We start from the raw sequence: 57,671 nt of genomic DNA, 5'->3' as shown, positions 1-57,671 counted from the left end.
TATATTGGTGTAACTGCAAATTTGATCAAGAGGATTTGGGAACACAAAAACAAAATTGTTTCAGGTTTTACATCAAGATATAATGTAAATAAACTTGTATATTTTGAAGAGTTTGAAGATATAAGTTTAGCTATTGCAAGAGAAAGGCGCCTGAAAGAATGGCCAAGGCAGTGGAAAATTAATTTGATCAATCAAAAGAATCCTAGCTGGGTTGACTTATATTACTTAGCTTTAAGATAGCTATGCTGAGATCCCGCTAACACGTAGCGGGATGACGAGAAAGGATTAGCGGTATGACGAGAAAGGAGCAGCAGGATAACGGTTAAGTAATTCGTCATTCCGCTACTTGTTAGCGGATGAGATACCGCGAATGAATCGCGGTATGACGGTTTGCGGTGGTATGACAGTTAAGTAATTCGTCATCCCGCTACTTGTTAGCGGGATCTAGAGATACCGCGAATGAATCGCGGTATGACGGTTCGTGGTGGCATGACGAGAAAGGAGTGGCGGTATGACGGTTCGCGGCGGCATGACAGTTAAGTAATTCGTCATCCCGCTACTTGTTAGCGGGATCTAGAGATACCGCGAATGAATCGCGGTATGACGGTTAAGTAAGGGATCTATGCTAAGAGATACCGCGGGGTATGACGTAGTAGCTATTTCTTGTAATCAAGTTTCGTTAAAGGTCAGATTGAATGGTTAAATCTTCCACCCAAATAACCACACACTCTACTTGCTTGTTTGGATATATTTCTTGTACTAAGGTTTTATAGGTCAGCATTTGCTTTTTTATTTCATTTAATAAGGAAACAGAAACGTTACGGTGTGATTTGTAGTCAATTATGATCGCTTTATCTTGCGTTATGCATAGCCTATCTAGTCGTACTAATACTGGTTCGCCATCGATTATTCCACTCAGTGTAATCTCTGATTTGCCTTCTAAGTCAAACAAATAGCCATATTTTTCATTAAAGGCCAATATTTTACTGTAAATTTCATCCTTATCTTCACTGGTGTTTATATTGTCAAGATATTTTCTGACCCAGTTTTTTCTCCTTTCTTTTTCTATCTTGGGCATATATTGTAATATGCTGTGGATTATTAAGCCTCTTGTATAACCATCTGTCATCCAAGTAGCTGATGCTGATTTTCCTTCTTTTTTACTGGATCCCAGTGTCAAGCACTGGGATGACAGGGGAGGACGCTGGGATGACAAGGAAGGATGTTGGAATGACGAAAGAGGGCGCTGGAATGACATTGATAGGTTTGGCGGAAGGGAAATGACTGGAACGTCAAAATAATCACGTTTTTTATAAATGTAAGGGTAGTTTGCGTTCACACATAGCACTTCAACTTTTTCTTTAAATATTGGCTGTAAGTATGCTTGTTTCTTTTCATATGGTTCTCCATACTGAGTGATTAGATCATACCAAGAGCCCTTTTGCACTGGCTCTTTACTTAAGATGTATAACTCATCTTCAGCACGTGTGAGTGCTACGTATAATAAACGCAAATATTCGTTATAATCCTCTAGTTTTTTCTCTCTTTTTACTTGATCACAATAAGCGTTATTGTTTTTTCCACACCAAAATGGCACTTCCGTTCCATCAAAGATAATGCTTTCACTGTTTCTTGGCACTGTGTTTGTATCAACCAAAAATACTATGGGAGCTTGCAGACCTTTTGATTTGTGAATTGTCATTATTCGCACAGCATTGCGTTCTGATTGCATATCATTCTTAATCTCCGGGTTATTCTCCTTGATCCACTGAACAAACGCTTGAAGAGATGGGTTTTCAAATTGCAACACAAGGTTCATAAATTCGTCTAGAACCTCGAAGCACTCAAGACCTAGCCTTGCAGCAAATTTCTTCTTACCTGTACGCAATATATGTGTAAATAGTGCAAGAGGAGACTCTATGCGAGATAAGTTAATGAGATAGTTTAATTCACTATAGATAACCACAGAATAATCCCGAATTCTTTCCCATAGTGAATGCTCTTTACGGTCATATGCAATGTTAAATAAATCATCCTCGGTAAAATTGAATAACGGTGATTTTAAAGCATTTGCAAGAGCTAAATCATTTGCCTGGAGGAGTAAAAATTCGGCCAAAGCTATTAAGTCCTGCACGGCTATATAGTCCATAATTCTAAAATAATCTCGGCCTACAACTGGCACGTTTGCTTTTTTAAGTTCGCTTATTATGTAATCAACTAACACGTTTCGTTGCCGTACCAGAATCACAATGTCCCTTGGCTCTATATGGCGATCTTTAGCGACTAAAATCCGCCCTTCGTTTAACCAATTGTGAATTCTGTTGGCTATTGTTTGAGCAAGTAATCGATCTGTTATTATATAATTTTCCCTGCATGTCAGAGGAATTTGTAAAGCTCGCTGTTCTTTCTCTTTACACTTTGGTAACGCTGGCCAAATTTCAATATATCCTTGGTCATTCTCTCTATGTGGAACATGTTTTATTTTATTATCAACAAAAGATATTTCTGCGCGGAAGTTATTAAATATTCTATCTACAAGCATTAAAACTTCTGGAGTTGAACGAAATGACTTTTCAAGTTGGCATGATATCCAATCTCTGCCACCAGTTTTCGTATGAAAGTATTGTTGCATGTAGTTGAATAGATGGGGATTTGCTCCTTGAAATCTGTATATGGATTGTTTTACGTCACCAACTACAAATAAGGTTCGCTTTTCATCATTACCGGCAAAAAATTCATCGCAGAGATTTGTTATAATTTTCCATTGGCTGATGCTATTGTCTTGTGCCTCGTCAACAAGGATGTGATCTATTTTTTGATCCAAGTTAAACAATATCCAATCTTTGTAGTTTGGATTGCTGAGAAGATTTGTTGCTAAGCCAATTATATCATTGTAGTCAAGCAGTGCGTTTTTTGATTTTTCGCTACTGTATAGATCAACATATACTTTAAATATACCAAGTAAGCTACTGGTTCTCTTGAATATTTGATAAGAGTTCATGTCTTTTATATGAGTAAACACTACATTCTGAACGCTCTCTATTATTTGCTCTGCATCTCTAAATTTTTCCAAAGTACTTTTTGTTGCAATGGATGATATGCTCTTTTTTTCGTGCGATTCTGATTTGAGAAATACCTTGGCTAGGTTTTCTATTTTGGTGTCATTCCAGCGCGTGACGCTGGAATCTACACTTCTTTTCTTCTGGATCCCAGTGTCAAGCACTGGGATGACAGTAGAATAAAGTATTTCACTATAACTCTGATCTCTTTTACTGCCTTCACTTAATATCTCGGCTAATCTTTTTATGTGCTCAGTCGTTTCACTCTGTAAGTCATGAATTTCATCTGGAGCACTGAGTTTATCTTTGATATATTCTGAATCATTTTCTGATATCGATCTTTTTATACATAAAGTATAAAGCAAATCGCGTAGCTTATTTTCATCAAATTCAGCCGCAATAAGATTGATATCATCCTGCACAGTTTCGTTATGAAGCACTTTATTGAATATGATGGAATGTAATTCTTTACATTCACTCAGCGTACAATTTGGGGCGATGCCAGCTTCTATGGGAAAGTTGGAAATTAGTTTGTAACAGAAAGCGTGTATGGTTTGTATAGTTAGACCAAGATTTTCCAATTCAGAGAAAAGCCTTCTTGCTCTTGTTAAATAATCTTTATTTTTTCTGGATCCCAGTGTCACGCACTGGGATGACAAGTAGGGGTGCTGGGATGACAAATAGGGGTGCTGGGATGACGTCGAAGGGTGAGCTACTGGATTTTCACTTAAATCGTGATTATGTGGTGCTATCACCTCAGCATCATTCTCCGTTATTTCTGCGTCATCCCCTGTCATCCAAGTAGCTGACACTGGGATCCAGGTTTCTTTTTTTCTGATTTGCAATAGGTCTAGTTGTTCCAGATCCATTATTAATTCACTTTCTGAGCATATTGCCCACTTACTGAGTATGCTGTGAATGCGATTCTCCATCTCGTTTGCTGCAGCGTTGGTGAACGTTAAGCAGAGAATATTTCTTTTGTTTTCTAATAAAAGTCTCAATACTCTGTCTATTAAGATTTTTGTTTTGCCTGTACCAGCGGACGCATTTACCCATACAGAGAAATTGGGATTTATGGCATTTGATCTCATCAGAAGTGCGAAAACCTTATAGAAGTTGACTAAAATAGCATTATACATATAATGTAAAAATAATCTTAGTGAAGATATATAATGAAAAGTTTTTGTGTAAAGGCGCCTGCAAAAATCAATCTTTTTTTGCATGTTGTAGACAAAAAAGAAACAGGGTATCACTTGATTGAAGGTTTATTTGTCTTTGCTAATCTCTCTAATTTTTTGGAAATAAAAGTAGGTGAGAAGGATTCTAGATACGATAACTCTACAGTTGAATTTGTAAATTCCGAACTTAGAATTAATAACAGGTACAACAACGTAATGAGAGCAGTTAATCTATTGCTTAGATATGCTCCTGCGCGAACTAAAGTCATTGTAAAGGTTGTGAAAAATATACCAATTGCTGCGGGTTTGGGCAGTGGCTCCTCAGATGCTGGAGCTGTGGTACGCATACTAGGGAAGCTGTGGAAGATTGATAGGACGATTTTAAATGAAATAGCTTTAAGCGTTGGTGCTGATGTTCCTGCGAGTATAGATAGCAAGCCAGTTTTTGTTAGAGGTATTGGTGAAGAGTTGTGTCCCATAAAAAAATTCTCTCTAACCACAAATATAGTACTGGTGAAGCCGAAAAAAAAGTTTTTGAGCACACTAGAGGTATTTTCCAAACATGAAGGAGAATTTTCTGAGCCAATTAAATGGAGCGATGACGCTGAAAAGGATTTGTTGAAGTTTCTTAAAGAGACGAGAAACGATCTTCAAGAAATAGCAATAAGCCTTGTACCTGAAATTCAGGATGTGATATCAACACTTGAGTCACAAGAAGGCTCTATACTTTCTCGCATGTCAGGCAGTGGTGTATCATGCTTTGGAATATTCGATAGTGAGGAAAATGCAAAAGCTGCTGCAGTTAATATCAGAGAAAAGCAACCAGAATGGTGGGTATGTGACACTCAATTAATAGTTTGACTTTATGCCCTTAATTTCCGAGAATAAAAATCTTATAAATGGTTACAGGGAAGGAAAATTTTTGGTGAATAATAGAGAATATTGCGGCTCAATTATAGTTTTTCCTGAAAAGGTGATTAAATTGAAAGAAAGTGATATAAATAGCAAGGAACATTTTAAATCTTTTTTAACAGAGGAAATAGAAATTTTGATAATAGGTACTGGTAAAACACGCAATATACCAAGTTCTTCAGTGAAGTCCTATCTTATGGAACAAAAAGGTTTAAATTTTGAATTTATGACAACCGGTGCAGCAAGCAGAACCCATAACGTTTTAATATCCGAAGATAGATTTGTTGTCAGTTATCTAATAGCCATATAGCATGCTTGAAATGTTTACCCAGGACTTTTTCATCAATAGTCTAGTTGCAGTAGCCGTAATTAGCCTAGTAACAGGCGCTTTAGGATCGTTTATGATATGGCAAAGGTTATCTTATCTTGGTGATAGTTTGTCCCATTCTTCGTTGCTTGGTGTTGCACTTGCTTTAATCTTTAAGATTAGCCCATCGCTTAGCATAATGCTCATTGCAATTACATTTGCTATACTACTTTCTCTTAATTTTAACAGATTATATTCTGCTGATACGATATTGAACATTGTTACCAATGTAGTTTTATCATCGAGTTTAATACTTATGTCTTTTCTTCCATCGGGCAATAATAGTATTATTAGCTCACTGTTTGGTGATATATTAACGCTCGATCAAAGTGATATAATATTGATTTTTTTAATCTCTGTAATAGTTACTTTGATATTAATATTTAGATGGCGTTATTGGTTAATGATTTCAATTAATCAAGATTTAGCAGTAGTTGAGAAGATTAATGTTAATTTTGTTAGACTAGAATTTTTAATCACTCTTGCTATATTTATAGCAATTGCTGCCCAATTAATAGGAATATTACTCATTGCTGCATTTTTGCTAATACCAGCAGCATCTGCAAGGCTCATTTCGAAAACTCCAATGCAGATGATTATTGTTGCAACAGTTTTTTCTGTGATTTCTGGGATATCAGGTCTGATGTTATCTGCAAGTTTTGATTTGTTAACTGGACCTGCAATTATACTTGTTGCAGCCGTATATTTAATTATCGCTTATTTTATAAGGTTAGTATTAAGCAGGTTGGCTTGATTTTAGTCTCGAATGTTAATAATTTTGTAATATACTCATTATAAAACATCACTATCTTAGCACAAAATAGTCTTTGCTATATTATTGTTTATGTGCTAATGATAAGCTGTTAATTTTATGGAGTAAGCAATATGAGCGAAGAAGGATTTTTTTCCAAATATATATCTCAACCTGTGAAAAAATTTTATAATTATATTACAGGAAAAACAGAAGAGTCGGATAATGTGCAGAGTACGGCAGATGATGTGCACAATATTGCGCAAGAAAACTCAGAGTCTTTGGATACTCATGTACAATCAAATGAGAATGATATCATATAGATGGCATGAGGGTCATACCATCCAAAGTTAAAAAATTCCTAGAGAAACCTGATGCTTTAAGTGGTGTGTTAATTCATGGAAGTGATAACAGTAGGGTTGGTTTTTATGTACAAGAAATAATTGCCAATTTGGATGAGTATTCAGTTCAGGTGATGGATTTTGCAATAGTGAATAAGTCACCCGGTTTACTGTTTTCTGAATTGGCAAACATTTCGATGTTTACCAGCAAAAAATTAATTAAGCTGATAAATGTGAGTGGAGGTATATCCAAAGAGTTAAAAAACGTATTGGATTATAACGCAAGTGGTCACTATGTAATGATGGTAGCAAGTGATCTTCCATATAATTCTGCGACTAAAAGTTATATGGAGAGTTCAAAAATTTTTGGTGTGATTGCTTGCTATAAGGACAGCAACAGCAATCTTTATGACATTATATTAAGTTACTTAAAACAAAATGATATAAAATGCACAAATGAGATAATCTACCATTTGCAATCTTACTTTAATCATAGCAAGCTGCCTATATGTTCAGAACTTGAGAAGTTAGTTTTGTACTTAGGGGAGAGAAAAGACCTAAAACTTACTGATATAGAATTATGCTTTTCAACTTCCGGCAACGACTATGCTACACTTGATGATCTATGCTCTGCCATAGCAAGTAAAGATATGTCGCGCTTCATTAGAATTTCTGATGCATTGATATCGCAAGAAAATTTTTCACCGATAGCGCTAATTCGCATTATATCAAATTATTTCCTACGCCTTGAAAACGTTTTGCTGTCAGTGCAAGGTGGAATGAGTGAGCAGGCTGCGATTGATCAGCTAAGCCCTCCATTGTTTTTTAAACAATTGCAGAGCTTTAAATCTCATTTGAAAAGTTTGCAACTTTCAGAACTTAAAAAGATTTTGGAAGAATTGATAAGCTTAGAAGTTACCTGTAAAAAAACTGATTTAGATCATAAAATGATTTTTCAGCAGGTGATTTGTCATATTACAAATACAATTACTTGCTATAGCTAACAAAAATAAGGTGTAACCAGACTGCATTCTGTGATTTTTAGCAAAACATGATCTTTCATTTGAGCTTTCTTCAATTTAAAATAAATACAGGAAATTGCTGCCTATAGCTAAACTGACTTAGATTTACCGACAATTTGAAAAACCGTCATTCCGCTACTAGTTAGCGCCGCGGCGGCATGACGATAACCTCGTCATCCCGCTACTTGTTAGCGGGATCTATGCTAAGAGATACCGCGGCAGCATAGCTATAGCTATCTTCAAAAATATGGTTGAATAATTGTTAATAATAGTGTATAATTATTAATATTTTCAAGCATTTTTGCCATGGCTCTTTCAAAATTTCTCGATCCTCGCAATGATTTGTGTTTCAAAAAAATCTTTGGAACGGAAAAAAATAAGAATATCCTGATCCACTTTTTGAACGATATTTTAGGGTTTACTGAGATAAATGCAATACAAGAAGTTGAGTTTCTTAGCACTATTATGGATCCCGAAGTTGCCTCTGATAAACAAAGTATTGTTGATGTTCTCTGCAAGGATTCTCATGGAAATAGATATATAGCAGAAATGCAGCTCGCTAGAGACAAGGGCTTCGAAAAACGCGCTCAATTATATGCCGCTAAAGCCTACTCAAGACAATTAGATAAATCTGGCAACTACATTGATTTAAAGAAAGTCTTCTTTATTGCTATTTCCAATTGTAACTTACTTCCTGAAGAAGTTGGTTATATCTCTACTCATAATATACGTGATATAAAAACCAACGGCCATTACTTAAAAGATTTTCAATTTGTCTTTATTGAGTTACCTAAATTTACAAAAAGCAAAGTAGAACAGCTAGAAAGCATAGTAGATCGTTGGCTATTTTTCTTTAAATATGCTGAAGAAACGACAGATGAAGATCTAAAGAAAATTGCAGAAAAAGCGCCAATAATAAAGCTAGCATATGATGAATTAGACAAGTTTCGTTGGAACGAAAAAGATTTAGTAGCTTACGAAGAAAGAATAATGGATCTACGGAAAGAAGAAGCCATTCTTGAATACAGACTTGATCTTGCTGAAGAGAAAGGGTGCGCCGTGGTACGCATTAAGAAATACTTAGCAGAGCTAAGCGGGGTTCAGAATAAATGGCCTCGAGGTGAACAACTAACTTTAACCCGAAAGGGAAGGAGGACAAGAGCATGTATGTAAAGCGAGAGTTATCTGAAGATGTGTAAGATAACGGCTTGCAACACCTGATCAATATGGTTAAAGCTAAACTGCTTGAATTCTAATCTTCAGGGGTGGGACTTCACATCCATGGGTATCGCATTTAAAACCCCATGTCTACGGTAAGCACAGATTAAACTTTCGTTTGTGTGACATTCTGGCTGTAGAACGATAAGTAGTGAACTTATTTAAGAGGATGAATGGAAAACCTAAGTTGATCTAGAACAGTTCTTAGTGACGGAACATGGGATGACCTAAGGAACGCGAGTTCTATGGTTACGGAGTCATCGTAGTAGTCGTGAAAGTAACGAATCACCGGGGAGCGTGGGAAAGCCACATACAGGGCAAAGGGTGACAGATAATTGAATGTTGAAATTGGGAGGTACGCAAGATGCGGAAAGCTGAAACAATACTTAACATTATACGTGAACGTGGACAAAGAAATTTGCCGGTTAAAAACGTATATCGCCTACTTTATCAGCGTGATCTTTACCTTCGAGCGTATGGCAAACTTTGTCGTAATAAAGGTGCTATGACAGAAGGTGTGACAACTGAAACAGTTGATGGTATGTCTTTGGAGAAAATCGATAAAATCATAGAGGATTTACGCTATGAGCGATATCGGTGGACACCAGTAAAACGTATCTATATTTTAAAGAAGAGTGGTAAACGCAGGCCGTTAGGATTGCCAACATGGTCAAATAAGTTACTTCAAGAAGTAATCCGATTAATATTGGAAGCCTACTATGAGCCTAAATTTAGTGAATGTTCACATGGATTTCGACCAAAGCGTGGATGCCACACTGCATTAAGAGCAGTAATGCAAAAAGGCAGAGGTACAAAATGGTTTATAGAGGGAGATCTCAGTGCATGTTATGACTCAATTGATCATACTATGTTGTTGAAAATACTGAGTGAAAGCTTCCAAGATAACCGTTTTATTCAGCTAATCAATCGACTGCTAAAAGCAGGATATATGGAAAATTGGAAGTACAATAAGAGTCATAGTGGGGTACCACAAGGTTCTATTATTGGTCCAATTTTGAGTAACATATTACTCGATCGGTTAGATAAACATGTGGAACATATACTAATACCAGCAAATAACCGAGGTAAGCGAAGAAAGACAAATCCAAAATATTTAAGGTTAACCATGCAAGTATCGATGATGAGAAAACAAGGGAACTGGGATCAAGCAAAACAACTGCGTCAATTAGTGCAGGGTATGCCATCTAAGGATTCTTGTGATCTAAATTATCGACGTCTTTGGTATGTTAGGTATGCTGATGATATTCTGGTAGGGTTTGCAGGACCAAAAAATGAAGCTGAACAAATTAAAAATGAGATTGCTAAATTCCTCAATGAGGAGCTCAAACTTATGCTTAATGAAGATAAAACGCTTATTACACACGCGTGTGATAGCAAAGCCAATTTTTTAGGTTATAAAATACACGTCTTGCATGCAGATGATAAACATGATCATCGGACACAACGATGTATTAACGGTAGTATTGGGTTACGTGTACCACATCATATAAAGCAGAAAAAGTGTTCTGAATATATGCGTTGTGGAAAGCCTATACATTTACCTCAACGTACACTTGATACAGCTTACAGTATTGTTGCTCAGTATCAAACTGAATATCGAGGAATTGTACAATATTACAAAATGGCCTACAACCTTCACACACTAAGTTATTTGAAGTATGTGATGGAAGTATCATTAGTAAAGACTTTAGCATCTAAATACAAAACAACTTGCAGGAAAATTTATAGAAAATTTGGTGCAATGATTGAAAACGACGAAGGTGAAAAACGAAAAGTCATCCAAGTCAGAGTAGATCGTTTACCATCAAAGATACCATTAATTACACACTTTGGTGCTGTGTCACTAAAATGGAATAAATGGGTAAGTATAAGTGATAACCTTATACCAATATGGAATAAGCGTAGTGAAATAGAGCAAAGACTATTGGCACAAACTTGTGAATTATGTAAATCACAAGAGCAGATTGAAGTACATCACGTACGTAAACTTGCTGATTTGCTAGGTAAACGTAATACTGAGCTACCGAAATGGAAAAAGAGAATGATTGAACGACAGAGGAAGACTCTTGTTGTTTGTCATGAATGCCATAAGAAAATCCAATATGGAAAATATGATGGTGACTCCTTAAAACGTTAGATTATTGGAGAGCCACGTGATACGGAAACGATCATGCGTGGTTCGGAGAGGGGTTGTTGGAAAAGTACTTAACAAGTAACTCGCTGGCTGCCCACTCTACTTCATGCACAGTTCTGTGAGAGGCTGGCGGGGAAGGTCCGCTGGTCTACTCTCCCTATAGAAACTCTCATCGCTGCCTTTTTGTTAACAGTGGTATTAGACTTCAAGTTACTGCAAAAAATGTTTTAAAACATAATTGACTTTATCTAGTTAATACTCCAAATTATAAAAAACAGATAGTTCTATGATGACAAGTCTATTACAAGGCAAAAAGGGGTTAATAACTGGAATAACAAATAAGAGATCGATAGCATGCGGTATAGCAAAAGCTCTCTCAGAGCACGGGGCAGAACTTGCAATCACCTACCAGAATGAAATAATAAAAGAAAAACTATCACCAATAGCAGATGAATTAAATGTGGAGCTAATATTACACTGTGACGTTTCAAATGAAAAAATCATAGATAACGCTTTTGAAATAATAGAGAAAAAATGGGGTACTCTTGACTTTTTGGTGCATGCAATAGCATTCTCCGATAAAAATGAGTTAGATGGTAAATATGTCAATACTTCACTGAATAACTTCCTCAATGCAATGCATATATCGTGCTATTCTTTCACTGCTTTAGCGCAAAGAGCTGAAAAAATGATGTCAGGTGGTGGTAGTTTACTTACTTTATCTTATTATGGCGCTGAAAAAGTTATGCCAAATTATAACGTTATGGGTTTATGTAAAGCAGCACTTGAAGCAAGTGTAAAATATATAGCATGTGATCTCGGGCCACAAAATATCAGAGTAAATGCAATTTCCGCTGGTCCAATCAGAACTTTAGCATCTTCTGGAATAAGCGATTTTCACTTCATATCAGAATGGAATAGAAATAATTCTCCGCTTAGACGCAATGTTACAATAGAGGATGTTGGCAAGGCAGCGTTATACTTATTAAGCGACTTAAGTAGTGGCACTACTGGAGAAATTTTGCACGTCGATTCAGGATATAACGTTGTAGGAATGAAGGTGGTTGACTAACAAAGCACTAGTTCCTTCGGGTTCATACACAACTCTATCAGGAGTTTTGTGACTGTGATTGCAGAAAACATCGAACATAAAATTCCTATTGATAAAGTGACAGAAAAGCCTCTAATTGCTCCGCTGCCAATAATGAACATTATTCCTGCAGCAATGAGTGTTGTGATATTTGAATCCAGTATTGTCTTTATAGCGTTTTTAAAACCTTCTTCAATAGCACGTTCCACTCTCTTGCCAGATTTGATTTCCTCGCGAATTCGCTCAAATATTAAAACATTTGCATCCACCGCCATACCGACAGTGAGTGCAATACCTGCAATTCCAGGTAAAGTTAGAGTTGCTTCAAGCAGAGTGAGAATTGATAATATAAGAATTACATTAGAAAAAAGCGCAACAGAAGCTAATATACCTAATTTGCCGTAAGTGATAATTATAAATAAAGCCACGGCTATAATAGAGATTGTTGCTGCCATTTCCCCTGCCTTTATTGATTCTTCTCCAAGGCTTGGGCCAATGTTTTTTTCTTCAATTATTTTAAGTGGTGCTGGCAGTGCTCCAGATTTTAAAAGTATTGCAAGTTCGCTTGCTTGTTTTTCAGTGAAATTACCGCTAATTTCTCCCTCTCCATTTAAAATTGGCTCACGTATTGTAGGTACTGTTAAGACTGTGTTATCCAGAACAATTGCAAAAGGTTTTCCCACATTTTCTTTAGTGATTTTCGCGAATCTTTTACTCGCTATGCTGTCAAATTTAAAATGCACTGTTGGTTTACCTAAGTGACCAAATCTAACTGATGCGTTAACCAGCGAATCGCCACCTATTTCAGTTTTGCGGAATATTGGATAAGAATTACCTAAAGAATCCTTGAGCATGACAGTAGTTTCGTGATCTATATCCTGCACCTTGGCTATGTTAGTGTTTGCCAAATGAAAAGCTAGCTTAGCAGTTTTGCCAAGCAGAGATTTTATCTGCTCGGTGTCTTCTACTCCAGGCACCTGCACTAATATTTTATTCTGCCCTTGTTTTTGAACGCTGACTTCCTTTGTGCCAAGTTTGTCCAAACGGCGCTGGACATTGTTTATTGATTCTGCAGCTACTTCACTGATCAAAGAATTTTTATAATGGGGTTTATACGAAATGAGAATTGAAGAATCTTTTCTATTTAGCTCTAAATTTGGATTTATCGCATTAATCAACACAGATGCTTTTTTATAATCATCAATATTATTTAAAGTTACAATTACTTGTTCGCTATTTTGTACGTTAGATTCAATATTTTTTGTTAGCAATGTCTCTTTTATCTCACCTGCTAGCATGCCTAGCTTTTCCTTAAAATAGAAGTCTAAGTCTATGTTTAGAAGCAAAGATGCCCCTCCTTTCAGGTCAAGGCCTAAGTTTATTCTTTTTTTCGAAATAAAAAGCTTATTATCAAAGAAATTTTGCAGTGTTATGTATAAAGCAAATAAACAGATGCATAATACTGAAAAAGATTTGACTATAAGCCTGTTGTACATAAGTTGTAGGTTTAAAATTGCAGTGTAAGTTAAAAATAGATTTTTGTAAAATTCTCTATTACCCAAATAACCTATCCAAGTAGCTATAGAAACAAAAAAACTTCCTTGACAAACTCCGCCAGCCCCCTTATCATAGTACTGAAGGTATTCAGTTATCTTCATCTGTGCAGATTAAACAGCAAGAAAACAACGTAGTTGGCGTCTTATTTTTAATTTTTTGCACTATGTGCACCTTATGTCTTCACAACATTTCTAGGTTTTTACCCACACAAGCTGAAACGCGCTTATAAGTCGTTTAAGACAGTATAGTACGCCAATTTGCAGGATTAGAGAGTGAACACTAATTACCACGGGGTTTCTTTTGCCTTTTTTTCTGCTTAGTAAATTTCTTAAACATTTTAGTTAAGGTTAGTTGCACTTAAAAGCAGCTAAATTGCAGTGTTTAAGACTTAAAAAACGCCAATACTGAAAGTAGACAATGACTAGGGCTTCTTTTGCCTTTTTTTTTCGTTTGGTAAATTTCTTAAATATTTATGGCTAAACGACAACCGTCATCCCGCTGCTTGTTAGCGGGATCTAGAGATACCGCGAATGAATCGCGGTATGACGGTTCGCGGCGGCATGATGATAAGCTCGTCATCCCGCTACGTGTTAGCGGCTAAGAGATACCGCGGCGGTATGACGGTGTAGATAGTAATTCGTCATCCCGCTACGTGTTAGCGGGATCTCTTGTTAGCGGCTGAGATACCGCGAATGAATCGCGGTATGACGGTTAAGTAGGGTGTCATTCCAGTCTGGGATCCAGTCTTTATTATGCAGCCACTTGGTTAAAATTAAGTTTTCTGGATCCCAGTGTCTGGGCACTGGGATGACAAGAAAGAGGCTACTTGGATGACACCCTGACAATCGTCATCCCGCTGCTTGTTAGCGGGATCTATGTGAGATACCGCGGCGGTATGACGTAGGACTGCTGTCATGCAAGTACTAGAATCCAGTAAGCTTATTTATGCATATAAAAGGTTATTATTTTGTAAAGGCAAAGTTGCTTTTGGTTTTAAGTTAAAGTACAATAAATGCAAAGGCTCATATGATGAATTAAACTCGATCCAAGTAGTCAGCTACTCGGATGACATCAGAGAGATGGTAACCGAAGTTCATGCGATACACGCTACCAAAGTGTTTAAATAATTAATTAGGTTAAGGTTTGGTATTCAAACAGTCATACATATGCTAGTCAAAATAGGTACCAGAGGAAGCAAGCTTGCAGTTGCCCAGGCTTTGGAAGCAAAACAAAAGTTGCTGGACTCTTTTCCTAACTTATCTATTGAAATTGTTAAGATAAAAACTTCTGGAGATAAGTATGCAAACGCAAATCTTGCTGAAATAGGAGGTAAAGGATTATTCATTAAAGAAATTGAGGCTGAATTGCTCGAAAATAATATAGATATGGCAGTTCATTCGCTAAAGGATGTGCCTGCGTTTTTCTCAGGGGGTTTAACAATTCCTTGTGTTTTAGAAAGGCTAAGTCCATGCGATGCGTTTATTTCTCATAAACACAATAGCCTTGAGTCTTTGCCACAGCAGGCTACTATTGCCACTTCTTCAATAAGAAGAAAAGTTCAGTTGTTAAATGTTAGACCAGATCTAAATATAATACCGCTACGTGGAAATGTAACAACTAGATTGCAAAATCAAAGTTTTGATGGAATAATTCTAGCTGAAGCAGGACTCATAAGATTAGAAAAGAATCACTTAATTACAGAGGTATTGCCACCAAAAGTTATGTTAAGTGCAGTGGGACAGGGAGCGATTTGTATTCAATGTAGAAGGAATGATGTAAAAATTATCGATCTTGTAGAGAAAATTAATAATAATATGTCTTTTATAAGAGTGAAATCAGAGCGCAGTTTTATGAAGACAGTGAATGGTTCATGTTTTACACCACTTGCAGCTTTGGCTGAATATGTGAACGAAAATATGCTACACCTTTGTTGTATGTTAGCAAGTGGAAAAAATATATACTTCACTGAGCGCACTTCATTTATAGAAGATGCGGAGAAAATGGGTATGGATGCAGGACTAGAGTTGAAATCAAAATGCTTATAAGCTTACCTAAAGTACGTGGAATCTATCGTTATGACATCTTAATGTCTAAAGCGACGTGGTTAAACGTCGGTGGACGAGCTGATGTGTTATTTAAACCATGTGATATTGAAGATTTAACATACTTGATTAAAAATACTGAACTGCCAGTTAGCGTTATTGGTGCAACATCCAACATAATAGTACGAGATAGTGGCATTCGAGGAATAACAATAAAATTAGGTAAGGAGTTTGCATATATTAAAAGTAAGGGTAACAACTCCATTGTTGCAGGTGGTGCTGCGCTGCTCAGGAACCTTGCTTACTTTGCAGGAGAGCAACAAATTAGTGGACTCGAGTTTCTAGTTGGAATTCCAGGAACAGTTGGTGGCGGAATAGAAATGAATGCAGGTGCGTATGGTAGTGACATCGCAAGCGTTGTACAATCCATAAAAGCAGTGAACCTAGAGGATGGAAACCTATATGAGTTCTCCAGCAAAGAAATGGGATATTTTTATCGTGGACATAGCTTAAAAGGAAATTGGATTTTTGTTGAAGCTGAGTTTAAAGGAGTAAACTCAGAGCATGAGCTTATATTGCAAAGGTTAAAAGAAATTGTTGAGAAAAAAAATAAAAGCCAGCCAATAAGAGGAAAAACTGCTGGGTGCATATTCAAAAATCCAAAAAACTACCGAGCATGGGAGTTAATTGATAAATCTGGCTGCCTAGGGTTAAATATTGGTGGAGCTAGAATCTCTAAGAAACATTGTAACTTCTTGCTCAATTACGATAATGCAACTGCATCTGACTTGGAAAACCTTGGCAACAGAGTAAAAGATGCAGTGAAGGATAAATTTAATGTTGAACTTGAGTGGGAAATAAGGGTTTTGGGTGGCTATTAAACAGTTTTTATAGCTGCTGTATATTCTAATCTTTCCTAATGACTCAGCATGATCGTAACCTTTCACACTTAATTAAACAGACTAAATTCTGTAATTTTGGGATGTTGAAAAATTTACCTTACGTTGTTATTCCAGCGCATAACGCTGAAATCCAGATTTATAGAAACGAAAAAACTTGCTTGACAAGTTTCGCCGGCCCCCTTATTATGACAATGAAGGTATTCAGTTATCTTCATCTGTGCAGATTAAACAGCAAGAAAACAACGTAGTTGGCGTCTTATTTTTAATTTTTTGCACTATGTGCACCTTATGTCTTCACAACATTTCTAGGTTTTTACCTATATAAGCTGAAACGCGCTTATAAGTCGTTTAAGACAGTATAGTACGCCAATTTGCAGGATTAGGAAGTGAACACTAATTACCACGGGGTTTCTTTTGCCTTTTTTTCCATTTGGTAAGTTTCTTAATGTTTGTAGCTAAACGACAACCGTCATCCCGCTACGTGTTAGCGGGATCTCTTGTTAGCGGCTGAGATACCGCGAATGAATCGCGGTATGACGGTTAAGTATCCCGCTACGTGTTAGCGGCTAAGAGATACCGCGGCGGTATAGTAACTCGTCATCCCGCTACGTGTTAGCGGCTAAGAGATACCGCGGCGGTATGAAGGTTCGCGGCAGCATGACGATAAGCTCGTCATCCCGCTACTTGGATGACAGCAGATCACCTCTTCACAAAAATTTTATCAGTAATACGCATATCAATAATACTCCAATCGCTGAAAGTAAAATCAGTTGTATTGTGCAAGTGGTTTAAATAGTCCCATGCACTAGAAGGGTTATCTTCAGGCAGTTTCACTGTGGAATCGTTATCAAGTATGATATTCCATCTTCTATTCCCTATATAAGCAAAAGAAGAAATGTGGTTACTTAATTGAGTTTTACTCTCTAACGCATCTCTAACAAATTCTAGGTTTGATAACGAGTTTTGTCCTGTAATTACAACAAGATCATCTACTGGATAGTCATCTACGATCACTTTGCCTTCGAAATCAATTACCGAGGTTTTGTTATTATCTTTCCAGAGAGCAAACGGTTTATGCTCATCTATATTAATATGTAGGGTATTGGGCAAAATTCTGTGAACTCCTACGTATTTTATCCATCTGCTTACGGATTGTATGTTACCGGCAAGTTTTGAAAGTGATATATACAGGATAGGTTGCGTTCTATCTGTCAAACTTAGAATGTCCTTTTTGTTTGTAAATTTGTTGCCGCTCACGACTACTTCATCGATTGAAAATCCATTGCTGAGTAATAAACTGGATAGGCACTCATTACACCAAGTAAAGTAGTAATTAAATCGATTTATTATTTTATCAAGTGAACTATAAAGTACTAATGTAAAAAAAAGCGCAGTTATAATAACGAAAGCGCACTTGCGCAAAAAACTCCTTTGGCTTCTAGTAATACTGCTCAACATGACTTAAATCCCTAATATTTTTGTGCTGCAAACTATCTTCAATAATAATTTTAACTAATTCATTAAAATTGATTCCTTTTGCCAATTTTGCAATTTCTGGCACTAACGATAACTCAGTAAAGCCAGGATGTGTATTAATCTCAAGCATTTTTAAAGTGTTATTTTTGGGATTATAACGGAAATCAGAGCGGGAAATAGTTTTACAGCCTAAAAATTGATGAATTTTCAGTGCGTGTTCCAAGGTCATTTTATATATATTGTCAGGAATTTCAGCAGGAAATATATGTTCTGCAAATCCATCTGTATACTTTGCTTCATAATCATAGAATTTATTTTTTGGTCGTATTTCCATAGTGCCAATTGCTTCATCTAGCAATACAGCAGTATGTAACTCTATTCCTGGGACATATTCTTCTATGATCATCAAGTCTCTTGTCATAGAGGTAGCTGACACTGGTTCTTTTCTCTGGATTCCAGTGTCAGCTACTTGAATGACATCAAGTATGATAGCGTCATTTTTAAATTTTAAATGGTCTTCATATGAGGAAACAATATGCACTCCGATGCTAGAACCTTCGTTAATTGGTTTTAAGACGTACGGATAATCGATTTTAATATTATTTTTTAGTAGATCTTCTTGGCTAATTACATAACCTTTTGGAGTGTCGATACTAAGGGATCGAAATATATGCTTTGACATCACTTTATTCATAGCAACAGCAGAAGCCATAACTCCTGAGTGTGTATATTTTATACCTAAGATTTCCAATAAACCTTGAATGCAACCATCTTCACCATAAGGTCCATGCAGAGCAATAAAAGTAAGGCCCGGATTAATCTTTTTAAGCTTTTCAACAATGTTGCTGTCAACATCTATTTCTATTGCATTATATGAAAGGCTATCAAGTGCCTTCTTTACGGCTTTTCCGCTCATAAGCGACACTTCTCTCTCGCAAGAAAATCCACCACTTAAAATTGCTATAGTTGGAATCATGGGCATTCTATGTTTTGCTATATAGCATATAGAAGATACTTTTATCTTCAATAAAAACCTGCTTCTATAGCTAAAAATTTATCAATGAATTAATATTAACTTAGTATTAAATAATGTTAAAAACTTAACATTATGATTATTTTCAGCAATAAAAACTAAAGGTTGTGAGAACCGTTCATTTTGGAATCTGTATACCTATCCTCAAAAGATTATGAACAGGTTCTCACGACTATAATTCATCTGGCGAGTGATCAGATAACATCTTGCTCCCTCTAACCCTTTTTCCTGATTAATTTTTGCTAGCGCTACTTGCTAGCCTATTAAGTGATAATCATGATTATAATCATCTAGCGGGTGATCAGTAGTTGTTATAACATCTTGTTGATCAGATTCCTTTAATTCTTTTTCCTGTTTCTCCTGATTAATTGTTGTTTTAGGTCTCTCTTCTGTATTTAACTCTCCTTGATTATCGTCTAATCCAATGTTTTTTAATTCTTCTGCTACATCTCTTATAAATTCGCCTCTTGGGAAAGAAGTGCCGTAATTTTTCTCATTATACAAATTTAGAGTAACATAAATCATTGTTGTCAAATCATTAGCTATAGACTCACTGTGATAATGGTATTCGTGATAATCCGCGGTAATAGAATCATAATCATCGTCAGACAAATTTGCTAAGTTGTTATATGTAAAGCCTTTAACAGTATGATCTGTGTTCATATCTAAATCATATCTCTCTTGGTAGGCATGAAAAATATAATTAGCGTATTTTTCAATCGTAAGGAGATCTTTCTCATCTAATTGATCGTAATGTATTTCATACTTAAATTTTGTTCCTTCAATATTGATTGTTTTTGAGTTTGGTAATACTACTTTATGCTTTGTTGGGTTTATACTCTCTTTAGCGTGATTTTCCATTTTGATGCCTCTAAATTTTATAATACTGTCATCCTACTAAAAGTTATATAATAATTCGTTAATTCTATATTTAACATAATCTTTCGTTGTTTCCAAGTAGATTATTATTAATCTACTATTAAATATTACTAAAAACCTAAATAATGCGACCATTTTCAATAACCAAAGACAAACAGGATAAGATATAAAAGAAGTTTCTTCCTCTTCAGCAGTATTACTCTAAATTTTCATCAAAATAAGCTGTTTTATCCTTTTTTTCCTTATACTCTTCTGCAGTATAGAGAGGTTGCTTTTTAGCTGTAATGTTTGGCCATTTTTGTGAGTATTCTACATTTATATCGTAAAATAACTTGAAAGTTTTTTGTTCGCTGCTCAGTAATTCTTCATCTAATTCTAAAATATCTTTTATGGAATCATCAGTTACAATTGCATCTACTGGACACTCAGGTATGCACACTCCGCAATCAATACATTCATCTGGGTTAATCACGAGCATGTTTTTACCTTCATAGAAGCAGTCAACGGGACATACTTCCACACAGTCCGTATATTTACATTTTATGCATTTATCTGTAACAAAATGCGTCATAAAACACTGTATATTTGTATTATCTTGGGTACACTAAATTGATAAGAAATTCAAGCCTTTTATGAAGATAAATAAATTGAACAACAAAGAATTAGAAGTATGGTTAAGCTTGGCTAGAACTATAGGACCAATAAAGTTTTTTAGTATACTAAGAACACATGGATCGCTAGATGAGGTGCTAAAATATCTCAATAGGGTGGCTAATAATAAGGTGTATGGCATTCAAGATGCACGAGAAGAAATCAATAATGCAGAAAGAATTGGAGCTAAAATTATACCCGCATGTGACCCAGATTACCCTGATCTTTTAAGAAATATCTCTAGTTGTCCTCCTATAATAACTGCGTTTGGTAATATATCATTATTAAGCCGTGAGATAATTGCAATAATCGGTGGGCGCAACTCTTCGATGAATGGAAGAAATTTTGCCAGTAAACTAGCACTTGATTTAAGCGAAGCTGGTTTTGTTATCGTTTCTGGACTTGCAAAAGGAATCGATACCGCAGCAAACAGTGTAATATACAAAAATCATCCCACTATTGCTGTTACAGCAAGCGGAATTGATGTGGTGTATCCAAAAGAGAATTTTGATCTATACAAAAAAATCACTGGGAACGGTGGTTTAGTAATTACTGAGCTTCCATTTGCTACTAAACCAAAGCCTCAGTATTTTCCTCAAAGGAATCGAATTATATCTGGTCTATCGCTGGGTGTTGTAGTGATTGAAGCATCGAAACGTTCTGGCTCTCTAATAACAGCAGATTTTGCTTTAAATCAAGGGAGAGAGGTATTTGCAGTTTCTGGTTTCCCTTTAGATTCACGCTGTAGTGGTAGTAATTATTTAATTAAAAACGGTGCTAAGCTTATCGAGTCCGCTGATGACATAATAGAAAGTGTTAGGTTTAGTTTACCTCCGCAGCAAAAAAACCTATTTAATGTTGAGCACTATGCTGTTAACCAAAAACAAGAAAAATTACAACAGGCAAAATCTGTTATAGTTGATCATATTAACTCTGTACCTGTTGATATAGATGAACTTATATTAGCAAGCGGACTTTCTGCCAACATAGCTCTAATGGCTCTTTTAGAACTAGAGTTGGAAAACAAAATAGAGCGTTCACCGGGGAATAAAATATCGTTAATTTTCTAGATTACTTTAGCTATAGCTAACCCAAGAAAGGTTTTCCTACGTCATACCGCCGCGGTATCTTGGCATAGATTCCGCTAACAAGTAGCGGAATGACGAATTTTTGTTTTTCAAATTATCGGTAAACCTAAGTTACTTTAGCTATAGGTCAGTATGTCGTTTTACTAGATGTTCGTACAGATATATGCTTGACACTGGAATGATGCCATTTGCTATAGGATTCTTAGTTGCTGATTTTAGAATTGATAAGAGAAAACTTTTTTTCAACTTGTTGTATGATTTTATAAAAGTGATCGAAATCTAAGCTTGCACTGCCAATTAAAACTCCTGATAAATTTGAAATATTTAACAAATTTTCTATATTTTCTGAACTGACTGAACCACCATATGTAATGTGTTTTTTACCAGTACACAATTTTATTACCTCTATCACCTCAGCAATTGCATCATTATTTGGCACATGACCTGTGCCTATTGCCCATATTGGCTCATATGCTACGGTATATTCACCGTGTGTTGGCAAACGGTTTTTGCATTGATATTCTATTACTTCTTTTGTTTTTTCATTCTTATAATCTTCTGAATTTTCACCTACACAGATAATTGGGTGTAAGCCTGATTCTATTGCTATTTCCGACTTAAGTTTTATTTCACTATCTGTTTCGTTAGCCCTTTCAGAATGCCCAAGTATTACGTAAGTACACCCTAATTCCTTTAACATTTCTGCGCTAATTTCACCTGTGTAAGAACCAGATTTTTTATAATGGCAATTCTGTGCTCCTATATTAATATTATCGCTCAACTCTATACTGTCTGAAAATGCGGTAAATGGTGGACAAATCACTAGTCTAGAAGTAATCTCATTGTTCTTGTTATTAAGTTTGCCTATAAAGTCAACAAATGAAGACCGTGTTCCATTCATCTTCCAATTTGCTACTATTAAAAAGGACATCAACTTTACTTATATGGGCGAGAGTGCCGGCTGTCGGACTTGAACTGACAACCTACTGATTACAAGTCAGTTGCTCTACCAATTGAGCTAAGCCGGCGTTAAACACATTAATAATATACAATTATCAATGGATTTTAGTCAACTGATTTTTAAAATACTGTATAATGAAAATAATATGAGAAAATTTTTACTGAAGCCAAAAAAGAGTCTAGGGCAAAATTTTATTTTATCGAGTGAGATAATAAAAAGAATAGTCGTTTTAGCTGGCAATCTAGAGAATTTTAACGTCATTGAGATTGGTCCTGGATATGGTGCATTAACAAGAGAAATATTGGTGCATAATCCAAAGTCTCTACTTTCTATAGAAAAAGATAGAGATTTAGTAAAACACCATGACCAACTGCTAAATGAGCATCAAGGAAAGTATAGAATTATAGAAGCGGATGCACTGCATGTTATAGAAGAAGAGCTGATAGAGCGCCCAGTCAAAGTTATTGCTAACTTGCCTTACAATATCTCGGTAGCGTTATTTTTAAATTGGTTAAATAATATAAAATTTTTTACGAACTTGACATTAATGTTTCAAAAAGAGGTAGCAGATCGCATTACGGCAAGACCCAATTCTAAAGATTATGGTTCCTTATCAGTGCTAAGCCAGTTACTATGTGATATAAAAAAGGAATTTGATATTGAACCTAAAGAGTTTTTTCCAAGGCCAAAAGTACATTCTTCAGTAATTACAGTAAATCCTTTGCCTACCCCAAAGTTTGCAGTAAATTTGGAAACCTTAACAAGATTAACACGTGCCGTTTTTGCTCAAAGAAGAAAGATGCTGAGAAATAGCTTGCAAAATATAACGAACCACGCTGAAACTGTCCTTGAAAACGCTAAATTGAGTGGAAACGAACGTCCAGAAAACTTAACTATTGAGCAGTTTTGTTTGCTGGCAAATAATGTAGAATGCTTATTTTGCAAAAGTCCTATTGCAATTTAATTAATTGGCGTATAAGCTTTAAATAAAGCCTATGAAAAAAATGGAAGCTTGTTATTCGTTTGACGATATACTTCTTTTGCCAGCCTATTCTAATATATTGCCTTGCGATGCAGATACAAAAACTTATTTAACAAATAATATAGAACTAAATATCCCTCTCATATCCTCTGCAATGGATACTGTTACTGAATCGGGCTTTGCAATAGCTATTGCCCAACATGGAGGGATAGGTTGCATACATAAGAATTTATCAATAGATGAACAAGTTTTAGAAGTAAGAAGGGTGAAAAAATATGAAAGTTGGATCGTGTATAACCCAATTACGATTTCACCGGATAAAACAGTTGCGGAAGCAATTTCATTAATGAGAGAGCACAATTATTCTGGCATTCCTGTAGTCGATCAACTCAAGTTAGTTGGAATTTTAACTAACCGAGATGTGAGGTTTATTGAAGACCAGAACATGAATGTAAAAGTTTCCGAAGTGATGACAAAAGATAAGTTAGTGACAGTGCGGGAGCAGGGAGTGAATAGTGCCTCAGCAATGAAATTGTTGCATGAAAATAGAATAGAAAAGCTTTTGGTTGTAGATGAAAATTCTTGTTGTATAGGTTTAATTACGGTTAAAGACATTGAAAAATACAATAGATACCCAAATTCATGTAAAGACAGTAAAGGGCGGCTCAGAGTTGCCGCTGCAATTGGCACTGGTAAAAAAGATGGTATAGAAAGATGTGAAGCTTTGATCGGAGAAGAAGTTGATGTAGTTGTTGTGGATACTGCTCACGGTCATTCCGAAAACGTTATCAATACCATTAGGGAAATAAAAAAGATGTATCCTAATACGCAATTAATTGGCGGAAACATTGCAACAAAGGAGGCTGCTGAAGCGTTGATTGATGCGGGTGTTGATGCAGTGAAGGTCGGAATAGGACCAGGATCAATCTGTACAACCAGAATAGTTACAGGTGTTGGTGTGCCACAATTCTCTGCAATCAAGAATGTTGCAGAGACGTGTAGAGCAAGAAACGTCAGACTAATTGCTGATGGTGGGGTAAAATACTCAGGAGATGTTGCAAAAGCTATTGCAGCTGGTGCTGACTCTGTGATGATTGGTTCGATTTTTGCTGGCACTGACGAAAGCCCAGGTGAGATTATCATGTATAAGGGCAGAGCATATAAAGGCTATCGAGGAATGGGATCTATTAGTGCAATGAAACGAGGTTCAGCTAGCCGTTATTTTCAAGATAAAGATTCAAAACTAAAATTAGTTCCACAAGGAGTGGAAGGAAGAGTTCCATTCAAAGGTCCAGCTTCAGGAGTAATCCATCAGTTGATTGGCGGATTGCAAGCTGCAATGGGGTATACTGGTAATAGGAATATAGAAGAGATGAAAAAAAATTGTAAATTTGTTACTATTACTGCATCAGGATTAAGAGAGAGTCATGCTCATGATGTAGTCATTACACAAGAAGCTCCAAATTACGCTTATCAAGCGTCCAATTTGTCAACCGATTCAGAGTAGTGACCGTTTATTATTTTGCACCCCAGTCTTTTTCAAATATTGCTAGCCCTTGGTCAGTAAGTGGGTGATTAATTAATTGTCTAAGTACTTTTGCTGGCACAGTAATTGAATCAGCACCAAGCCTTGCAGCTTCTATTACATGTGCTGGGCTTCTCACTGATGCAACAAGAACTTTAGTATCAAAACCGTAATTAGAATATATAGTACATATATCTTCTATTAGCGATAAGCCATCATAGCTTATATCATCAAGGCGACCAACAAAGGGAGAAATAAAACAAGCACCGGCCTTAGCGGCAAGCAGTGCTTGTCCAGGAGAAAAACATAATGTGATGTTAACAGGTATTTTATGCTCTGTCCACAACTTTTTACAAGAAATTAATCCTTCATATGTAAGGGGCAATTTTACCACAACATTATCAGCGATTTTCGCTAACTTAAGGCCTTCTTTAACCATATCTGCATGGTTATTTGCAACAACTTCAACACTAACAGGCCCCTTGATAATAGAGCATATTTCACGCACTAAATCCTCGTATTTATCTTTACGCCCGGACTTTGCTATTAAAGAAGGATTAGTTGTTATGCCGTCAATGAACTCCTTTAGTTCTTTAATTTCATTTAAATCAACGCTATCAAGAAAAATTTCCATATTAATCTCCCATAAAAAAAATACCCTTGCAAAATCTTGTCATCCAAACGCCCTCCTTTGTCATCCAAGTAGCTGACACTGGGATCCATCTTTTTTTTATTATGAACATTATATGCTCCTAGAATCTATTACCCATTGCATAATTTACAAATATTTTTACACCTAGATCCCAGTGTCACGCACTGGGATGACAAAGATGAATACTGGGATGACAGGGAAGAGAATACTGAATGACAGAAAAAAAAGCACTTGGATGACAAAAGTTGGGCTACTTGGATGACAAGACCGACTTTTTGCCTAAAATAACTAAGAAAGAAATTTCTCATCAAGATAACTTAAATATATACTAATTCTCTTATTTTTAAACGATTTCTCATCATGAATTGCACGATCAAAAACCTGAATTTGACTTGTTATAATGCTACAATTATTATTTGCAACTTCTAATACGCCACTATCAATTACAACCTTCTTTTCTGTTTGGTTACTCATTTTAACAGTAATCATACCAGGCAATAAATAAATTAAGTAAGGAGCATGGTGAGCTAAAATCATAAGCTCCCCTTCGAGCCCAGTTACTGAAAGAGAAACCACTCCACTGAATGAAATTTGATCATCAGGAGAGAAAAATTGCACTTTAAAAGTATTCATAATCTTTAACTTTTATTTAGCTTCAGCTTGTATTAATTCAGCCTTTTTTATTGCTTCATCTATATTCCCCACCATATAAAAAGCAGCCTCTGGTAAGTGATCATATTTACCTTCAACAATCTCTTTAAAACTGGAAACAGTATCAGAAAGTGAAACAAATTTACCAGGCATACCAGTAAATATTTCTGCAACGTGAAAAGGTTGAGAAAGAAATTTCTGAATCTTACGAGCCCTATCAACAATAATTTTATCTTCATCAGATAGCTCATCCATACCAAGTATTGCGATAATATCCTGCAGTGATTTATAAGTTTGCAATATACGTTTCACCTCAGAAGCTACCTTATAATGTTCTTCACCAATGATTTCAGCAGATAAAGACTGAGAAGTTGAATCAAGTGGATCAACAGCAGGGTATATTCCCATTTCAGCTATTTGCCTTGACAACACTGTGGTGGCATCAAGATGAGAGAATATAGTTGCTGGGGCTGGATCAGTTAAATCGTCCGCAGGAACATATATAGCTTGCACAGAAGTAATAGAGCCAGAAGTTGTTGAAGCTATTCTTTCTTGCATTGCACCCATATCAGTTGCAAGGGTTGGCTGATAACCAACAGCTGACGGTATTCTTCCAAGTAAAGCAGAAATTTCAGAACCAGCTTGTGTAAAACGGAAGATATTATCCACAAAAAATAGAACATCTTGGTTTTCACGGTCACGAAAATACTCTGCCATAGTAAGTGCTGTTAAAGCAACTCTAGCCCTTGCTCCAGGAGGCTCATTCATCTGACCATAAACCAAAACAGCTTGAGATTTTTCATGCTCATTTATATTTATTACATTTGAAGTGATCATCTCGTGGTAAAGATCGTTACCTTCACGCGTTCTCTCCCCTACCCCGGCAAACACAGAAAATCCTTTATGAGCTTTTGCTATATTATTAATTAATTCCATTATCAGGACTGTTTTACCAACACCGGCTCCACCAAATAAGCCAATTTTTCCTCCTTTAAGATAAGGTGCAAGAAGATCTATAACTTTTATTCCCGTAACTAAAACTTCTTCCTGTATTCTCTGTTCAGTAAAACTTGGAGGTGCTCTATGTATAGGCTCTAAGTTATATTTTCCCTTCAGTGGACCACACTCATCTATAAGCTCTCCAACAACATTAAAAATCCTTCCTAAAGTTGAACGCCCAACCGGAACTGATATTGGTGCGCCTGTATCAACAAATTCATCCCCCCTTGACATGCCATCTGTGCTATCCATAGCAATACAACGAACTATATTGTCACCTATATGCTGCGAAACTTCTAAAACCAGCTCCTTATCCTTATATTTTAGTTTGCTTTTTAAAGCATTAAATATTTTAGGCAATTCACCTTCAAATTTTATATCAACAACTGCTTGAGTTACCTTAATCGCTCTACCTATATTCATCTCTTTATTTTTATCACCCAACACTATAATTCCATAAAAGAACTTCTAAAGAAAATAAATCTTATATTATTAATAGAAATTTTGCAACATTAAAACGCTTACTAGTTACGCTTCATTACAAACAATGCAAATGCATTTAATAGCCAAGTAATAATAAACAATACTAAACTAAGCGCATAAGCAGCAAGAGTTTGTACACTATTGAAATCCTGATCTCCGGTAAGTAATGTAGCGATCTGCACGGTAATGGTAGTAACTGAATTAAGAGGGTTAAAAGTCAAATTTGCGTTGATTCCCACAGCCATTAGCACAATCATTGTTTCACCTATCACTCTTGAAATTGACAATAAAATTGCACTTAAAATTGTAGGCATTGCATAAGGTATTGTTATATGCCATATAGTTTCCGCTGGAGTTGCGCCAAGTGCCATGAAGCCATAACGCAAGCTTTTTGGAACAGATCTTATGGCATCTTCGAGTAAAGAAATAATAAAAGGAAGAATCATTATCCCAATCGATAAACCGGCAACTAAGGCACTTTCTAAGTGTATACTTAAACCAAAAAAATTTGCTACCTGCTTTATAAAGAAAGACAAGAACACAACCGCAAAATATCCATATACAACCGTAGGAATAGCAGATAAAACTTGCAAAGTTGTATTAACAATATAACGCACTTTCTCACTCGCATATTCACTAATATATATTGCAGAAAATAAACCAAGCGGAACGACAACTAACATTGCTATAATAGTTATAAGTAATGTACCTACTAAAAGCGGCGCTATACCAAAATATCCTATCTTCTCTTCATTGACAGTGACTACATTGTGGCCCCATTTCAAGCAAAACAAGAATTCTGAAATAGCTACTTTATTAAAAAAATTAATGGATTGAATAAAAATAGATAGCATTATAAATAAAGTGATAAAAAATGATATGGCCAAAGCCACAAATAACGAAAGTTTTATTATCTTATTTCTTTTATTTTTAAAGATAAAAGCAAGCATGAAAAAAAGTAACGCTATAGAAATAAAAGTTACAAAACAATTATTATAGAGTACTAACAACCAAGTTAGCATCCATACACAACTAAGATATAGATAAGATTTAACCTTATTTACTTCTTGAAACCTACTAAAACAAAATAAAAGGATTAGTAGGACAGGTATGACTATCACCGAATTCATTTTCCCATGCATCAAATTTTATTCTACGAAAATGTCATACAAGTTCACCATCATTTGACAATAAAGTAAAACAATTTAAAATAAATAATTATATTAATATAAAAACAATGAAGAGAACATTTCAACCAAAAAATTTGATAAGAAAGCGCAGACATGGATTTCGTTCACGTATGGCAACAAGAGCTGGAAGAAAAATCCTTAATAGGTGCCGTTCATTAGGGTGTAACAAATTATGCGCATAGTAAGTATAAAAAAAAAGATTTTTCCTTTGCTTTCAAAAATAAGTTAGTACTCAGCAGTCTTTTTTATCGTGGGCTTTATATATCACTGTACGCCATAAAAGAAAGAGAACCTGAAAAGTACACTCATACTATTAGAGTAGGTCTGGCTATCAGTAAAAAAGCCGGAAAAGCAGCAAAAAGAAATAAAATAAAAAGGCAATTACGAATGCTTGCTAAAATTAGCATTTTAAATATAAGCAATATAGGGCACTACTACATAATACTAACTCATAGAAACATTATGCAAGCAAATTATAAAAACTTACAAAAAGATCTAACTATTTGCTTAAAAAAGATAAAATAAAAAAAAATCTCAATTAAGGTATTTACAACTATATTTTTTATGATAACATAAGTAAAATTTTTAAAATAAATTAACGGGTGTGGGTGTTTAATGGTAGAGAGTAGAAAAGAACAAGATAAAAATCTCAATATAAATACAAATAATGTTAAAGAAGATTTTTATGAATATAAAGAATCTAATTATCGTATACAATGGGAATTAGCATTTGAGCAAAGTCGATACTTAGAGCAGAATAAGAATAAGCCTAGACCACAATTATTAGATTTGAATATAGAAGCGACTTCTCGTAATAAAAGAATTATTAAAAGGCGATAAAAAGAAATTTTTATAAACTTGGCGGCGACCTACTCTCCCTTTTCAAGTACCATCAGCGCTAAAAAGTTTCACTTCCGAGTTCGAGATGAGATCGGGTGGTTCATTTTTGCTATAGCCACCAAGTCAATAAAAATTTCTAACTTAACAATTTTAACTTAATATTTAACACTGCATACACACATATAGAAAGCAAATAAATCAATCAGGCTATTAGTACTAGTTAGCTTCACATGTTACCATGCTTCCACACCTAGCCTATCAACGTGGTAGTCTTCCACGGCCTTAATTGGGAAATCTTTTTGAAGAGGGTTTCTTGCTTATATGCTTTCAGCAATTATCCCATCTATACATAGCCACCCAGCGATGCTATTGGCATAACAGCTGGTACACCAGAGGTATATCCATCTCAGTCCTCTCGTACTAGAGTCAGACCTTCTCAAATTTCCTTCACCCACGGCAGATAGAAACCGAACTGTCTCACGACGTTCTAAACCCAACTCACGTATCACTTTAATCGGCGAACAGCCGAACCCTTGGGACCTTCTTCAGCCCCAGGATGTGATGAGTCGACATCGAGGTGCCAAACGGTGTCGTCGCTATGAACGCTCGAACACCATCAGCCTGTTATCCCCGGCGTACCTTTTATCCGTTGAGCGATAACCCTTCCATACAGAATCACCGGATCACTATGACCGACTTTCGTCTCTGCTTGGCTTGTCAGCCTCGCAGTCAGGCAAGCTTATGCCATTATACTATCAAGCTGATTTCCGACCAGCTCTAGCTTACCTTCGCACGCCTCCGTTACTTTTTAGGAGGCGACCGCCCCAGTCAAACTACCCACCATACAATGTCCTAGTTCCAGATAATGAAACATAGTTAGATATCAAAAGTGTAAAGGGTGGTATCTCAAGGTTGACTCCATTATAGCTAGCGCCATAACTTCAAAGTCTCCCACCTATCCTGCACATCACACTTTTAATAGCAATGTAAAGCTATAGTAAAGGTGCACGGGGTCTCTTCGTCTAACCGCGGGTACCCCGCATCTGCACGGGGAATTCAATTTCGCTGAAGTGATGTTGGAGACAGTGGAGAAATCGTTACGCCATTCGTGCGGGTCGGAACTTACCCGACAAGGAATTTCGCTACCTTAGGACCGTCAGTGTTACGGCCGCCGTTTACTGGGGCTTCAATTTAGAGCTTGCACCCCTCCTATTAACCTTCCAGCACCGGGCAGGCGTCAGACCCTATACTTCCACTTACGTGTTTGCAGAGTCCTGTGTTTTTAGTAAACAGTCGCTACTCCCTATTTTGTGCCACCTACTCATAGTTGCCTAAAAGCAGGTTACCCTTCTTCCGAAGTTACAGGTATAATTTGCCGAGTTCCTTCAACATCATTCTTTCAACACCTTAGTATACTCTACTCATCCACCAGTGTCGGTTTGCGGTACGGCCTCATAAATATAAGTGCTATTTCCTGGAGCTTCTTTTAAGCATAGATCAATCCAATAAGATCTATACAAATACGAAACCCGTCACACTTAAGAGGTTTAGGAATATTAACCTAATTGCCATCGACTACTCCTTTACGGACTCGCCTTAGGAACCGACTAACCCTACGCAGATTAACTTAACGTAGGAACCCTTAGATTTTTGGTGAGAGTGTTTTTCACACTCTTTTACGCTACTTATGTCAGCATTCTCACTTCCGATATCTCCAGCAGTTTTCACAAACCACCTTCACAGACTTACGGAACGCTCCGCTACCGCGCCTATTGTCGAAATCAATAAGCACTCACATCTTCGGTATACAGCTTTAGCCCCGGTACATTTTCGGCGCAGAAAAACTTATTTAGACAAGTGAGCTGTTACGCTTTCTTTAAAGGATGGCTGCTTCCAAGCCAACCTCCTAGCTGTAATGGTTTTTCTACTTCCTTCCCCACTTAGCTGTAATTTTGGGACCTTAGATAGTGATCTGGGTTGTTTCCCTTTCCACCACGGACTTAGCACCCGTAGTGTGCCTGCTGTATAATTAATTGTTGGTATTCGGAGTTTAGTTAGATTTGGTAAGACGGTGAATCCCCCTAGTCTATCCAGTGCTCTACCCCCAACAACATACATACAACGCTCTACCTAAATAGATTTCGCGGAGAACCAGCTATTTCCAAGTTTGATTGGCCTTTCACCCCTAATCACAACTCATCCAATAATGTTGCAACATTAACTGGTTCGATCCTCCAGTGTGTTTTACCACACCTTCAATCTGGTCATGACTAGATCACTTGGTTTCGGGTCTAATCCATAAAACTAAAACGCCCTATTCAGACTTGCTTTCGCTACGCCTACACCTAACGGCTTAAGCTTGCTTCATAGATTAACTCGCTGACCCATTATGCAAAAGGTACGCTGTCACTCTAAATATCAATAAATTGATATAGAGCTCCAACTGTTTGTAAGCACTTGATTTCAGATTCTATTTCACTCCCCTCCCGGGGTTCTTTTCACCTTTCCCTCACGGTACTTGTTCACTATCGGTCGTTAAGGAGTATTTAGGCTTGGAGGATGGTCCCCCCATATTCAAACAGGATTTCACGTGCCCCGCTCTACTCAAGGATTTAAAAACTTTCTACTTATACAGGACTATCACCTTCTATGGTTACTATTTCCAGAGTATTCTAATTCTTATTCTTAAATCACTAGCCTTTTCCGCTTTCGCTCGTCACTACTAACAGAATCTCGGTTGATTTCTTTTCCTTTGGCTACTTAGATATTTCAGTTCACCAAGTTTGCTTTACATACTTAGTATGTAATAACTAGCCAAGCTAGTTGGGTTTCCCCATTCGGAAATCTGCGGATCAAAATTTGTTGACAATTCCCCACAGCTTATCGCAGCCTGCCACGTCCTTCATCGCCTCTTAACGCCAAGGCATCCATCAAGTGCTCTTAATAATTTATTTATCCGACTATATGCAGAATATGCAGAGTTAAATATTATTAAAATTGAATTGAGATTAAATTAATCTCTACCATAAAACTTGTCAAACATCTAAAAACTAAATTAATCTTTATATTATAACCTAATAAATAATATGTCAACGCCTTTTTGCACAAAACATTTACTTATATTATCAACAACAATATACTAGCAATCCTAAACAGTACAATCTGAGAAATATGCGGTAAACTTATATATACAGTAAAAATTAATAAAAAAGATATTTTGTAAGATAAAATGTGTTAAAATCAATTGCCTAAAAATGATAATGAACATTCGGAGTATTTCTCATGTATGAAAAGTAATCTCTCTTTTATAAAAAACGTTGCTTTAAATTGTATGTCTAAGCTCATTGGTGTATTAAATATTAAGAAAGTAAAACACTTCATTGTGAATAAATATAATACTCTTCATAAAGAAATGACAGTGCTTCTTAAAAAATCTAAGAACCTGTTAAATACCAACATTGAAATCGGTTTATATCACTTTTATAAAGGTAGCATATCAGATGCAAAGTTACGATTTTGGTTAATTAGCATATTTTACCCCCATTTACCCATAGTCTGGTATAACATCGGAAGGTGTCATTTTGCGGTAGGGAATACTAATAAAGCTTATAATTATTTAACACAGACACTAAAATTAGATAGTGATCACGAGGAGGCATCTTACTATATAAAAAAAATGACAAACTCAGCGCCTATTACAGAATTGCCAAAAAACCTCATAAGACAATATTTTGATTACACAGGTGAATATTTTGTTGAGCATTGGTTGATTGCTAAACAGTATAGAGGGCATGAACTTGTACACATGATAATTACAAAAATCTTCAACAACTCCACTTCTGAGCTCAATATACTTGACCTTGGTTGTGGGACTGGAATATGTGGTCATTTCTTGAAAATAAATAGTACTGGAAGCCACATAACAGGAATTGACATTTCAAGTAGAATGCTAAATATCGCAAGAGGATGCTTTATAAAAGGTAAGCCTGTTTACAATGAATTAATACATATGGAAATGAAAGAGTTTCTTAAACAAAAGAAAAACCAGCAGTATGATGTAATTATCTTTGCTGAAGTGCTACATTATCTACATGACTTTCAAGAAGAATTGGAATTAGCAAAAAGATCTACGAGCAAAAAAGGGGTTATTATATGTTTAATAAGAAGAAAGGAAGGTGAAGGTATTGACTTTGTAAACAAAGGAGACTATTTTCGTCACTCAGAAAGTTATGTTCAACATGTTGCAAAAAAAATAAATATGCAGATAAGTTATATGAGTTACTGTAAAATATATGGCAGTCAGGTTGACGGTATCTTGTTTGCATTACAGCATCAACAAGAAAATCCGAAAAACCTAACTTAAAAATCGCTCAAAGTGGCTTTTAAGTATCTATATATAATAAAAGAATAAAAGGAATTTTATGAATAACATTACTATTAATTACGCAAAGGATAGCAAATTAACCGATTTTGGAAAAGCAGTTCTATCAGACAGGTATTTAATAGAAAATGAAAGTTACCAAGACCTCTTTGCACGTATTGCTAATTACTATTCTGATAACAAAGAACATGCGCAGCGTCTTTATGACTACATGAGCAACTTGTGGTTCATGCCTTCAACACCAATACTCAGCAATGGTGGCACCAAGAGAGGGTTGCCTATCTCTTGCTTTCTTAATGAAACCGAAGACAGCTTGCAGGGAATAGTTGACTTATGGAATGAAAATGTTTGGCTTGCTGCACGTGGAGGAGGCATAGGTAGTTATTGGGGAAATTTACGTTCAATTGGTGAAAGTGTAAAAGGTAGTGGTAAAACATCAGGAATTGTACCATTTATTGTGGTGCAAAATGCTCTAACGCTCGCAATTAGTCAGGGATCCTTAAGGCGAGGAAGTTCAGCAGTCTATCTTCCTGTATCTCATCCGGAGATAGAAGAGTTTCTGGATTTGCGCAAGCCAACAGGCGGTGACCCAAATCGCAAAGCGTTAAATATACATCATGCTGTAATAGTAACAGATAAATTTATGCAGGCTGTTGAGAATGATCAAGAATGGAATTTAATAAGCCCTCACAACAATAAGGTTATTTCAACTGTAAAAGCGCGGGATATATGGATCAAAATATTAACAGCAAGAGTTGAAACTGGAGAACCTTACATTATTTTCCTTGATGCAACAAATAACAATAAGCCAGAATCTTACAAAAAGCTCAACTTAGACATCAAGATGTCAAATCTATGCAGTGAAATAACTTTAACTACAGGTTATGATCACCTGAATAAGTCACGCACTGCTGTGTGTTGTCTATCATCCGTAAACCTTGAGTACTACGAAGAATGGAAAGACAATAAACTCTTCATAGAAGATATAATGCGCTTTCTTGATAATGTATTGGAAGATTTCATAAATAAAGCACCGAATGAAATGCAGCGAGCAAAATATTCTGCAGCCAGAGAACGCAGTATTGGTCTTGGTGTGATGGGTTTTCATTCATTTTTACAAAGCAAAATGGTTCCTTTTGAATCAGTAATAGCACAACAATGGAATAAAAAAATATTTAAGTATTTACGTGAGCAAGCAGATATAGTTTCTAAAAAATTAGCAGAGGAAAAGGGGGCATGTCCTGATGCCAAAGAAGTTGATCTAATGGAAAGGTTTACACACAAGCTCGCTATTGCTCCAACTGCCTCAATCTCCATTATTGCAGGCAATACCTCTCCTGGAATAGAGCCATATGCAGCAAACGTATTCATACAAAAGACACTGACAGGCTCATTTGTAGTGCGAAATAAATTCTTGCAAAAACTATTAGCAGAAAAAAATCAAGACAATGATAAAATATGGTCTTCAATTTCGACAAACGAGGGTTCCGTTCAGCATTTAGATTTTCTTAGTGAGCATGAAAAATTGACATTTAAAACAGCGTACGAGCTTGATCAAAGATGGATTATAGAACATGCAAGTGATAGAACTCCGTATGTTTGTCAGTCTCAATCAGTCAATCTGTTCTTGCCTGCCAACATACACAAACGTTACTTGCATAAAATACACATGCTTGCCTGGAAAAAAGGATTGAAGAGCTTATATTACTGCAGATCACAATCAATGCAGAGAGCTGACAAGGTTTCGCATGACATATTCAAAAAAAGTGAAATATTGCAACACAAAACAGATATTAACTACGATGAATGTTTGTCATGCCAATAGTGACCTTATTCAAAAAAAGTAGAGAGAAAGTTAAGCAAATGGGTAAGGAAATATAATAGACTTCTTGCATAACCATATAACGAACTTTTCTTGGGAATAGAAACGAAAAAACTTCCTTGACAAACTCCGCCAGCCCCCTTATCATGATAGTGAAGGTATTCAGTTATCTTCATCTGTGCAGATTAAACAGCAAGAAAACAACGTAGTTGGCGTCTTATTTTTAATTTTTTGCACTATGTGCACCTTATGTCTTCACAACATTTCTGGGTTTTTACCTATATAAGCTGAAACGCGCTTATAAGTCGTTTAAGACAGTATAGTACGCCAATTTGCAGGATTAGAGAGTGACAACTAGCTAACACGGGGTTTCTTTTGCCTTTTTTTCTGCTTAGTAAATTTCTTAAACATTTGCAGCGTAGGTTAGTTGCAATTAAAAGCAGCTAAATTGCAGTGTTTAAGACTTAAAAAACGCCAAATACTGAAAATAGACAATGACTAGGGCTTCTTTTGCCTTTTTTTTCGTTTGGTAAATTTCTTAATGTTTGTAGCTAAAAGAGCCCAAGAGAGGTGTCATCCCGCTGCTTGTTAGCGGGATCTATGTTAAGAGATACCGCGAATGAATCGCGGTATGACGTAGGACTGCTGTCATCCCAGTGCTTGACACTGGGATGACAAAAAAGGGACTACTCGGATGACAAAAAAAGAGCACTGGGATGACAGGAGATACCGTCTTGTTAGTCAACAAAAAAATTATAAAAATTTCCCAAGTTGCATCATAAAATCAAAAAATACTTCCAATTGTGTAACAGTACACAGATTATAGTTAGTGGATATGTTGATAAGTAAATTAGTTTTATACGCACAAAACAGATGAAGTTTACTTATCAACATATCCACTAACCAACAACATTCAATAAATTTGTGTAAGATACCACTTTACATAAGATAGATGATAGGAAGCATTTTTGATTTTAAAGTACTAAACCTTCAGTCAACCTCCTAGCCCTGTAGTTTTTGATATGGTTAGGATCAAAAGCACTTTTGGATGTCAGAATACCGAAAATGATATGGAGTAGCTTACGCATTGCAGCACCAACGATGGCCATATTATGCTTACCCTTTTCCTTTAATCTTTGGCAAAAGCTCATAATGATAGGATTGTGATTCTTAGCTACTATGGCAGGAAAGAAAAGTGCCTTACGTAATGTTTGTGAACCGGATTTACTTAATCTGGGTTTGGCATATACAGAGGAACCTGACGTCATATTTCGTGGTATAACTCCTGTATATGCTGCCAATTGCCTGGCATCTCTAAAAACCTCTATATCAGAAACTTCAGCTAAAATAGCTATTGCTGATTCTTCTCCTATGCCTGGAATAGTCAATAGAAGTTGAAAATTTTCCAACAATTCTTTGTGTTGATTTAATAGTTCACGTACGGAGTTTTTTATTGTTTCTATTTTTTGAGCTATATTCATTGCAAGGTCTTCCCAAGCATTTGCAACTTCTTTAGGCAGTCTCTCTTTTTTTTCTAAGTGGTTATTTACTAATGTTAACTCATCTTTTAACGCAACTGAGCAACGATAAAGATGTTTTAATTTTTTCATTTCAGGAGAAGGTGGTGTCCAACTAGAAGGTTCCTGTCTTTGGCAATAATCAGCAATAACTTCTGCATCGGTCTGATCATTCTTTTGTCGTATCAGCTTACTCCTTGCATAAGATTTTATGCAATAAGGATTTACAACACTTACAAAATGTCCAGCATTGTGTAGAAATTCAGCCAGTGCTTCGCTATAACAACCAGTAGATTCCATGCAGGTTTTTACTTTTTCTACATTATGTTTGTGTAGAAAATTCAGTAGACTTTGAAACCATCGTTCTTAAAGCTTCTTTTTCTAGTTTCACGCTTTCCTTTTTTGCTTATAAATGAGAGAAAAACATCAAAGCGATCTTTTGATATATCTATGCCCAAAAAGTTGTTGATCATATATAACCCCATACGTTACCATTAAAAATGAAAAGTAAGGCTAGTCTTGTGAATACAGAATTAGAACCATTCAGGTCTTTCTACGATACCGTCCAGCCTATACTTTTGAGAAGGGAATTCTTATCTCCTCTACAGATTTTATATCTAAGAAGAAGCACAGAGTTCCTCCCTTCTCCACCTAATGCTTAAGCTTAAAACATTAGATGCTTTTGACAAGATACAAGAAGGGGCTACTCGGATAACAAGAAAGAGGCTACTCGGATGACACCCTGACAACCGTCATCCCGCTGCTTGTTAGCGGGATCTATGTTAAGAGATACCGCGAATGAATCGCGGTATGACGTAGGAATGAATCGCGGTATGACGTAGGACTGCTGTCATCCCAGTGCCCAGACACTGGGATCCAGTTTTCCATATAATCTCATCGAAAATGTTGTAACCACTTTCTATGCTAGTTTGCTTGCTTACAAGCAAACTTTTCTGGATCCCAGTGTCGGAGCACTGGGATGACATCATAGGGGCACTGGGATGACAGGAGAAGGAGGCTACTTGCATGACACCATTCTTTTTCCTGAATCCAAGTAGTCAAGCTACTCGGATGACACCATTTACAACCACTCCCCTACCCTTTCTAGCTGTTTATAGCTATTAAATCTCAGGAATTTATCAAAATATGGAGAGGCAATAAAGGGTGTGGAATTACTTAAATAATTAGATAAAAAACCAGGCAGATCATTTTTTAATTCTTGCATTTTGTATCTATAATTTTGTATAGAAATAACTTTTATTTTATCATAATCAAGTTTCCAATAAGCAAGTTCTGAAACTTCTCTTTTTGTTATATGTTCTACCGCTAAGGCTTGCAAAATTAACTGTGGAAAAAACCCCGACATCACTTCTTCGTTGGAAGGTGGTGAACCAAGTTTATAGTCTATAATTGCTACTTGCCCACTTGGTAGATACTCAACTCTATCACATCTTGCTGTCAGTAAAATTTCTTGTGGGATCAGATCTCTATTTGTCATCCAAGCAGTTTCATACTGGGATACATCATCACAAGAAATATAGATTCCAGCGTCACGCGCTGGAATATGAAATATCGGACAGGTAAAACTCTTTTCCAACTCAACATAATTGCTTCGAGTTTCATCAAATTCGACAAAAGATTGAATTATCCTTTGCAGTCTTACCCACCACATATTTGAAAAATTAAACTGACTAGTCGAGAATGCTTTTCGTGCAATGCTCATTGGCGACTTTTTGTTGCGTAAATATCTTGCAAGAATGTTGTGCACCATAGTGCCAAATTCCAATATCGATGGCTTAAAATTCAAGTCTCTTAATTGTTTAAGGCCCAGTATATATTCAACGTAAAATGAATAAGGATTACGAATTAGCTTTTCTATTGCACTGCAAGACATCACCTGCATTTTTTCTTTTCTAACTTCGGTTTGAGGTTTTGGCATAGGCTGAGTACATGGAACAGTACATTCAGGCGTATTTAATATCCTCAGCCAATCGCGATACGGCTGTTTCCCCTCCTTGAGCAGAATTTCCAAACGCTGCAATAGAATTGGTTTTCTATGGCTTAGCGATCTTGTAATATAAACCTTACTTGCACAAAACAAATTGTGTAAAGTATAAAAAAAATACCCCTGCTCTTCTTGCGCAGAAGGAAGGTTAAATTTTTCTCTCGTAAGTGCATTCAAAAGCGGACTTTGAAAGCTTGGCGCTTCATTAAATCCAGCGAGTATTACAACTTTGTTGTGATATAAGCTGAATTTATTCAAGTCATTTGCTACAGAGAAAAACTCTTTCTCTAAAAATAAGGTCAGAATTTGGCTATATAACTCTAAGGAGCACTTAATTTCTATACCCTCACATGCATTCAAGAAATTACAGGTGAAATTACCTATTTCACTATTTAGCTCTGAAAAATTTATACCAGATAGCACATTAATACACTGCAAATGAGTTGCCACCACATCAGAAATAGGGCAATTTATAGAGTTAAGTAAAAGATTAAGTATAGCCTCTAACCTATTGATAATAAGCAATATATCCTCTTTATGTTTTAGCTTTTTATAGGTATTAATAGCATCTATAATATCTTTAAGGCCATTTGTACTAAAGTTGCGTAATATCTCTATTTCAAATTCAGATAAAATCCGAGTGTACTCTTCTTGAGTGTAACCAAAAGTCACTAGCCTATGTTTAAGGAGCGAAAGTAATGACACACTGCTCCAATTTGAGGTCAAAACTTCGATACTATAAAGTAGGAGTGTTATATAAGGATAATTTTCTGGTATGGCACTGTGTTGCCTTGATAAACATGCTATACGAGCTGCAAGTAATTTATCAAAGACAACCAAAGAAACGTTTTCATAACCTTCATTCTCTATAATTAATGATGTCACTTGTGCTTCTTCCTCTCTGGAATCACAAGTGATGACTTCAATATTGCCAATATGTCCATTACTAACTTTGCTTAGATCGGCAGTTGTATCAAAAATGTAATCTAGATATTCCTCAGGACTTCCTGTTATCCCAGCCCTTTCTTCTGTCATCCCAGTGCTTGACACTGGGATCCAGTTTTCATTATACAGCCACCTGGTGCGCTCATTTAAAGTTAAGTTTTCTGGATCCCAGTGTCTGGGCACTGGAGAACACGCTTCTGGCAGAAAACTCACATCTCTTCTATCTACATTTAAATAATCGAGTAGATCTTTCAGGCAATATTGATAATGTTTTTTATCAAGTGATTGCCAATCTTTCTCTTTAATTTTCAAATTCAGATTAGGAAAAATTATTTTTCCAAACGGCAGGTCATATATAGCCTTAATTAACGACTTATCCTTTCCAATTCCAACAAAGATTATATGTTGGTCTTTTTGTAAAGAGATTATCATATTGTTTATGTAATCACTCTTATGTTCTAATATATCTACTACTCCTAAATCTTTTAAAATTTTATTCCAACTCTCAATGAGTAAGCTTATGAAATTCTCTATTTTTTTTGAATGTTCATCGAATTGATAACAATCCGTTGTTTGGGTAGATTGAATTTTATCAAGCAATGATGGCAGGCTATAAGCTAAATCAATGGGGAAATTATCATTATTTTTTCTATTCCACTCCAATATGAATTGAATGAGTAGCAGCGTCCTCTTTGTTGGATTGATAACTTTAACTCTATCAAGATTTAATATTAAATCCTCTTCATCAATGTTTTCCAGTGAAACTATCTCTGGCAAAATTATGCATTTTTTAGCGTTATAATTCTTGAACGCACTCAGCAGCGCTATTACATCCCTTTTGCAGGGAAGTATGATCTTTATCTCGGGAATTTTTTCTCTTTCATATTCAGAAAATATGTGCTGAACCAATACATTGAAAAAGGACTCATCCACATTAACGGTAAAAACTCTTCCCACTAACAGTAACAATTAATACAATATTTTATTATATAGAAATCACTCAAAATATAAATGTGCTCGCAGTTTCTTATGCTATGATATATTAAAGTCTTTCACAATATTACATGGCAAACATCAGAATAGAAGTTTTAAATAAATGTGAACAAGTTGGCCGCAGAAGGGTAGTTAATGTTTACTTGATTTACATAAGCAAAGAATTACCATCAAAATTACATGAAGAAATTTGTGGGCTATTTTATAATAAAGTCATACAAGACTGCCGTTATTATTCCTACAATGAAAACCTTCAATATGACTTCATAGAACCACAAGCAAAGTGGGGCTTGGAAATAAGCTTTTTACCTGGCATGACTGACAATGTGGGCAACACAGCGAAACAAATTGTTAGAGAGTATTTAATTAGCAAGGGCCACATTGATGAAGGCGTTCATATCAAAGCAAGAAGTTCAAAGCTGATTTTGGGTAAAGGAAGCATGCCAACCGAAGATGATATAAAGCAAGAATTCAACCCTATCACTGAATATTGCACACTTATCTGTAAGAACTATAGCTGGAAATATTATGGTAAATCGAATACAACACCTGGTGTCATCCCAGTGCCCCGACACTGGGATCCAGAAAATTTCAAGCAATTGTATAATGCAAACTGGATTCCAGTGTCAAGCACTGGAATGACAGAAGGTAGGGTTGGGATGACAGAGGATAGTACTAAGTCTGTTGACCTCAATGTGAGTGACCAAGAGCTTGAAAAAATCAGCAGAGATGGAATCGATGGTAATGGCACTTTAGGGCTCTCGCTGGCAGCAATGAAAGCTATAAAGGATTACTTTAAAAAACTCGGTAGAAATCCATATGATATTGAACTTGAGTCTCTGGCACAGACTTGGTCTGAACATTGTAAACACAATATTTTTTGCTCCCCTATTGATGAAATAAAAGACGGTCTATATGCTCATTATATTAAGCGTGCAACGCGTGAGATAAATTCTGACATATGCGTGTCAGTTTTCTCCGACAACGCAGGAGGAATAATTTTTGATGACGATTACTTGATTGTCGATAAAGTTGAAACTCACAATAGCCCTTCAGCTCTTGATCCATTTGGTGGAGCAATGACCGGAGTGCTTGGAGTTAATCGTGATATAGTGGGTTTCGGGAAAGGCGCGGAGCCTATAATGAATACCTATTACTTTTGCTTTGCCAAAGAAGCAAAAGGCAAATTTTATAGGGACAAGGAGCGCACTGATGAGATCTTACCGCCAAAATATATAATGAAAGAAGTGATTCATGGCGTTAATGTTGCTGGTAACTGTTCTGGCATTCCAACGCAACTTGGATCGGTATATTTTGACGATAGATTTTGTGGCAAGCCATTAGTCTTTGTTGGAAGTGTCGGAATTATTCCACGCAATATAAATAATGCACCTTCACACATTAAAGGACCAAAAAATGGCGATAAAATCGTAATTATTGGTGGAAGAGTTGGAAGAGATGGAATTCACGGTGCAACGTTTTCTTCAGAGGCTTTGTCGGGAAACAGCCCTTCAACGATCGTGCAAATTGGTGACCCCATAACACAAAAAAAACTATCCAATGCCGTCATAAAAGCAAGAGATCTTGGTCTTTATAATGCAATAACGGATAATGGAGCAGGCGGTCTATCATCGTCTATTGGTGAAATGGGAAAAGACGGATTTGAAGTTGATTTGAGCAAGGTTCTCCTTAAAAACGATGGTATGGCTCCGTGGGAAATATGGATATCAGAATCACAAGAGAGAATGACTTTAGCAGTGCCAGAAGAAAATTTTCCTGCGTTTAAGCAAATCATGAAAAAACATGATGTGGAGGTTTGTGTGATTGGAGAGTTTAATGAGAGTGGTAAAGCTGTTGTTAAATGTCCTGAAGGGACAGTAATAATGGATATGGAAACTGAATTTTTGCATGACGGTAATCCCAAAGTGCATTTACAAACAAAGCCATGGTCTAAGGAGCCTGCTGTCATTCCGGAACCCTCTCCTGTCATCCCAACACTCTTCCCTGTCATCCCAGTGCTTTACACTGGGATCCAGCAGGCTGAGCCTGCAAACATTTTATGCAAAAACCCATCCAACGGTGGAATTGAATGTGAAATGGATTCCAGTGTCAAGCACTGGAATGACACCTTTGCATTAAAAAAAATGCTAAGCAGACCAAACATATGCAGCAAAGAGTTCATAGTGGTGCAATATGACCATGAGGTTCAGGGGTCGTCAATACTGAAACCACTGCAAGGCAAGGGAAGAGTATGCAGTGAAGCTGTTGTCTCGAGGCCAGTCCTTTCTTCAAACAAAGGTGTTGTAAAATCGCAGGGATTTGGCTCAAGTTATGGAGAAATTGACACTTATCACATGGCAGCATGTGCGATTGACACTGCAATACGCAACTACGTAGCTGCAGGAGGAAATATAAATCATCTAGCGTTGCTCGACAATTTTTGCTGGTGCGATGCTTATAATCCAGAAAGGCTATGGCAGCTAAAGAGAGCTGCAGAGGCTTGTTACGACTTTGCAACTGCATTTAAAACGCCATTCATATCCGGAAAAGACAGTATGTTCAATGACTTCAAGGGATATGACGAAAATGGCGAGAAAGTGATGATATCTGCACCACCTTCATTACTCATTTCAGCAATTGGAGTTATAGAAAATATTGAAAATGCGGTATCGCTTGATGTGAAAATGCCAGGGGACTTGATATATGTGCTTGGTACAACCCACGATGAGCTTGGTAGATCTGAATATCAGTTATATAGTGGAATAGATAATAACAACGTGCCAAAAGTTGATGCAAAGAGCGCTAGGAAGTTGTATGAGCGTTACAACCAGGCAATAAAAGATGGCATAATTGCCTCTGCAATTGCACCAAACTTAGGCGGCTTAATTATTGCTCTGGCAAAATCGCTAATTGCAGGAGACCTTGGTGCTGAAATCGATCTTTCACTAGTACCAATAGGAAAAACACAAAATACAGACATAATAAACAAGATAATAATGTTTTCTGAATCGCAAAGTAGAATTTTGGTTACTATTGCACCACAAAATCAGCAGAGGTTTGAAGCGTTGTTTGAAGATGCGGCTTATTCATGTATTGGCAAAGTAACAGAGAAAAAGGTGCTAAACATAAAGGATGTTTTAAAAGTAAATCTGAAAGATTTGGGAAATAGTTATTATATAGCTAAAGTAACTTAGGTTTACAGACGATTTGATAAACGACAAACTCGTCATCCCGCTGCTTGTTAGCGGCCGCGGCGGTATGACGTAGGAAAACCTTTCTTGGGTAGCTATAGCATGTCAGTTTAAAATGTTTTTTTTCCATTAGGTTAAATAACTCTTTCACTATGTGCAATATTTACTTAAAATAAATGTATGTCATTAAATTTGGGTAGGTAGTTATGTCTATTTTACTGACACTCTTATTTATCAGTCTTTCTTTACTCAACGCTTCAAATAAATTGATGATATGTGCTGCTTTATTTATAGGAGCTGCTTTAGTTGTAAATTCAATGGTTGAATTTTATGGCAAAGAAAAAGCTACGTATAGCTTAATAGTGTGTACAGCGCTATGCTGTATTTTAAAATGGCAAAGTTTTAGTTTGATGATATTGACTTCATATGCTGCAATTTTAGTATCTCTTCTCTCGAGCATAATTGTTTTTGAAAAATTGAAGTCCAAGTTGAATTTTCATATGGCAAATTTCATTACTTTAATTATGGCATCAGTAATTGATAGTGCCGTTGTATGTGTTGGATTACTATACAAATTTTCTGCAGGTAAATGCTTAGCAATATATATTAGAGATTTAATTTTTAAGTTTTCTTATGCGTCAGTATTAAGCATCTGCTTGTTTGTAGGAATGTATTTATTTTGCTTGGCAAACAAGAAGTATTTTAAGATTTCCACATAACCTGTTTTCTGATATAGCTAAACTGACTTTGGGTCCTGGGGATGTATTTGGTGCATAACAACAGTTTAGAATTTATAGGTAGTAGATTTGCCCTAAGACTCTAACACAAGTTGTACAGCCCTACGTCATACCGCCCGGTATCTCAGCATAGATTCCGCTAACAAGTAGCGGAATGACGATTTACCAAACGCTGCCTAATTTTCCGTAACAGTTGAAAAAATCAATAGAAAATCAACATATCACTGTAAATTCATGTATTTTAAGGCTATAATGGTTAAAATACGTTATATAGTATAATATGGACGATTTTATAAGAGTTAAGGGTGCAAGGGAACATAATCTGCAAGGTATAGATGTCAATATACCGAAAAATAAGCTAGTTGTTATAACTGGGCTAAGTGGTTCTGGTAAATCTAGTCTCGCATTTGATACGATTTATGCAGAAGGCCAACGCCGATACGTTGAAAGCCTATCAGCTTACGCGCGTCAATTTCTCAACATTCAGGATAAACCAGATGTTGAGTCGATTACAGGTCTTTCCCCTGCAATATCTATCAACCAGAAATCGATCTCAAAAAATCCAAGGTCAACAGTTGGAACTGTTACCGAAATTTACGATTACTTGCGCTTAGTATATGCACGAATAGGGGTTCCTTATTCACCTGCAACTGGATTACCGATAACAAAGCAAACTGTATCTCAAATTGTAGATACTATAATTGCGTTACCTTTAGAAACTAAAATATATATACTTGCCCCTGTTGTGCGTGGTAGAAAGGGAGAACATCTCAAAGAGATATTGGAAATTAAAAGACAAGGTTACGTAAGGTTCAAAATAGATGGTGAAGTGTACAATGTAGATGACTTGCCTAAACTTGATAAGAACAAGAAACACGACATTTTTGTGGTTGCAGATAGAATATCAATATTGGGCGATATAGGAAATCGACTGCCAAGTAGTATAGAATCCGCACTAAAACTTGGTAATGGTCTAATGTATGTAGAAGTAGTAAACCTACCTGACAACCATAATTCCGAGTATAAAAATGGTCAAATTCTGACTTTTTCAGAGAATTTTGCATGCCCCGAGTCTGGTTTCACTCTTGAGGAAATAGAACCAAGATTATTTTCTTTTAACAGCCCTTACGGTGCATGTGGTTCGTGTAATGGGCTTGGTAAAAAGCTGGCTGTTGATGTAAAGCTGATAGTGCCAGATGAAACTCTTTCAATATCTGAGGGTGCTTTAAAGCCAGTAGGACCAATGTTCCGTCAAGTGCACACAAGTTATGGATTTCTAAAAAGTGCAATTCTATCACTGGCTGAAAATTGTAAATTTAGCCTTGATGTTCCGTGGAAGAACATAGATCAAGAAGTAAAAGATATGATACTCTTTGGCTCTAATAAATTTCAAGGTTTGATCAGTATCTTGGAGAACCAGATGGATTATGATGAAACGCTTGTTGAGCGATACTGCTCTGTTATTCATTGTAAGGAATGTACTGGCCATAGATTGAGAAAAGAAGCACTCACAGTGAAAATTGATAGCAGACATATAGGTGAAATATCAGGGCTCAGCATCGATAAATCCCTTAAGTGGTTTGAAAATTTGCCAGACAAGCTCACAGAACAACAGAAGCAAATCTCAAGTAAAATATTAAATGAAATAATCAAGAGGCTAGCATTTCTAAAGAATGTAGGGTTGAATTACCTAACGCTCGATCGAGAATCTAGCACTCTCTCTGGCGGTGAGAGTCAGAGGATCAGACTTGCTTCGCAAATTGGCTCTGGTTTAACAGGAGTGCTGTATGTGCTTGATGAACCCTCGATAGGCCTTCATCAATGCGATAATGATCGGTTAATTGCTACACTGAAAGACTTGAGAGACATGGGTAACACTGTAATCGTTGTTGAGCATGATGAAGATACAATAATGGCTGCTGATTATGCGATTGATATTGGTCCTGGAGCTGGCGTAAATGGTGGAAAAGTTATTGCAGAAGGAACACCAGACCAGGTGCAAAGAAATTCAAGGAGCATAACAGGGCAATATTTGAGTGGAGAGAAAAAAATTTTAATTCCAAGGAGAAGAAAGCAAGCAACTCAGTTCATAAAAGTAATAAATGCATGTGAAAATAACTTAAAAAATGTGAACGTTAAATTTCCTATAGGGAATCTTATTTGTGTTACTGGAATATCAGGAGGGGGAAAATCAAGTTTAGTCATAGAAACGTTATATAAATATTCAGCACATAAGATATATCATTCGTCTGCACGGTATGGTCGGTGTGATAGAATAGAAGGCCTTGAATATATAGATAAAGTTATAGAAGTTGATCAGTCGCCAATTGGTAGAACTCCTGCGTCAAATCCAGCAACATATGTCGGTATGTTTACTCATATAAGAAATTGGTTTGCAGGTCTTTCGGAGTCAAAAGCAAGGGGATATAATATAGGCCGGTTTTCATTTAATACCAGAGGGGGAAGGTGTGAGGCTTGTAAAGGTGATGGGCACTTAAAGATAGAGATGCATTTTCTACCGGACGTTTATGTGAAGTGTGAGCAGTGTAAAGGGCGAAGGTATAATCGTGAAACATTGGAAGTTACTTATAAAGGAAAATCAATCTCTGATGTGCTTGATATGACGATAGATCAGGCTTGTGATTTTTTTGAAAACCTTCCAATGGTAAAAGAAAAGTTGGTTTCTTTGCAGGAAGTGGGGCTTGGCTATATAAAACTCGGACAATCGTCAACAACGTTGTCTGGGGGTGAAGCACAACGAATAAAGCTGTCCAAAGAGCTATCAAAACGATTTACCGGAAGAACATTGTATATTCTTGATGAGCCAACAACTGGATTACACTTTGAAGATATAAATAACTTACTAAAAATACTCCATAGATTAGTCGATCTGGGAAACACTGTTATAGTTATCGAGCACAATTTGCACGTTATAAAAACTGCAGATTATATAATAGACATCGGACCAGAGGGCGGAATAAAAGGCGGAGAAGTGATTGCCACTGGAACTCCAGAAGAAGTGGTAAAAATTCCAGAAAGTGTTACAGGCAGGTATCTTAAAACGTATTTATTATAAACTATTTCTTAATTATATTAGGCTAGGTTGCATATTTATGATTTGGAGAGGGTAATGTCAATATATCAATATTTTAAAAGGTATGCTAAACATGGAATTGTACCTGCTAAGAGAGCAGAAGATTGCACACTAGTTCCAGAAAATAGTTTCTATAAGTCCGTACATTACGTTGATAATGTGCTAGGACCTGTGAAAGATGTAATTTGTGGAGTTGAGAGTAAAGACAATTATAACAAGTATTATAAAAACAATGATAAATGTGAATACGTGGGTTACAGGGCAGAGGAAGTGTTTCCACTTTGTGAACGGGGTGCTTTTCTAGTAGCTAGCATAATATTGCAACCTTTATGTTTGATACTAGCATATTTGTCATACTTCCCAATTAAGTTATTATCAAAAATAACAGGGGACTATTGTTTAAAAGCAAGTACAAAGTCATTAGTTGATCATTCAAATGCATTTTTAAGTGCTGGGCAAGATTGTGCTAGTGCAGTAGCTGAAGTATTTAACAAGATTGTAAGTTATGCTTGCGCTGCTATCATTTGGGCTGCCGCGTCAATGATAACGCCACTTGTGTGGGCTTGCAACAAAGTGCAAAGTAAGTTAAGTGAAATACAGGAGCCAGAAAAACATCAGCTTTTATCTAATAAGTTATAAGTTCTGCTTTTTCAGCAGTGGCTCAGTTTGAATTACATTGAAATGAAATAAAAAGTGAAAGAGTGTAAGCACAAGTTACTTTAGCTATACTATATAAATTTTATAATATATTTAATGAATTGTGAACCTTCTCTTACTAAAAAAAGCTACAAATCTTATATTTCCGAACGTATGCGTAAGTTGCGAATATATCATTGATGAAAATCTTAATCTATGTAGTGAATGCAACAAAAAAATCAATTTTCTAACTAAGCATTACTGCAATGTTTGTGGCGTAGTAATCTCAGACAATATTCATACGTGTGGTAAGTGCATCATCAATCCTCCACCGTTTAAAGTATTAAGATCAGTTTTTGCTTATGATCAACATAGTAAAAACATGATTATAAATTTCAAATTTTTTGATAATTTGAATTACGTAAAAATCTATGCAAAGTGGATACACCAAGCTAATCAGGATACGTTTCAGAACGCAGAGGTCATAATTCCTATACCGTTACATAAAATGCGCTTGTTTAAACATAAATATAATCAAGCAGCATTGCTTGCAAAAGAGTTGAGTAAGTTGTCCAATTTATCCTATACGCCATTTGCAATAAAACGTCTTCGCCATACTGCGCCTCAAGCTGGTCTTTCACTTAAACAGCGTGAAAAAAATTTGAAAAAGGCTTTTAGCATAACCAACAAGAAAATTATCGAAAATAAAATCGTGATATTAGTTGATGATGTGGTAACAACCGGAGCAACTGTAAGATCTTGCTCTCAAGAAATTTTAAACTCCGGTGCAAGAGAAGTGAGAGTGCTATCACTTGCAAGAACGGTGAATGATTGGACCTCTTGCATAAAAAATTAGCAGTCAGTGTCATCCAAGTAGCTTGACTACTTGGATCTATTTTTTTCTAGATTCCAGTGCCAGCGTTACGCACATAGCTGTACGAACATTGTCTACCAGGAGGATGTCATCCCAGTGTCAAGCACTGGGATGACATCACTTTTGCTTCAATATTCGCACATTAGCCACGTCCCTGAACAGATACGGAGGTAAGCCCATTGTGAAAATCAGTATGTTAAGGCATGATTTTTAATAACCTCAACATCACTGAACTCAAAAGTTTGGCTTCCTACAATTTGGAATTTCTCATGTCCTTTTCCTGCAACTAGCAGAATCATACCCTCGTTATAGGCAATATCTACTCCTTTCTCTATAGCTTCTCTTCTATCTTCTATCTCTAGCGCATTAGGGCAATGTAGTAAAATACCACGACGAATTTCTGCAGGATTCCCATCACGCGGATTGTCATCCGTGATTATCACTTTGTCTGCATATATTTGTGCTACTTTACCCATTTCTGCGCGTTTTGTTTGATCACGATTGCCACCACAACCAAAAACTAGAATTATTTTTTTATTGAAGTGCCATTTTAAAGACAATAGGGCTTGTTTAAGCGCACTTGGAGTATGAGCGTAATCCACAAATGCAAAAGGTTTCACTTTTTCCATTCTTCCTGGTGGAGAAACGAGTTTTTCTACGCATATTTCTCTGTAATTCAGTCCAAACGAGGTAACTATACCCATTGCACACAACAGATTATATGCTTGAAATTGCCCCAGAACCGGAAAAAACGTATCATAAATTTCACCACCAATTTTTATTGTAAGGTGTTGACCATTAGGGGTTGGTGTTTGCTCCAATAAAGTAATATCAGAGCCTGTTTTTCCATAGGTGATAATTTTGTTGCTGCGTTTTTCAGCTATCTTAAGCAACGCGTAGTATTCATCTATATCCGCATTTAAAATCGCTGTTTTTCCTTCTGGTAATACCTCGTAAAATAACCTTTTTTTAGTTTCTAAATATTCACCAAGATTTTTATGGTAATCTAAATGATCTTGCGAGAAATTAGTAAAAGCTGCAGCACTCAACTTTAATCCATGGATTCTATATTGATCAATCCCATGACTTGATGCTTCTAACACTAAGTGTTCTACATTTATACCACGCAATGTTGCGTAAAGGTCATCTGCATCTGGAGTGGTAAGACTGTTGCTATTACCTTTTCTACCATTATTGATGCATGTTCCAAGTGTTCCAATAGACGCAGCATTATAGCCAGAGTTTTGCCAGATCTGGCGGCAAAATTCTACTACTGAAGTTTTACCATTCGTACCCGTTACAGCAGCAACATATTTGGGCTGTTTGAATTGATAAAACCTGCTGACTATTTCGCTGTATATTTCTTGAGGATTTGGGTGTTCAAGCACTGCAAAGCTCGAAGTATCTGTCATTCCAGTGCGTGACACTGGAATCCAGTTTTTATTATACAATTGCCTAGTGTGCTCATTTGCAATTAAATTTTCTGGATCCAAGTAGTCAAGCACTGGGATGACATCTTTTTTGGTTCCTTGTATGACAACGTCTACACAGTCGTGTGCGTGATACTGGGATTCAGTAGGAAAAATCTGGATACATGCTGGTTTTCTAGATTCCAGCGTCACGCGCTGGAATGACACCGCAGACACACAAACGAAAAGATAACCTTCCTTGACTCTCTTGGGATTACATGTAACGCCCTTGATTTCAACGTCAAAGTTAACATCAACAATATCATGCAGTAATTCTCTCAGTTTCATGTCCTACTTCATCGTTTTGAAAGTCTAAACATGGTAACCTTTTTAGTGCGTCATTAAGGTCAAAGATTAAATCTTCAGGATCTTCCAGTCCACAAAATATTCGCACGAAACTTCCACCACAATCTGAATTCATTACAGATCTTGACATAGATCTACGATCTACTGGTAATATCAAACTGTCGCACCCTCCCCAAGAAGCACCAATACTAAAAATTTTCATATGATCAACCATGCAGCTTAGTTCTTCACATGAATATTCTCTATCCAGTGCTATACTGAATGTGCCGCTTGCTCCTTTGAAGTAACTTTTCCATAATTCGTGTTGAGGATGGGAGGGAAGTGCTGGATATAAAACCTTTCTAACTTTTTGCTGTGCTTCTAGCCACTTTGCCACTTCCATTGCTGTATTTTGGTGCCTTTTCATACGTGTGTGCAGTGTTCTTAGTCCCCTGTGTGCAAGGTAGCAGTCGTGCGATTGAATGGTTACTCCATAATTTTTATAGCTCTCATAAAGCAATTTAAAAATTTCACCTTCAGCAATAATAGCTCCCATAACTAAATCTGAGTGACCGGCTAGATACTTTGTCACTGAATATAGTGCAACATCAATTCCATAATCAAGCGGCTTAAATAACAAAGGAGTGGCCCATGAATTGTCGCAAACGGTTACGATTCCATGTTCTTTAGCAACTTTTACTATATGCTCTATATTCGAAATCTCAAACATTATAGAACCAGGAGTCTCGATCATTATCAATGAAGTATTACTCTGAATTAAATCAGTTATATCCTGCGTTGGATCATAAAAAGTTACTTCTGTTCCTCTTTTTGGTAGCTCATTTTCTGCAAACCTCCTAAGCCTATAATAACTATTATCTTGAATTAAAACGTGCGAGCCTGCTTTAGTGAAAGTCAAAATAGCAAAAGTAAGTGCAAATAGTCCGGAAGGATAAATAAGCGCTTGTCCACTCCCTTCAATTTCAGCCAGTGCATTTGAAAGATAATGGACAGTAGGAGTACCAACATTACTGTAGCTATAATCCCTTGCAACACCATCGTTGATTACATCGTATATACTTTCTCCATTTGCTGCATTTAAGTAGTCCTTGTAAGTAGGAAATAATATGGTAGAAGAATGATAAACTGGCGGGTTCATAGAACCTTTATAGTCATTAAATTTTCTTCCTGCTTTAACTAATATAGACTCTTCCTTCACATTTTTATTATTTATTTTTTAAATTGTACTCGTTTTGCGTATACAAGTGAAGAGAAATTGCATGTATTAGCTCTATCTCACCCTTCAATAACTCATAAATCAACTTATGTCTTTTTAGAATACTCATTCCAATAAAGCCGTCAGATATTAATATTAATTTAATGTGCGAAGGTAATGTTGAAGATGAAGCAAAATAATAATCAGCATGCTTTGCTGATTCATCGACAATGTTGATATCAATTACATCTATCGAATCGCGTCTCTTTTCTTCTATTGTTTTAATAATATCCATAATGGTTTCTTTAAGCAACAACATGCTCCTCTTGTCATCCAAGTAGCTGACACTGGGATGACAGGAAAAGTGATATAACAATACACCCTTATTTATTCTCTTCCTTATTATCTATGTCTTGATAATCAGAATCTACTACTTTTTCTTCTTTATCATTTGGATTCCCTTCTGATGAAAAGCCATTTCCAGCACTATTTTGTTGTGAGGCATTATACATAGCTTCTCCAAGTTTCATAGATAATTGAGAAAGATTAGTAACTTTCTGCTGGATTGAATCAGCGTCATCAATGTTATCAGATTTACTAACTTCTTTTAATTCGTTAACTGCATTTTCAATAGCAGATTTATCTTCTGGTGAAACTTTATCACCATACTCTGTCAGAGACTTTTCTGTAGAATGAACTAAACTATCCGCTTGATTCTTCACTTCAATAAACTTTTTGCGCTTTTCATCTTCTTGCGCTTTTTCTTCAGCTTCTTTTACCATGCGATTTATTTCATCATCAGATAGACCACCTGAAGATTGAATGCGTATTTTTTGCTCTTTTCCAGTAGCTTTATCTTTTGCAGAAACGTGTGCTATTCCATTTGCATCTATGTCAAATGTTACTTCGATCTGAGGAACTCCACGAGGAGCAGGAGGTATCCCTTCCAAACTAAACTGACCAAGTAGCTTGTTATCAACCGCCAATTTTCTTTCACCTTGATGTACCTTAATTATAACGGCTGTTTGGTTATCTTCTGCAGTTGAAAACACCTGAGATTTTTTAGTAGGAATAGTAGTATTACGTTCAATAAGTGGAGTGAATACTCCTCCTAGAGTCTCAATACCAAGAGAAAGTGGAGTCACGTCAAGTAGTAACACATCTCTTACATCACCTTGAATGATTCCCGCCTGTATTGCAGCTCCAATTGCTACAACTTCATCAGGATTTACTCCTCTATGTGGATCTTTGCCAAAGAATTCTTTAACTTTCTCTATGACTTTTGGCATACGAGTCATGCCACCAACGAGAACCACTTCGCCAATTTGACTAGCAGACAAACCAGCATCCTCAAGAGCTTTTTTACAAGGAGCCATAGTTCTTTCGATTAAACCATTCACTAAGCTTTCAAGTTTTGCTCTCGTTAATTTCATATTTAAGTGTTTTGGACCACTTGCATCAGCTGTAATAAACGGTAGATTTATTTCCGTTTCCATTGCACTTGATAATTCAATTTTCGCTTTTTCAGCAGCTTCTTTGATTCTTTGCATAGCCATTGGATCATTTTTCAAATCAATGCCATTACTTTTCTTGAATTCATCTAGTAAATAACTCACTATTGCGTTATCAAAGTCTTCACCTCCAAGATGAGTGTCACCATTTGTAGCCTTTACTTCAAAAACCCCTTCACCTATTTCAAGTATTGAGACATCAAATGTACCACCACCAAGGTCATATACCACTATTGTGTGCCCATGTTTCTTATCAAGACCATAAGCAAGCGCTGCAGCAGTCGGTTCATTTACTATTCTGAGCACATTTAATCCGGCGATTTTTCCTGCATCTTTTGTTGCTTGACGTTGAGAGTCGTTGAAGTATGCTGGCACTGTTATCACAGCATCTTTTACTTCCTCTCCAAGATAAGCTTCTGCTGCTTCTTTCATGTTTTGTAGTATGAATGCACCAATTTGACTAGGAGAGTATTCTTTATTATCAGTGGTTTTAACCCATGCGTCACCATTTTTTGCTGCAAACACTTTATACGGCACGTTTAGATTTTTCATTTCAGAATCACCGTATTGACGGCCTATTAATCTCTTAGTAGCAAAAAAAGTATTACTTGCATTGGTGGTTGCTTGTCTTTTTGCAGGAGCGCCAATCAACCTTTCTCCTGACGAAGTAAATGCAACTATAGATGGAGTAGTTCTTGCCCCTTCTTTATTTTCTATTACCTTTGTATCCTTGCCCTGCATTATTGCAACACAAGAATTTGTTGTTCCGAGATCTATGCCTATTGCTCTTCCCATAATGAGTACCCCATTGTAAATATTATCTGATATAAGAATATATAAGTATAGGACTTATTAATTACAAGCCCAATTTAGGGTTTCTAATTAGTTATTAGAACTTAAAAAGCGCGAAAGCCATTTAGTCAGCCAAAAATTGCCTCGTAGTTTATTTGAATTATCAACTTCTTCATTGCTGCTATCCTCAATTTGGTATCCAGAGTTCTGTAATGGCTTATAACCGTTTGAATTAACATCATCTCCTTGTTTTAAAACAAATGTATTTACATCTAAACTGTTATCAATACTAATGTTCAATGTAATATTAAACTCTTTTTCGATTGTAGAAACTGTATTCCTTTTATTATTAAAAATATGCGCTATAACCGCACTATGCGCTACTAAATCAAAAGACTTATTTTGGTTCCTATGAGCAATGTGTTGTAAATCCCTTAGTATCGATGCAACAATTACTTCGTTCGATTTTACTCTTCCAATACCCTTGCAGTGTAAACACTCTGTAGTATTAATTTCTTGTATGTTTGGTTTAATTCTTTGTCTTGAAAATACCATTAAACCAAAGTCATTTATGTAGCTAAATTGAACTTTAGCTTTATCGTCTTTAAACGCTTGCTTTATAGCAGACTCAACAGCTCTGCAATACTTATATTTCAACATGTCAATAAAATCGACTACTATTAATCCTGATAGGCCCCTAAGATTCACCTGTCTTGATATTTCAGGTACTGCTTCCATATTGGTTCTATAAGCTGTTTCTTCTATGCTATCTTCTCCTGTCATCTTTCCTGAATTTACGTCTATTGAAACAAACGCCTCAGTTAAAGTTATTACCAAAGACCCACCAGATAGCAACTCTACCCTATTGCTATATAACTCAGAAATTTGATCTTCAATTCCATAGTAAGTAAAGATTGGGATAGAACCTCTATACAATCTGTAACGCAACTTACTACCTTTTAATGCATTTTTAGTATATTGTCTCACTGCTTCAAAAGCTTCCTTCCCAGATACTATGACTTCTATACCATCGCTACAAAAATCACGAACAGATCTCATAATTACATCTGCTTCGTTGTAAATTAATGATGGAGCATTTACAGAGAAGGCATTTTTTTGAATGCTCTGCCATAATGAGGATAAGTAATTGTAATCCTGCTCAATTTCTTTCTTATCTTTTCCTGAACCAACAGTTCTTACTATTAAACCTGATCTTTTTGGCAAGTTTATTGAACTCAGTATATCCTTTAACTGCTTTCTGACATTAGCATCTTCAATTCTGCGAGACACTCCACCTTTACTCATGGAATTTGGCATGAAAACACAGTATCTACCCACTAAAGTTATGTATGTTGTAAATGAAGCTCCTTTATTGCCTCGTTCCTCTTTAGTTAGCTGGACCAATACTTTTTGATTTACTGAAATAACATCTTGTAATTTGTATTTTTTATATAAAGGTACCTCTCTTACAAAACCACTACCTAACTCGTTGACATTCTTACTAGCTGCAGAATCTGAAGAAACATTTGCTGAAGCTTCTTCTGTACAATCGTCATTTGAGTAGCCCTCAAAGATAATTTCCTTTTCTTTTTCTGGAATATTGAAGTAATCTAGAGATATCTCGGAAAAAGATAAAAAACCTTGCTTGTTTTTTCCATATTCAATAAATACGGCTTGCAAAGAAGGCTCTATACGCTTTACATAAGCAACGTATATATTACCTCTTAATTGTTTTTTTTCCTTGAATTCTTGTTCAAATTCTACAACCTTATTATTAACTGATAAGGCAACTCTTACCTCATTAGAACAGGCAGAATTTTCTATCAATAATAACCTTTTGCCACTATTTGCCACTTATTTACCGTTTGCTTTTCATTCTGAAGTTAACTTCATGCTACTTAATGCACTGTTGATTGTCAAGAATTTTACGATCTGCATTATTCGGTTGACTTTTAGTGTTTTGCGTAATAAACTCGCATAGAATTTATTATATCATTATAAGTATGGCGAAAAAAAATGCTTCTTTGCTCGTTAAGTTAGTCAGCACTGCAATCAAGATAACAAAAACTGGTGAAGAAAAATCAACTGGCTATTTTTATGTAAAAAAGCGTAATCCAAAAAAGCTCACCAGAAAACTGGAGTTTAGGAAGTATGACCCAGTAGTCAGAAGGCACGTATTATTTAAAGAAGAAAAATTAA

42 protein-coding genes, 1 tRNA gene, 2 rRNA genes and 2 pseudogenes (2 of these 47 running past the window's edge) are annotated in these 57,671 nt (G+C 36.2%); 26 read left to right on the top strand and 21 right to left on the bottom strand.

Going from position 1 to position 57,671, the window contains the following annotated elements; all coding sequences use genetic code 11:
• Positions 1-240, top strand: partial view of a GIY-YIG nuclease family protein gene (locus ABWU38_RS04190; protein WP_007549156.1) — the 3' portion only. Its footprint begins 51 nt before the window's first position; 240 of the gene's 291 nt are visible here — the last part of the coding sequence; the start codon falls outside the window, past its left edge; the stop codon is at positions 238-240.
• Between the two features lie 439 nt (positions 241-679).
• On the opposite strand, the gene ABWU38_RS04185 is transcribed toward ABWU38_RS04190, so the two are convergent.
• Positions 680-4,150 carry a UvrD-helicase domain-containing protein gene (locus ABWU38_RS04185; protein ID WP_353272520.1) on the bottom strand — a complete coding sequence of 1,157 codons (3,471 nt, stop codon included), beginning with the start codon at positions 4,148-4,150 and terminating at the stop codon, positions 680-682.
• 81 nt (positions 4,151-4,231) lie between these two features.
• On the opposite strand from ABWU38_RS04185, the gene ABWU38_RS04180 reads away from it, so the two are divergent.
• The 8 genes from ABWU38_RS04180 to ABWU38_RS04145 all read left to right on the top strand — a co-directional run bounded on the left by ABWU38_RS04180 (position 4,232) and on the right by ABWU38_RS04145 (position 12,075).
• Positions 4,232-5,098 (top strand): 4-(cytidine 5'-diphospho)-2-C-methyl-D-erythritol kinase, encoded by an 867-nt coding sequence (locus ABWU38_RS04180; protein ID WP_353272519.1) that lies wholly within the window; start codon positions 4,232-4,234, stop codon positions 5,096-5,098.
• Between the two features lie 4 nt (positions 5,099-5,102).
• Positions 5,103-5,459 carry an Mth938-like domain-containing protein gene (locus ABWU38_RS04175; protein ID WP_353272518.1) on the top strand — a complete coding sequence of 119 codons (357 nt, stop codon included), beginning with the start codon at positions 5,103-5,105 and terminating at the stop codon, positions 5,457-5,459.
• A gap of 1 nt (position 5,460) precedes the next feature.
• Complete coding sequence (locus ABWU38_RS04170; protein WP_353272517.1) at positions 5,461-6,270, top strand: metal ABC transporter permease; 810 nt, start codon at positions 5,461-5,463, stop codon at positions 6,268-6,270.
• A 131-nt stretch (positions 6,271-6,401) separates the two neighbouring features.
• Complete coding sequence (locus ABWU38_RS04165) at positions 6,402-6,590, top strand: hypothetical protein (RefSeq protein WP_096618007.1); 189 nt, start codon at positions 6,402-6,404, stop codon at positions 6,588-6,590.
• A 5-nt stretch (positions 6,591-6,595) separates the two neighbouring features.
• Positions 6,596-7,612: a DNA polymerase III subunit delta gene (gene holA, locus ABWU38_RS04160; protein ID WP_353272516.1), complete on the top strand. Its 1,017-nt coding sequence runs from the start codon at positions 6,596-6,598 to the stop codon at positions 7,610-7,612.
• Positions 7,613-7,936: 324 nt separating this feature from the next.
• Positions 7,937-8,803, top strand: a complete 867-nt coding sequence (locus ABWU38_RS04155) for an Rpn family recombination-promoting nuclease/putative transposase (RefSeq protein ID WP_353272321.1) — start codon at positions 7,937-7,939, stop codon at positions 8,801-8,803.
• A gap of 409 nt (positions 8,804-9,212) precedes the next feature.
• Positions 9,213-11,006, top strand: coding sequence for a reverse transcriptase/maturase family protein (locus ABWU38_RS04150; RefSeq protein ID WP_253309139.1), 1,794 nt, complete (start codon positions 9,213-9,215; stop codon positions 11,004-11,006).
• 283 nt (positions 11,007-11,289) lie between these two features.
• Positions 11,290-12,075, top strand: coding sequence for an enoyl-ACP reductase (locus ABWU38_RS04145; protein ID WP_253309140.1), 786 nt, complete (start codon positions 11,290-11,292; stop codon positions 12,073-12,075).
• Here ABWU38_RS04145 and secD read toward each other — a convergent pair.
• Complete coding sequence (gene secD, locus ABWU38_RS04140) at positions 12,072-13,589, bottom strand: protein translocase subunit SecD (protein ID WP_353272825.1); 1,518 nt, start codon at positions 13,587-13,589, stop codon at positions 12,072-12,074. The two genes, ABWU38_RS04145 and secD, sit on opposite strands and share 4 nt — an antisense overlap.
• Before the next feature lie 975 nt (positions 13,590-14,564).
• Between secD and ABWU38_RS04130 the strand changes: the two genes are divergently transcribed.
• The 3 genes from ABWU38_RS04130 to murB are packed head-to-tail and all read left to right on the top strand — an operon-like array spanning position 14,565 to position 16,573.
• A complete protein-coding gene (locus ABWU38_RS04130; protein WP_253309142.1) occupies positions 14,565-14,777 on the top strand; it encodes a hypothetical protein in 213 nt (70 codons plus the stop codon).
• Positions 14,778-14,816: 39 nt separating this feature from the next.
• On the top strand, positions 14,817-15,695 hold the full coding sequence (gene hemC / locus ABWU38_RS04125; RefSeq protein ID WP_353272515.1) for a hydroxymethylbilane synthase: 879 nt from the start codon (positions 14,817-14,819) through the stop codon (positions 15,693-15,695).
• Positions 15,686-16,573, top strand: coding sequence for a UDP-N-acetylmuramate dehydrogenase (gene murB / locus ABWU38_RS04120; protein ID WP_253309144.1), 888 nt, complete (start codon positions 15,686-15,688; stop codon positions 16,571-16,573). The genes hemC and murB overlap by 10 nt, the downstream gene beginning before the upstream one ends.
• Positions 16,574-17,293: 720 nt before the next feature.
• On the opposite strand, the gene ABWU38_RS04115 is transcribed toward murB, so the two are convergent.
• The 4 genes from ABWU38_RS04115 to ABWU38_RS04100 form a co-directional block, all read right to left on the bottom strand.
• Positions 17,294-18,052, bottom strand: a complete 759-nt coding sequence (locus tag ABWU38_RS04115) for a cell division protein FtsQ/DivIB (RefSeq protein ID WP_353272514.1) — start codon at positions 18,050-18,052, stop codon at positions 17,294-17,296.
• On the bottom strand, positions 18,033-19,052 hold the full coding sequence (locus ABWU38_RS04110) for a D-alanine--D-alanine ligase (protein WP_353272513.1): 1,020 nt from the start codon (positions 19,050-19,052) through the stop codon (positions 18,033-18,035). Before ABWU38_RS04110 ends, ABWU38_RS04115 begins: the two co-directional genes overlap by 20 nt.
• Positions 19,053-19,358: 306 nt before the next feature.
• Positions 19,359-19,964 (bottom strand): hypothetical protein, encoded by a 606-nt coding sequence (locus ABWU38_RS04105; protein WP_253309146.1) that lies wholly within the window; start codon positions 19,962-19,964, stop codon positions 19,359-19,361.
• Between the two features lie 214 nt (positions 19,965-20,178).
• Complete coding sequence (locus tag ABWU38_RS04100) at positions 20,179-20,553, bottom strand: ferredoxin family protein (protein WP_010082601.1); 375 nt, start codon at positions 20,551-20,553, stop codon at positions 20,179-20,181.
• A gap of 61 nt (positions 20,554-20,614) precedes the next feature.
• Here ABWU38_RS04100 and dprA point away from each other — a divergent pair, with 61 nt between their 5' ends.
• Positions 20,615-21,703, top strand: a complete 1,089-nt coding sequence (gene dprA / locus ABWU38_RS04095; protein WP_253309148.1) for a DNA-processing protein DprA — start codon at positions 20,615-20,617, stop codon at positions 21,701-21,703.
• 220 nt (positions 21,704-21,923) lie between these two features.
• Here the strand turns inward: dprA and ABWU38_RS04090 are convergent, their stop codons facing one another.
• Positions 21,924-22,652: a triosephosphate isomerase gene (locus tag ABWU38_RS04090; protein ID WP_265016707.1), complete on the bottom strand. Its 729-nt coding sequence runs from the start codon at positions 22,650-22,652 to the stop codon at positions 21,924-21,926.
• A 24-nt stretch (positions 22,653-22,676) separates the two neighbouring features.
• Positions 22,677-22,749: transfer RNA gene (locus tag ABWU38_RS04085), tRNA-Thr, on the bottom strand.
• A 78-nt stretch (positions 22,750-22,827) separates the two neighbouring features.
• On the opposite strand from ABWU38_RS04085, the gene rsmA reads away from it, so the two are divergent.
• Positions 22,828-23,646: a 16S rRNA (adenine(1518)-N(6)/adenine(1519)-N(6))-dimethyltransferase RsmA gene (rsmA, locus tag ABWU38_RS04080; RefSeq protein WP_253309945.1), complete on the top strand. Its 819-nt coding sequence runs from the start codon at positions 22,828-22,830 to the stop codon at positions 23,644-23,646.
• A gap of 31 nt (positions 23,647-23,677) precedes the next feature.
• On the top strand, positions 23,678-25,171 hold the full coding sequence (guaB, locus tag ABWU38_RS04075) for an IMP dehydrogenase (RefSeq protein WP_253309150.1): 1,494 nt from the start codon (positions 23,678-23,680) through the stop codon (positions 25,169-25,171).
• Positions 25,172-25,181: 10 nt separating this feature from the next.
• On the opposite strand, the gene fsa is transcribed toward guaB, so the two are convergent.
• The 4 genes from fsa to pstC form a co-directional block, all read right to left on the bottom strand.
• The gene (fsa, locus tag ABWU38_RS04070; protein WP_253309151.1) at positions 25,182-25,823 is read right to left on the bottom strand and encodes a fructose-6-phosphate aldolase; all 642 of its coding nucleotides are present in this window, start codon (positions 25,821-25,823) and stop codon (positions 25,182-25,184) included.
• 306 nt (positions 25,824-26,129) lie between these two features.
• Entirely contained in the window at positions 26,130-26,474 is a 345-nt protein-coding gene (locus ABWU38_RS04060; RefSeq protein WP_006279902.1) for a F0F1 ATP synthase subunit epsilon, read from the bottom strand.
• Between the two features lie 12 nt (positions 26,475-26,486).
• Positions 26,487-27,914, bottom strand: a complete 1,428-nt coding sequence (gene atpD / locus ABWU38_RS04055) for a F0F1 ATP synthase subunit beta (protein WP_353272512.1) — start codon at positions 27,912-27,914, stop codon at positions 26,487-26,489.
• A gap of 101 nt (positions 27,915-28,015) precedes the next feature.
• Positions 28,016-29,104, bottom strand: coding sequence for a phosphate ABC transporter permease subunit PstC (pstC, locus tag ABWU38_RS04050; RefSeq protein WP_353272824.1), 1,089 nt, complete (start codon positions 29,102-29,104; stop codon positions 28,016-28,018).
• Positions 29,105-29,211: 107 nt separating this feature from the next.
• Here pstC and rpmH point away from each other — a divergent pair, with 107 nt between their 5' ends.
• The 3 genes and pseudogenes from rpmH (at position 29,212) to ABWU38_RS04035 (ending at position 30,004) form a co-directional block, all read left to right on the top strand.
• A complete protein-coding gene (gene rpmH, locus ABWU38_RS04045) occupies positions 29,212-29,346 on the top strand; it encodes a 50S ribosomal protein L34 (RefSeq protein WP_353272511.1) in 135 nt (44 codons plus the stop codon).
• Between the two features lie 67 nt (positions 29,347-29,413).
• Positions 29,414-29,689, top strand: a pseudogene (gene rnpA / locus ABWU38_RS04040) (ribonuclease P protein component); the annotation flags it as partial.
• A gap of 90 nt (positions 29,690-29,779) precedes the next feature.
• A complete protein-coding gene (locus ABWU38_RS04035; protein ID WP_353272510.1) occupies positions 29,780-30,004 on the top strand; it encodes a hypothetical protein in 225 nt (74 codons plus the stop codon).
• A 16-nt stretch (positions 30,005-30,020) separates the two neighbouring features.
• Here ABWU38_RS04035 and rrf read toward each other — a convergent pair.
• A 5S ribosomal RNA gene (gene rrf, locus ABWU38_RS04030) occupies positions 30,021-30,127 on the bottom strand.
• Positions 30,128-30,193: 66 nt separating this feature from the next.
• Positions 30,194-32,958 (bottom strand): 23S ribosomal RNA (locus tag ABWU38_RS04025).
• A gap of 332 nt (positions 32,959-33,290) precedes the next feature.
• Here ABWU38_RS04025 and ABWU38_RS04020 point away from each other — a divergent pair.
• Together ABWU38_RS04020 and ABWU38_RS04015 are read left to right on the top strand one after the other, a co-directional pair.
• Positions 33,291-34,367: a methyltransferase domain-containing protein gene (locus ABWU38_RS04020; RefSeq protein ID WP_264329070.1), complete on the top strand. Its 1,077-nt coding sequence runs from the start codon at positions 33,291-33,293 to the stop codon at positions 34,365-34,367.
• 58 nt (positions 34,368-34,425) lie between these two features.
• A complete protein-coding gene (locus tag ABWU38_RS04015; protein WP_353272509.1) occupies positions 34,426-36,210 on the top strand; it encodes a ribonucleoside-diphosphate reductase subunit alpha in 1,785 nt (594 codons plus the stop codon).
• A gap of 971 nt (positions 36,211-37,181) precedes the next feature.
• Here ABWU38_RS04015 and ABWU38_RS04010 read toward each other — a convergent pair.
• Both ABWU38_RS04010 and ABWU38_RS04005 read right to left on the bottom strand, forming a co-directional pair.
• Positions 37,182-38,197: pseudogene (locus ABWU38_RS04010) on the bottom strand (IS110 family transposase).
• Between the two features lie 608 nt (positions 38,198-38,805).
• Positions 38,806-41,631 (bottom strand): WPE palindromic element domain-containing protein, encoded by a 2,826-nt coding sequence (locus ABWU38_RS04005; RefSeq protein WP_264687843.1) that lies wholly within the window; start codon positions 41,629-41,631, stop codon positions 38,806-38,808.
• A 107-nt stretch (positions 41,632-41,738) separates the two neighbouring features.
• Between ABWU38_RS04005 and ABWU38_RS04000 the strand changes: the two genes are divergently transcribed.
• The 5 genes from ABWU38_RS04000 (at position 41,739) to ABWU38_RS03980 (ending at position 50,181) form a co-directional block, all read left to right on the top strand.
• A complete protein-coding gene (locus tag ABWU38_RS04000; RefSeq protein ID WP_353272508.1) occupies positions 41,739-44,861 on the top strand; it encodes an AIR synthase-related protein in 3,123 nt (1,040 codons plus the stop codon).
• Between the two features lie 203 nt (positions 44,862-45,064).
• On the top strand, positions 45,065-45,577 hold the full coding sequence (locus ABWU38_RS03995) for a hypothetical protein (RefSeq protein ID WP_253309619.1): 513 nt from the start codon (positions 45,065-45,067) through the stop codon (positions 45,575-45,577).
• A 298-nt stretch (positions 45,578-45,875) separates the two neighbouring features.
• Entirely contained in the window at positions 45,876-48,671 is a 2,796-nt protein-coding gene (gene uvrA, locus ABWU38_RS03990; protein ID WP_353272507.1) for an excinuclease ABC subunit UvrA, read from the top strand.
• Positions 48,672-48,725: 54 nt separating this feature from the next.
• The gene (locus tag ABWU38_RS03985) at positions 48,726-49,328 is read left to right on the top strand and encodes a hypothetical protein (RefSeq protein ID WP_253309617.1); all 603 of its coding nucleotides are present in this window, start codon (positions 48,726-48,728) and stop codon (positions 49,326-49,328) included.
• A 121-nt stretch (positions 49,329-49,449) separates the two neighbouring features.
• Positions 49,450-50,181: a ComF family protein gene (locus tag ABWU38_RS03980; RefSeq protein WP_353272506.1), complete on the top strand. Its 732-nt coding sequence runs from the start codon at positions 49,450-49,452 to the stop codon at positions 50,179-50,181.
• A gap of 206 nt (positions 50,182-50,387) precedes the next feature.
• On the opposite strand, the gene ABWU38_RS03975 is transcribed toward ABWU38_RS03980, so the two are convergent.
• The 5 genes from ABWU38_RS03975 to ABWU38_RS03955 form a co-directional block, all read right to left on the bottom strand.
• The gene (locus ABWU38_RS03975; protein WP_353272505.1) at positions 50,388-51,956 is read right to left on the bottom strand and encodes a UDP-N-acetylmuramoyl-L-alanyl-D-glutamate--2,6-diaminopimelate ligase; all 1,569 of its coding nucleotides are present in this window, start codon (positions 51,954-51,956) and stop codon (positions 50,388-50,390) included.
• Positions 51,931-53,172 carry a cystathionine beta-lyase gene (gene metC / locus ABWU38_RS03970; RefSeq protein WP_264687837.1) on the bottom strand — a complete coding sequence of 414 codons (1,242 nt, stop codon included), beginning with the start codon at positions 53,170-53,172 and terminating at the stop codon, positions 51,931-51,933. Before metC ends, ABWU38_RS03975 begins: the two co-directional genes overlap by 26 nt.
• Before the next feature lie 7 nt (positions 53,173-53,179).
• Positions 53,180-53,464, bottom strand: coding sequence for a BolA family protein (locus ABWU38_RS03965; protein WP_353272823.1), 285 nt, complete (start codon positions 53,462-53,464; stop codon positions 53,180-53,182).
• An 88-nt stretch (positions 53,465-53,552) separates the two neighbouring features.
• Complete coding sequence (gene dnaK, locus ABWU38_RS03960; protein ID WP_353272504.1) at positions 53,553-55,475, bottom strand: molecular chaperone DnaK; 1,923 nt, start codon at positions 55,473-55,475, stop codon at positions 53,553-53,555.
• Positions 55,476-55,562: 87 nt separating this feature from the next.
• Positions 55,563-57,326, bottom strand: a complete 1,764-nt coding sequence (locus tag ABWU38_RS03955; protein WP_353272503.1) for a ribonuclease E/G — start codon at positions 57,324-57,326, stop codon at positions 55,563-55,565.
• Between the two features lie 149 nt (positions 57,327-57,475).
• Between ABWU38_RS03955 and rpmG the strand changes: the two genes are divergently transcribed.
• Positions 57,476-57,671, top strand: the 5' portion of a protein-coding gene (rpmG, locus tag ABWU38_RS03950; protein WP_064124823.1) for a 50S ribosomal protein L33. It continues 5 nt past the right edge of the window; the window shows 196 of its 201 coding nt (coding positions 1-196); its start codon is at positions 57,476-57,478; its stop codon lies off the right edge, out of view.

The sequence above is a fragment of the Wolbachia endosymbiont (group A) of Urophora cardui genome, from assembly GCF_964028435.1.
Taxonomy (GTDB): Bacteria; Pseudomonadota; Alphaproteobacteria; order Rickettsiales; family Anaplasmataceae; genus Wolbachia.
The sequence above is the reverse complement of the archived record's forward strand: the minus strand, read 5'-3'. Positions and strand labels throughout refer to the sequence as shown.

Excerpts from the sequence above, each read along its gene's own strand:
- murB (WP_253309144.1), top strand. The coding sequence starts at position 15,686 with ATGCTTATAAGCTTACCTAAAGTACGTGGAATCTATCGTTATGACATC.
- ABWU38_RS04155 (WP_353272321.1), top strand. The coding sequence starts at position 7,937 with ATGGCTCTTTCAAAATTTCTCGATCCTCGCAATGATTTGTGTTTCAAA.
- atpD (WP_353272512.1), bottom strand. The coding sequence starts at position 27,914 with ATGAATATAGGTAGAGCGATTAAGGTAACTCAAGCAGTTGTTGATATA.
- ABWU38_RS04000 (WP_353272508.1), top strand. The coding sequence starts at position 41,739 with ATGGCAAACATCAGAATAGAAGTTTTAAATAAATGTGAACAAGTTGGC.
- ABWU38_RS04060 (WP_006279902.1), bottom strand. The coding sequence starts at position 26,474 with ATGAATACTTTTAAAGTGCAATTTTTCTCTCCTGATGATCAAATTTCA.
- ABWU38_RS04110 (WP_353272513.1), bottom strand. The coding sequence starts at position 19,052 with ATGCCCATGATTCCAACTATAGCAATTTTAAGTGGTGGATTTTCTTGC.
- ABWU38_RS04145 (WP_253309140.1), top strand. The coding sequence starts at position 11,290 with ATGATGACAAGTCTATTACAAGGCAAAAAGGGGTTAATAACTGGAATA.
- ABWU38_RS03995 (WP_253309619.1), top strand. The coding sequence starts at position 45,065 with ATGTCTATTTTACTGACACTCTTATTTATCAGTCTTTCTTTACTCAAC.
- fsa (WP_253309151.1), bottom strand. The coding sequence starts at position 25,823 with ATGGAAATTTTTCTTGATAGCGTTGATTTAAATGAAATTAAAGAACTA.
- ABWU38_RS04185 (WP_353272520.1), bottom strand. The coding sequence starts at position 4,150 with ATGAGATCAAATGCCATAAATCCCAATTTCTCTGTATGGGTAAATGCG.
- hemC (WP_353272515.1), top strand. The coding sequence starts at position 14,817 with ATGCTAGTCAAAATAGGTACCAGAGGAAGCAAGCTTGCAGTTGCCCAG.
- ABWU38_RS04115 (WP_353272514.1), bottom strand. The coding sequence starts at position 18,052 with ATGTTGAGCAGTATTACTAGAAGCCAAAGGAGTTTTTTGCGCAAGTGC.
- ABWU38_RS04015 (WP_353272509.1), top strand. The coding sequence starts at position 34,426 with ATGAATAACATTACTATTAATTACGCAAAGGATAGCAAATTAACCGAT.
- ABWU38_RS03965 (WP_353272823.1), bottom strand. The coding sequence starts at position 53,464 with ATGGATATTATTAAAACAATAGAAGAAAAGAGACGCGATTCGATAGAT.
- ABWU38_RS04090 (WP_265016707.1), bottom strand. The coding sequence starts at position 22,652 with ATGTCCTTTTTAATAGTAGCAAATTGGAAGATGAATGGAACACGGTCT.
- pstC (WP_353272824.1), bottom strand. The coding sequence starts at position 29,104 with ATGAATTCGGTGATAGTCATACCTGTCCTACTAATCCTTTTATTTTGT.
- rpmH (WP_353272511.1), top strand. The coding sequence starts at position 29,212 with ATGAAGAGAACATTTCAACCAAAAAATTTGATAAGAAAGCGCAGACAT.
- holA (WP_353272516.1), top strand. The coding sequence starts at position 6,596 with ATGAGGGTCATACCATCCAAAGTTAAAAAATTCCTAGAGAAACCTGAT.
- dnaK (WP_353272504.1), bottom strand. The coding sequence starts at position 55,475 with ATGGGAAGAGCAATAGGCATAGATCTCGGAACAACAAATTCTTGTGTT.
- ABWU38_RS04180 (WP_353272519.1), top strand. The coding sequence starts at position 4,232 with ATGAAAAGTTTTTGTGTAAAGGCGCCTGCAAAAATCAATCTTTTTTTG.
- ABWU38_RS04100 (WP_010082601.1), bottom strand. The coding sequence starts at position 20,553 with ATGACGCATTTTGTTACAGATAAATGCATAAAATGTAAATATACGGAC.
- ABWU38_RS04035 (WP_353272510.1), top strand. The coding sequence starts at position 29,780 with ATGGTAGAGAGTAGAAAAGAACAAGATAAAAATCTCAATATAAATACA.
- ABWU38_RS04150 (WP_253309139.1), top strand. The coding sequence starts at position 9,213 with ATGCGGAAAGCTGAAACAATACTTAACATTATACGTGAACGTGGACAA.
- ABWU38_RS03985 (WP_253309617.1), top strand. The coding sequence starts at position 48,726 with ATGTCAATATATCAATATTTTAAAAGGTATGCTAAACATGGAATTGTA.
- rsmA (WP_253309945.1), top strand. The coding sequence starts at position 22,828 with ATGAGAAAATTTTTACTGAAGCCAAAAAAGAGTCTAGGGCAAAATTTT.
- ABWU38_RS04175 (WP_353272518.1), top strand. The coding sequence starts at position 5,103 with ATGCCCTTAATTTCCGAGAATAAAAATCTTATAAATGGTTACAGGGAA.
- ABWU38_RS04165 (WP_096618007.1), top strand. The coding sequence starts at position 6,402 with ATGAGCGAAGAAGGATTTTTTTCCAAATATATATCTCAACCTGTGAAA.
- dprA (WP_253309148.1), top strand. The coding sequence starts at position 20,615 with ATGAAGATAAATAAATTGAACAACAAAGAATTAGAAGTATGGTTAAGC.
- ABWU38_RS04130 (WP_253309142.1), top strand. The coding sequence starts at position 14,565 with ATGCAAGTACTAGAATCCAGTAAGCTTATTTATGCATATAAAAGGTTA.
- ABWU38_RS04020 (WP_264329070.1), top strand. The coding sequence starts at position 33,291 with ATGAAAAGTAATCTCTCTTTTATAAAAAACGTTGCTTTAAATTGTATG.
- uvrA (WP_353272507.1), top strand. The coding sequence starts at position 45,876 with ATGGACGATTTTATAAGAGTTAAGGGTGCAAGGGAACATAATCTGCAA.
- ABWU38_RS04105 (WP_253309146.1), bottom strand. The coding sequence starts at position 19,964 with ATGGAAAATCACGCTAAAGAGAGTATAAACCCAACAAAGCATAAAGTA.
- ABWU38_RS04170 (WP_353272517.1), top strand. The coding sequence starts at position 5,461 with ATGCTTGAAATGTTTACCCAGGACTTTTTCATCAATAGTCTAGTTGCA.
- guaB (WP_253309150.1), top strand. The coding sequence starts at position 23,678 with ATGAAAAAAATGGAAGCTTGTTATTCGTTTGACGATATACTTCTTTTG.
- ABWU38_RS03975 (WP_353272505.1), bottom strand. The coding sequence starts at position 51,956 with ATGAAACTGAGAGAATTACTGCATGATATTGTTGATGTTAACTTTGAC.
- secD (WP_353272825.1), bottom strand. The coding sequence starts at position 13,589 with ATGTACAACAGGCTTATAGTCAAATCTTTTTCAGTATTATGCATCTGT.